Genomic DNA, 55,066 nt, shown 5'->3' on the forward strand with positions numbered 1-55,066 from the left:
CGCGCGCGGGCCGAGGCGCAGCGCACCCGGGCCATCGGCGTCACCTCGGCGCTCGCCGGGGAGGGCAAGACCACCGTCGCCGGCAACCTCGCCTGCCTCCTCGCCGCCTCGGGCGTGCGGGTGCTGGTGATCGACGCCGATCTCCAGCGCTGCGCCATGACGGCGGCGGCCGACGTTTCCGAGCAGCAGCCGGGGCTGCTGCAGATCCTGCTGGAGGACCGGCGGGTCAGCGAATGCGCGACGCCGGTGCCGCGCACCCATATCGAGCTGGTGCCGACGCGCCAGTTCACCTCGGCCATCTCCGAGGCGCTGCTCGGCTCCGGCGCCATGATGCGCTGCCTCGACGAGGCGCTGCTGAGCCACGATCTCGTGGTGGTGGACCTGCCGGCCCTGGAGCAGAGCTCGGGAGCGATCGCCATGGGCCCGCTGCTCGACGGCGTGCTCGTCGTGGTGGAGTGGGGCCGCACGCCGGCCCAGCTCATCACCGAGGCGGTGGACCGGCTCGAATCCACCGGGAGCGCGGTGCTGGGAACGGTGCTGAACAAGGCCGCCTGACGCCGCCGGCCGCCCTCCCGGACACAGCTGCGACGGGCGGCTGCGCTTTCCCTGGATGATGCCGGAAGGAGGGCGCGCGCACGGCGTGTGTCCGTCCGATCCGTTGCCTCGACGCGAACCGGCGCGCGCGACCTTCCGGCGGGGCGGCGCTCCCTCGTCCGGCCGGTCGGCCCGGCGCCGAAGGGGTAGGCCGAGGCGTTGGGCGTTACGGCTTACAGGTAAAGGTCGGCATAGTTTTACTTCAGTAATTACCACTTCTATGCGTTTGGGCCCGAGAGTATCTCCGAAACAAAATCGAGTAGAAAACTGGCGGGGGCGCGATACATGCTGGACGATCAACATTACGCCGGCCTGCCGGCGCGGCCTTTTCCGGGCCCGCACCTGCGCGAGCCGATCCTCGCGGAGCGTGCGCCGGGCCGCGCGGCCAAGCGCCTGCTCGACCTGCTGGTCGCCGTCACGGCCGGGGTGCTGCTCTCGCCGCTCCTCGTCCTGGTGGCGCTGCTGATCAAGGCGTCGACCGACGGGCCGATCATCTTCGGCCATCACCGGGTCGGCTTCGGCGGGCGCGAGTTCCACTGCTACAAGTTCCGCACCATGGTCTGCGACGCCGACCGCGTGCTGAGGGACCATCTGGCCGCCAACCCGGCGGCGGCCGAGGAATGGCAGCGCACCCGGAAGCTCGCCAACGACCCGCGCATCACCTTCGTCGGCCGGATGCTGCGCAGCTCCAGCCTCGACGAGCTGCCGCAGCTCGTGAACGTCCTGCGCGGCGAGATGAGCTGCGTCGGGCCGCGCCCGATCGTGCGCGAGGAGATCGTCCTCTATGGGCCGATGGCCGAGCACTATCTGAGCGTCCGCCCGGGCATGACCGGGGCGTGGCAGGTCAGCGGCCGGAGCAGTCTGACCTATGCCGAGCGGGTCGCCCTCGACGCCGACTATGTGCGCAACTGGTCGTTCTGGACCGACGTGCTGATCCTGCTGCGGACCATACCCGCGCTGCTGCGCACCCATCAGACCTCGTGACCATGGACGCGCCTCGCCCCGCCCGGCCGTCCCGATGCGGGACGGCCTATTTGGAACCTCGGCGCCACGCCGTGGCGACCAGCAGGCCGGCTAGGTATCCAAGCTGCAGCAGCACCACCGCCGCCAACACCCGGACCAGGGTCGGCACGAGGGGCTCGCCGGCCCAGAAGCCGGCCGCCGCCGCCGCAATCGCCACCACCACCGTCAGGGCGAGCACAGCCGAGACCCGAAACCACAGGCCGGTCGTCACGCCCAGAAGAGCGGCTATCACCCAACACGCGCTCACCCGGTCAGGTGACGGCGTCAAAGCGGCAGCGATGTGACATGATCCCGTCGCCGACAGGGCTTCTTGTCTGCCTCGTCCTGCTGCTTATCGGGCGGTCGATGGGCTCGCCCGTGCTGGTCGGGCTCATGATGTCGCTGGCGTTCGGCTCCACGGCCTTCGCGGTGCTGCCGAGCCTCGGCGGCTCCTCGCCGCTCATCTACACGCTGTTCGCGCTGATCCTCGTCGTCCGCGTGGTGTGTCGCCGGGACGGGCTGAACGATTTCGCGGCCGAGTTCGTCCGCCACCGCGCCTGCCTCCTCGTCCTGCTCCTCATCGTCTATGTCGCGGGCACCGCCGTGATCCTGCCGCGGCTGTTCCAGGGCGATGTCGGCATGTTCGACTTGCGCCAGTCGGGGGGGCTCGAGGTCCCGCTCGCGCCCAGCACCGGCAACATCACCCAGTCGGGCTATTTCGTGCTCGGCGGGCTGACCTGCCTGCTGCTGTGCATCGAGCTGCGCCGGCCCGGCGCCCTCGCCGCCATGGAGCTGGGCTTCGTCGCCTGGGTGGCGATGAATGTCGGACTCGGGCTGCTTGACCTGTTGGGCAAGCTGGCGGGCGCCGGCGACGTGCTGCTTCCCATCCGCACGGCGAGCTACGCGCTGCTGACGGACGACATCTCGGTCGGCTTCTACCGCATCGCCGGCGGTCATTCCGAGGCGTCCGCCTTCGCCACCGCCCTGTTCCCCGGGCTGGTCTTCATCATGACCTACTGGCGGATCACGCAGGGGCGGCTGGCCTTCGCGCTCATGCTGCTGTCGCTGGGCATGCTGATGCTGTCCACCTCCAGCACCGGCTATGCGTGCCTCGGCGCCTATGCGCTGTGGCTGGCGATCTCCGCCAGCCTGTTCCCGTTCCGGGGAGGCCCGCGCCGCTCGGATCTGGTTCTCGGCGGCGTCATACTCGTCGGGATCACGGTCTGCCTCGGCATCTACCTGCTGGACGACACCGCCTTCTCCAGCGTGCGCCGCCTGCTGGAGGAGGCGTTGCTGAACAAGTCGCAATCCTCCTCGGCGCAGGAGCGCGGCTATGCGAACGACCGCAGCTTCCAGGTGTTCCTCGACACCGGCGGCATCGGCATCGGCATGGGCAGCTCGCGCGCGTCGAACTGGCTGATCGCGGTGCTGAGCCAGACCGGGATCATCGGAACAACGCTGTTGCTTATCCTGGCAGGGCTGTTCCTGCGCCCGCCGCCGCGCCCGGCGGGCGGCGACACCTCCGCGCTCGCCCTGCACGAATCGGCCCGCGCCGCCGGCCTGTGGATGCTGGTGCCGGCCATTATCTCCAGCGGCAATGCCGACCCGGGCATATTGTTCTTCATCTGCCTCGCCACGGTGCTCTCCTGCCGCGACGCTCTCGCCGCGGCGCCGCCGGGGCTGGCCCGAAGGGCGGGGCGGCTCCCCCCCGTGCCGGTGGGCCGGATCGCCAACGCCCCGCACTGACGCAGGCGACCTGTGTCGCGCAACCTTTGCGTGTTATTCGAGTCGTGCCGGCGCGATTGCGAATATTACTTTCGCCGTCCCGGGGTTTAGCCGCGATGGAGGAAATAATTACACGCCGGGCGAAGCATATCGTGCGGAAGGGGTAGGTCTTCGCGAGCCGCTACACCGAATGCCGACTGGCACCGGGCCGAAGCGTCCCCGACACTGACGTGCGCCGTTGCTGATCGCGCGCGTCGGTGGAAAGGCGTCATTCGAGCATGATCAGGTGCTGGACCATCAACGGACGTTTCCTGACCCAACCCCTTACCGGCGTCCAGCGCTATGCCCACGGGATCGTCGCCGCCCTCGACCGCCTGATCGCCGACAGGCATCCCCTCGCGCAGGGACTGGAGCTCGAGCTGGTGACGCCCAAGAACGCCGAGGATTACGCGCTGGGCCACATCGCTGTTCGCCGGGTCGGGGAGCTGCGCGGCCATCTGTGGGAGCAGTTCACGCTCCCCGGCCAGATGCGCAGCGGGCTGCTCAGCCTGTGCAACACCGGCCCGCTGGCGGTCGCCCGGCAGATCCTGTGCATCCACGACACCAACATAAGCGCCTTCCCGCAGAGCTATTCGCTGCGCTACCGCCTCCTGCACCGCCTGTTCCTGCCGCTGCTCGCCCGGCGGGTAGCGCGGGTGGTCACGGTCTCCTCGTTCTCGGCCGCCGAGCTCGCCCGTTCCGGCATCCGCCCGGAAGCGGAGATCAGCGTCATTCCGTGCGGCCACGAACACGCACTGACATGGACGCCCAAGCACTCCGAGGCGACGCGGCGCGCGGCGGGCTCCAGCACCATCGTCGTGCTCGGCAGCCCGGCGCCGCACAAGAATATCGGCATGCTGCTCGACCTCGCGCCGCGGCTGGCGGCGGTCGGCTTCCGGCTCGCGCTGGTCGGCGCGCTGGACAGCCGGGTGTTCCAGTCCGCGCCCGGCGTGGCGGCGGACAATGCGAACGTGGTGGTCCTCGGCCGGCTCACCGACAACGAGCTGGCGGCGCTGCTGACGAACTCGCTCTGCCTCGCCTTTCCCTCCTATGTGGAAGGCTTCGGCCTGCCACCGCTGGAAGCGATGGCGCTGGGCTGCCCGGTCGTCGTTTCCGACCGGGCGAGCCTGCCGGAGATCTGCGGTGCGGCGGCGCTCTATGCCGCGCCCGACCAGCCGGAGGCGTGGCTCGACGCGTTCAAGCAGCTCCGTGCCGAGCCGGCCCTGCGCTTCAAGCTGGTGGCGACCGGGCGCGAGAACGCCAAGAAGTACCGCTGGTCGACCTCGGCCGAAGCCTATCTCGCCGAGATGGCCATCGCGGACGGGCTGGTGACGCGCCGGGAGGATCTGGCGCCATGAGCCCCCTTCACCGCCCCCTTCACCCCGAAGGCCGCGCGCCTGGCGAACGCCGCCCGCCCGACGGCGCCGCGCCCTCATCGCCGCTGGCCCGGCTGCGCCGGAGGTGGCCCGCATGAACGAGCACAGCACCCTGCCGCTTGCCGGCCGGCACCCTCCGACCGCCCCGGACCCTCCCGGCGCGGAGCCGAAGGTGTTCGTGCATCTCGCCTTCGCGCAGGACGAGCAGGAATGGGAACGGCGCTGGCGGGCCGGCACCCTCATCGGCCTCAACGACCCCTCGCCCTACGGCTATGCGAGGGCGCGCGCCATGGGCTGCGCCGTCGCCTTCTCGCGGGCGGCGAAGGAGGGCGTACTGCGGAAGGCGGTGCGCTATGCGGTGCGGGCGCTGCTCGGCTTCGACTATCTCCACGCCCTGCACAATCGCGAGGCGATCCTAGCCTCGGACGTGATCTGGACCCACTCCGAATCCCAGTATCTCGCCGTCGCGCTGCTGCTGGCGATCTACGGGCGCCGCCCGAGCGGCCGGCCGAAGCTGCTCGGCCAGAGCGTGTGGCTGTTCGACCGCTGGGACGGCCTGACGGCGATCCGCCGCGCCTTCTTCCGACGCCTGATCCGCGAGGTGGACCTGCTCACCACGCTCTCGCCGGAGAACCTGGCGGTGATCCGCCGGGCCTTCCCCGGCAAGCACTGCGAGCTGGTGCTGTTCGGCATTCCGAGCGAGAAATGGACCCCGCCGCGCGTGCGCGTGAGCCGGCCCGCCCGGATCATCAGCCTCGGCAACGACCGCCACAGGGACTGGCGCACGCTGGTCGCCGCACTGCGCGGGCAGCCGGACATCGAGCTCACCATCGTCTCGGGGACTGCCCCGGTCTCGCTCATGCGCGACGCGGCCAATGTCCGCATCGTCCAGCTCGCCGACAACAGCGAGCTGCAAAGCCTGATGCATGAGGCGGCGCTCATGGTCGTCCCGCTCAAGCCGAACCGGCACGCAAGCGGCATCACGGTGATGGAGGAGGCGGCGCTGGAAGGGCTGCCCATGGTGGTGAGCGGCACCGGCGGGCTGGAGGCCTATTTCGACGCGCGGTCCGCCTGCTACGTCCCGCCCGGCGATCCGCTGGCGTTGCGGGCGGCGGTCCAGTCCCTGCTCGCGGCGCCCGAGCGCGGCATCCTGCTGGCGCAGCGCGCGCAGGCGCGGATGCGGCTCGGCGGGCTCGGCTGCCAGGAGTACATCGCCCGTCACGTCGAGCTGACGCGCGCGCTGCTGGGGGATGCGCGATGAAAGCGTCCCGCCTCGCCCTGTCCCTCGCCATCCTCTCCGGCGCCGCGACGCTGGCGCCGCCGGTGGTGCCGGCCGAGGCGGAGGGCAGGGATCCGCCGGTCGGGAACGCCATCGATTTCTGCCGGCTGGAGCTCGTCTTCGACGACGAGTTCGACGAGCTGAGCGTCGCGGCGCGCGAAATCGGCGATGGGCGCTGGATCGCCCATACCCCCTGGGACGGCGATTTCGGCGATGCCGCCTTCGGCGATCCCGGCCCCGACTCGCCCTTCTCGGTCCAGGACGGCGTGCTCAACATCACCGCCTCGAAGGATGCCGACGGCAACTGGACCTCGGGCCTGCTCGCCTCGGCCGACGACACGGGCAAGGGCTTCGGCCTGCGCTACGGGTATTTCGAGGCGCGGATGAGGCTGCCGACGGGGCCCGGCACGTGGCCCGCCTTCTGGCTGAACGCCATTCCCGAGCCGGGCAAGACGGACGGCACGCTCGAGGTCGACATCATCGAATATTACGGCCACGCCCGCGATTCCTATCAGGCGGCCTATCACCTGTGGTCCGACGACCCGGCGATCCAGACCGGCGATCTGAACACGTTCGAGGTGCCGGAGGGCTCGCTCGAGGACGCGTTCCACACCTATAGCGCGGCCGTCACGCCCGCCCACATCACCTTCTACCTGGATCGGAAGCCGCTATGGCAGGTGAAGACGCCGGACAGTCACAAGAACAGATTGATGATCCTGGTGGATCTGGCGCTCGGCTCCGGCTTTCCCATCAGCAACACGCCGAACCCGGTGGTGCTGCAGGTCGACTACATCCGGGCCTATGCGTTCAGGCCGGCGTCTTCGGCGTGCGCGGGCCCGCCATGATCGCCGGCGGCGAGAGGGAAGGCGGAAGCGCGCCAGTTCTTCGCACGGCGTTTCCGGGGCAGGGCTTATGCGGGGGCAATGACGCGATGCGATATGGCGAACAGCAACTTGACGCCGCTCAGAGGGCGGGTGCGGTGCGCGGCAGGCCGGGCAAAGGCGCCTTCAAGGCGCGCAGCGCCTTTCCCGGCGAGGGGGTCGGCACGTTCTGGGCACGCGGCACGCTCAGCGCGCTCGACCAGGCGTGCCTGCTCTCGTTCCTGCGCCGGGGTATCGACCTCACCCTGTTCTCCTACGCGCCGCTGGAAAACGTGCCGGAGGGGGTCACGGTCGAGGACGCGGCGGCGATCGTTCCCGAGGCGATCGGCCGGCGCATCATCTACAACGGCCGGCCCGACGTGTGCCATTTCTCGGATTTCTTCCGCTACGAGATGATGCGCCGGCGCAACCTCACCTGGGTCGACATCGACGTGCTGATGATCGGCGAGGGCAATTTCGCCGACCGCTCCAATCTGCTGATCTCGGAGGAGCCGCGCGGGCTGAACAACGCGATCATCTACATCTCCGACGCCGAGGTCCTGACCACGCTGCGCGAGGAGGTCCACAAGCTGTTCGACCGCGATCTGCGCTGGGGGGAGACCGGGCCGGCGCTGATCGAGCGGGTCAACCGCTTGCTCGGCGGGCCGATCGAGCCAACCCCGCACGTCGCCTTCTATCCGATCGACTATCAGGACATATGGAAGATCCTGCTGCCGGAACATTTCGACTTCTGCGCCTCGAAATGCGACGACGCGGTCACCGTCCATCTGTTCAACAACATCCTGACCACGATCGGCTACTGGAAGAGCATCGCCCCGCCGGCAGGGTCCTATCTCCACTATTTGCTCGAGAAGAACGAGCTGCTGTTCCTCTTCCGCGAGACCTATCCCGAAAACGTCATGCGGGCGGTCGTGACGAACTACCTCTATCGCCAGAACGGCAAGGCGCTCGGGATCAAGGCGATCCTGCGCGAATTCGTCCCGAGCATGGTCCGTACCTACCGCACTTACTACAAATAGCAGCGCGGCCGCCCGACACCTCCCGCCCGGCTCCTCCGCCAGCCCCTCCCGCGCGGCGCCCTCCATCCGGCGCAGATGGCGGTAGCGCCGTGCCGCGCTCTGCCATATCATTGATATGCACGGTGGCGGAATCGCCTGTGGCGATGCCGTTTCGGCGCGTTTTCCGCGCCGCCCGGTCGAAAGGCCGCGCAAATGGGCGTCTAATGGCGTACGAACGAGTACATGGAGCGCCCACGGGCATTTCCGCCCGGCAAGAAGAATGATGGCTTTTCACGAACACCGATTTTCCGTCGCGCCGATGATGGACTGGTCCGACCGCCACTGTCGGGCGTTCCATCGCCTGCTCTCGCGCCGGGCGCGGCTTTATACGGAGATGGTGACCGCCAATGCGGTGATCTTCGGCGACCGCGACCGCCTCATCGGCTTCGGCGAGGACGAGCACCCGGTGGCGGTCCAGCTCGGCGGCTCGGACCCGGACGCGCTGGCGCAGGCGGCAGCGATCTGCGCCGATCGCGGCTATGACGAGATCAACCTCAATGTCGGCTGCCCCTCGGACCGGGTGCAGGGCGGCAATTTCGGCGCCTGCCTGATGCGCGACCCCGAGCTCGTGGCCGCCTGCGTGAGGGCGATGAAGGCGCGCGTCGACATCCCCGTCACGGTGAAGTGCCGCATCGGCGTCGACGACCAGGACCCGGAGATGGCGCTGGACCGGCTGGCCGACGCCGTGCTCGCGGCCGGCGCGGACGCGCTCCTCGTCCATGCACGCAAGGCGTGGCTGGAAGGCCTGTCGCCGAAGGAGAACCGCGACATTCCCCCGCTCGACTACGACCGCGTGCACCGGCTCAAGCGCCGCCTGCCCGACGTGCCGGTCAGCATAAACGGGGGGATCGGTTCGCTCGACGAGGTGGAGGCGCAGCTTCGCCACGTCGACGGTGCGATGCTCGGCCGCGCGGCCTATCAGCAGCCCGAGCTGCTGCTCGAGGTCGATGCCCGCCTGTTCGGCGAGGCGCCGCCCCACGCCGACGCCTTCGCCGCGGTGGAGGCGTTCGAGCCCTATATCGGCGCGCATCTCGCCGCCGGCGGGCGTCTGCACGACGTCACGCGTCACATGCTGGGCCTGTTCACCGGCCGCCCCGGTGCGCGGGCCTATCGTCGCCGCCTCGCCATGGAAGGGGTGAGGCCGGAGGCCGGTCTCGCCGTCCTGCGCGCCGCCGTCGACGAGGTTCGTCGGGCGGAAGAAAGGCGTTCCCTGGTGGCGTAATGCTGCAGTCCATACCTCTTGAGCACTTGATCTGGCTCGCCGGCGCCCTGCTGGCGGCGGGCTTCGCCACCGGCATGCTGGCGGGCCTGTTCGGCGTCGGCGGCGGGGCGATCGTCGTCCCCGTCCTCTACGAGATGTTCGGCACGCTCGGCGTTCCCGAGGCCGAGCGCATGCATCTGGCTGTCGGCTCGTCGCTGGCGATCATCGTGCCGACGGCACTGCGCTCCTTCCTCGCGCACCGCGCACGCACCCGCGTGGACAGCCAGGTGCTGCGTCGATGGGCGCCGTCGGTCCTCGCCGGCGTGATCAGCGGCACGCTGCTCGCGGCCGTGTCGCCGGACATCGTGCTGCAGGGCGCGTTCGTCGTCTTTGCCGCGCTCATGTCCTCGAAGATGCTGTTCGCCGGGTCGAGATGGGTGCTGGGCGAGACGCTGCCGGGCCGCGCCGCCATGGCGGCCTACGGCTTCGGCATCGGCGCCGCCTCGCCGCTGATCGGCATCAGCGGCGGCGGCATCGCGACCGTGGTGCTCACGCTCTACCGGGTGCCGATCCACGACGCCATCGCCACCTCGGTGGGCCTCGGCGCGCTGATCGCCGTGCCCGGCACCATCGGCTATATGCTGAGCGGCATTCCCCATCTCGCCAGCCTGCCGCCGCTCTCCATCGGCTATGTCTCGCTGCCGGCGCTGATACTGGTCGGCGGCATCGCGACGCTGGTGGCGCCGCTCGGCGCGCGGCTCGCCCACGCCTTCACCCGGCGCCAGCTCGAGATCGGCTTCGGCCTGTTCCTGCTGATAACCGGGCTGCGCTTCCTGGTCGCGCTGATGATGCGCTGAGCGTGCGTTACTGCGCGATCTTGGCCCGCATTATCAGCTTCTCGCCGCTGATCTCGAAGCTGCCGAGGCGGGAGAGGAAGCTCATGCCCAGGAGGCTGTGCTTGAGCGTGCCCGGGCTGGCGATCAGCGCGGGCACGTTGCGCTCCTCGATGCTGCCGGCGATGGCCACCCGGTCGAGCACCACGGCGGCCGCCTTGCCGCGCCCGTTGGCGGTATCGATCGGGATGTCGTAGCGCAGGAACTCGATCGGCAGGCCGACCGCGACCGCGTCCTCGGGCGTCAGCACCACGCTCGAGGCGCCGGTGTCGACCAGCATCGGGATGCGGCTGTCATTGATCTCGACCCGCACGTTGAAGTCGCCATCGCTCGCCCGCGCCACCTCGACCGCCGGCGCGCCGCGATCGGCGAGGGGCACCGCGTAGCCGGGCGCGAGTTCGGCCAGCACGCGGTAGGCGACGGCGTGGATCTCCACCCGGTAGGTGTAGCCGGCCGCCAGCACGGCGAAGATGACCAGCCACAGCGCCAGCGCGCGGAGCGCCTCGCCGAGCCGGCCGGTGAAGGTCGCCACCACCGCCGCGCCCACCACCAGCCCGATCGCCCCGTAGGTGACGAGATGGGCGAGCTGGCGCGCGCCGAGGCCGGCGATGCCGCCGGTGGCCTCGCTCCAGGCGATCAGGCCGATGCCGGCGGCGAGGCCGATCACCACGATCCACATCAGGCGGTCATTGTTCACCGCGCGCCCTCCCGCATCCGGGCGGGGCGTGCCGGCACGCGGGCGGTCGCTGCGGCGTCCGCCGCGCGGCTCGCTGCGAGGCGCGCCATGACGGCGCGGCGCTCGCTTTCGCTCATCCTGCTCCAGGCGCCGATCTCCTCGATGGTACGGCCGCAACCGATACAGATGCGCCCGCCCGCGTCGAGCGTGCAGGTGGCAACGCAAGGAGTGGAGACGGTTGTCGGCATCGGATTCGGTCGGCTCAAAGCTGCCGCGCGAAGATAAGCAGGCCCGTGAGGAAGGCAATCTCCACCGCCACGATGGCGGCCCCGGCAATGTCTCCCGTCTGCCCGCCGAATTGGGCGCGGGCAAGGCGGACGATGCCGAAAAAGGCTGCGATTCCAAAGATGAGGGCGACCACGAACGCCGCCAGGCCGAACACCGGCACCGTCGCCGCGAAGGCGATCACGACACCGATGGCGGCCGCCATCCGGCAGGCCGCGGCCGAGGGACGGCCCACCCCGGCGGCGAGACCGCTCGCCCGCGCCGGCGGCAGCACGGCCAGCATCCACGGGCCGGCGGTGCGCGAGAGCGCTCCCGCGGCGACCAGCGCCGCGCCGGCGTCGAGCCCGCTGGCGAACGACAATCCCTCCAGCGCGCCGACCTTCAGCAGCATCGCCAGCACCAGCGCCAGCACGCCGAAGCTGCCGATGCGGCTGTCCTTCATGATTTCGAGGCGCCGTTCGATGCCGTTGCCGCCGAGGCCGTCGGCGGTGTCGGCGAGGCCGTCCTCGTGCAGCGCCCCGGTGATCGCCGTCATCACCGCGACGGCGAGTACGCTGGAGACCCAGCTCCCGAGATGGACGGCGAGGCCGATAGCGAGGACGAGCGCGCCGAGCAGGCCGATGATGGCGCCGGCGACGGGGAAGGCCGGGGCCAGCCGGTCCATGTAGGGGCGCGCCGGCCCGTCGCTCCCCGCTGGCGCCGTGCCGCTCTCCGGCACCGGGAGCCGGGTCAGGAAGCGCAGCGCCTCGGGCACATCGGACAGGACGGGCAGGGGCATGGTGTCCTTCGATCCGGTTCAGCGCATCAGCAGGAAATCGGCGAGGGGCCGGCGGTGTTCCCAGCCCTTGCGCTCGAGCTCGGGCACGCGCGAGGGCTCGGCCGGGTAGCCGATGCACAGATAGCCCACGAGCTGCCAGCGCTCGGGCAGGTCGAGCGCGGCGCGCACCGCCTGCGGGTCGAGGATCGACACCCAGCCGAGGCCCACCCCGCGCGCCGCGGCGGCGAGCCACAGCGTGTGGATCGCCATCACCGCCGAATAGGCGACCGTCTCGGGCATGGTGGCGCGCCCGAGGCCATGGCCCGCCTCGGGCTCGGGCTCGACGAACACGGCGACGTGCTCGGGCGCGTCGTCGAGGCCGGCGAGCTTGAGCCGCGCATAGAGCCCGGCCCGCTCGCTCGCCTGACCGGCCAGCGCCTGCGCGTTGCAGCTCTCGAAGATCGCGCGGATATCGGCGCGGCGCTCGGGCGCGCGCACCAGGACGAAGCGCCAGGGCTGGCTCAGCCCGACGCTCGGTGCCTCGGTCGCCTGCGCGAGCAAGTCGTCGAGCACCCCCGGCGCCAGCGCTCCCCGCTCGAAATGGCGCACGTCGCGCCGCCAGGCGAACAGCGCGTCGAGCCGCGTGCGGAAGGCGGCATCGAAGCGGGGCGGTGTCGTAGCCTGCGACGTCATGGGCGGCCCGAGGCGCGGGTCTGGCGGATTGGGGGTTGCGCGCTCCTGTGGGAGGGTCTACCCCGCCGCCGCGCCGGAGGCGAGCCCTGTTACCGGCGCGCTGTGTGCAACCTGCCGAGTCCTTTCGCCGAATCCCACCGCCGCGTGCATCCGCCGCGTCAGAAGGCCCAAGAAGGAAGTCCCATGCCGCGCGCCGTCTCCGGCCTGCCCTTCGACGACATTCGCAACCTCGTGGCCACCATGCCGGGACCGGACGAGGCGGCTCGCGCCGCCGCCGCCGCGCGCCAGGGCGAGCTGGTCAAGCCGCCGGGCGCGCTCGGGCGGCTGGAGGCGATCGCCATCGACATCGCCGGCTGGCAGGGACGGGCGATTCCGGTGGTGAACCGGCCCACCGTCGCCGTCTTCGCGGCCACCCACGGCGTTGCCAGTCGCGGCGTCTCGCCCTATCCGCCGGAGGTGACCAAGCAGATGGTCGCCACCTTCACCGCCGGAAAGGCGGCGGTGAACCAGATCTGCGGCGTGTTCGGCGCCGGGCTCAGGGTGTTCGACCTCGCGCTCGACCTGCCGAGCCCCGACATCGTCGTCGAGGACGCGCTGACCGAGGCCGAATGCGCCGCCACCATGGCTTTCGGCATGGAGGCGCTGGCCGGTGAGCCGGACCTGCTGTGCCTCGGCGAGATGGGCATCGGCAACACCACCGTCGCCGCCGCCATCTTCCACGGCCTCTATGGCGGGCAGGCGGAGGAATGGGTCGGCCCCGGCACCGGCTCCACCGGCGAGACGCTGGCCCGCAAGGTCGAGGCGGTGCGCGCGGCGGTCGCCCGCGCCAGCGGCCATCTCGACGACCCGCTGGAGGTGCTGCGCAAGCTCGGCGGGCGCGAAGTGGCGGCGATGGCCGGCGCCATTCTTGCCGCCCGCATGCAGCGCGTGCCGGTGGTGCTCGACGGCTATGTCGTCACCGCCGCCGCCGCCGTGCTGCGGGCCATGGACGAGCACGCGCTCGACCATTGCTTCGCCGGCCATGTCTCGGCCGAGCCGGCGCATCGCCGGGTGCTGGAGCGCCTCGGCCTCGAGCCGCTGCTCGACCTCGGCATGCGGCTCGGCGAGGGCTCGGGCGCAGCGCTGTCGATCGGCGTCATCAAGTCCGCGCTCGCCTGCCATTCCGGCATGGCCACCTTCGCCGAGGCGGGCGTGGCGGACGCGTGAGGCGGCGCGCGCCACGGCGTTCCGGCACGCGCTGGCGGCCCTCCACGCGCGGCTCGATCCTCGTCGCAGTGGTGCTGGTGGTGATCGCGCTGGTGGTGGAGCATTTCGTGCCGCCGCTCACCGGCGCGGTGCGGGTGTCCGACGGCGACAGCCTCGAGCTCGACGGCGCGCGTGTGCGGCTGGAAGGCATCGACGCGCCCGAGCTTCACCAGAGCTGCGGCGAGGCCGCCACGCGCTGGTCGTGCGGGGAGAAGGCGAAGGCGGCGCTGCAGGCGCTCGTCGCCGGTGCGAAGGTGAGCTGCCGACCGGTCGACGAGGATCGCTACGGCCGCGCCGTGGCGATCTGCGAGGCGGATGGCCGCGACATCGGCGCGGCGCTGGTCGTGCAGGGCTGGGCGGTGGCGACCGGCCTCGCCTATACGGGCGAGCAGAGCACCGCCCGCGAGGCGCGCCGCGGCATCTGGGCCGGGCCGTTCGAGATGCCGGCGAACTGGCGCGCGCGCCATCCGCGGGGCGCCGATTAAGCCGGCCGGCCCTTCCCACCGGAGGGCGCGAGGGAACGCCTGACGGCGCAGCCGCTTTCGCCGGCCGCGGCGCGTGCCTATCTAGGAGGCATGCCCGCTTCCCCCTCCGCCCGCATCGTCGATGTCCCGGCGCGCCGCGAAACGCTCGACGAGCTGCTGGCGCGGATCCGCGCCTGCCGGGTCTGCGTCGAGGCGCCGCTCGGCCGGCCGCTGCCGCACGCCCCGAATCCGGTGCTGCATGTAGGCCCGAAGGCGCGGCTGCTGATCGCCGGGCAGGCGCCGGGCACCAAGGTCCATGCCAGCGGCATGTCGTTCAACGACGCCTCGGGCGACCGGCTCCGCCAGTGGCTCGGCATCGACCGCGCGACCTTCTACGACGAGGACAGGGTGGCCATCGCCGCCATGGGCTTCTGCTTTCCCGGACAGGACGTCAAGGGCGGCGACCTGCCGCCGCGGCGCGAATGCGCGCGGCTCTGGCACGACCGGCTCTTCGCCGCGCGCCCGCCCTTCGGCCTCGTGGTCGCGGTCGGCAGCGCCTCGCAGAGCTATCATCTGAAGCGGCTCGGCCTCGGTGCCTATGCCGGCCTCTCGCTGACCGAGCGGGTGACGCGCTGGCGCGAGATCTTCGAGGCGCGGGAGGGCGAGCGCATCATGCCGCTGCCGCACCCCTCCTGGCGCAACACCGGCTGGCTGAAGCGCCACCCCTGGTTCGAGGCGGAGCTGGTGCCGGTGCTGCGGGCCGAGGTGGCGCGGCTGGTGTAAGCCGTCAGCGCGAGAGCGTCAGGTGCCGGTTCAGCCGGCGCTCCAGCACGTCCCAGATCCGGCGCACCAGCTCGACCATGATGAGGTACAGCAGCGCCGCCCACAGATAGACTTCCATGTCGTAGGAGCGCGAGAAGGCGAGGCGGGTCACGCCCATCAGGTCGTAGACCGTGATCACCGAGGCGATGGCGCTCGACTTGATCATCAGCACCAGTTCGTTGCCGAGCGGGCGCAGGCCGATCGCGATCGCCTGCGGCAGGATCACCTTGCGATAGGCCTGGTAGCGCGTCAGCCCGATCGCGCGCGCCGCCTCCATCTGCCCGATCGGCAGGCTCTCGATGCCGCCGCGCAGGATCTCCGCCTGGTAGGCGGCGGTGTTGAGGGTGAAGGTGAACACCGCGCAGTTGAAGGCGTCGCGGAAGAACCACCACAGGCCGATATCGGTGAGCTGGGGGCGGAACTGGCCGGCGCCGTAATAGACCAGGAAGGTCTGCGCCAGCAGCGGCGTGCCGCGGAAGAAGTAGGAATAGGTGAAGGAGGCGCGCGAGAGGAACTTGCCGCCCTCCACCCGCGCCACCGCCAGCGGCAGCGACAGCAGCGCGCCGAGGAACACCGAGAGCAGCACCAGCTCCAGCGTCACCTGTACCCCGTCGAGGAAGCGCAGGCCGTAGCGCTCCATCAGATCGACATTGAGGCCGAGGAGGCCCATCAGCCACAGGAAGCCGGTGCCGAGCGCGTCGAGCAGTGTCTGCATCAGTGGCCTCCCACCCGCTTGAAGCCGCGGGAGGCGCGCGCCTCCAGATGCACGAACACGGCGCTCGAGGCCGCCGAGAAGACGAGGTAGATGAGGCAGGCGACGAGGTAGAAGAAGAAGGGCTGCTTGGTCACGCCGACCGCGATCGCGGTCTCGCGCATCAGGTCGCTGATGGCGATCACCGAGACCAGCGAGGTGTCCTTCAGCAGCACCATCCAGTTGTTGGACAGACCCGGCAGGGCGACGCGCCAGAGCTGGGGGAAGGTGACGAGCCGGAACACCCGCCATCGCGGCAGGCCGAGCGCCGAAGCGGCTTCCTTCTGCCCGCGCGGCACCGAGCGGATCGCCGCCAGCAGCACCTCGCTGGAGAAGGCCCCCAGCACCAGGCCGAGCGCCACCACGCCGGCGACGAACTGGTTCACCTCGATATGCGCATCCTCGAAGAAGTAGCCGGCGACGCGGGTGAACAGCATCTGCCCGCCGTAGTAGACGATGAACAGCGTCAGCAGCTCGGGCAGGCCGCGGAAGATGGTGGTGTAGAAATTACCGAGGCCGCGCAGCAGCGGCGAATGGGAATCCTTGGCGAGCGCCACCGCCAGGCCGATGGCGATGCCCACGGGCAGCGTGGTGAGCGCCAGCTCGATGGTCAGCAGCGCGCCTTGCGCGATCTCGTCACCCCAGCCGTCCGGGCCGAAGGAGAGCAGGCCGAGCAGCTCCAGCATGAGGACGCATCCGCTCCACGATGGTCATGAGAGGGTGTGCCGTCCCGGGAGCCTCTCCGGAACGGCACCGTGCGGAGCGCGCGTCAGTAGACGCTGAAGGGGAAGTACTTGTCGTTGATCTTCTTGTAGGTGCCGTCGGCGAGGATCTCGTCGATCGCCTTGTTGAACATCGCGACCAGATCGGTGTCATCCTTGCGGATGCCGACGCCCACGCCCTCACCGAAATATTTCGGGTCCTTGTACTCGGCGCCGGTGAACTTGCAGCAGGCGCCTTCCTTCGAGTTCAGCCATTCGAGCAGCACCACCTTGTCGGCGAGCACCGCGTCGAGGCGGCCATTGGCGAGGTCGAGATTGGCCTCGTCCTGCTTGCCGTAGAGCTTTATCTCGGCGCCGGCCGGCCCGTAGATGTCCTCGAGGTAGTTGGAGTGGATGGTCGAGCCCTGGGCGCCCAGCACCTTGCCCTTCAGCGCCTCGGGCGAGGTGTCGGTGATCTTCGAATCCTTCGGCACCACGAAGCTTGCGGGGGTGTTGTAATACTTCTTCGAGAAGGCGATCTGCTTCTTGCGCTCCTCGGTGATCGACATGGAGGCGACGATCGCGTCGTACTTGCCGGCCAGCAGCGCGGGGATGATGCCGTCCCAGTCCTGCGCCACGAAGGTGCATTCCACCTTCATCTTCTCGCACAGCGCCTTGGCGATATCGATGTCGAAGCCCTTGATTTCGTTGTTTTCGATATAATTGAAGGGCGGGTAGGCACCTTCCGTGCCGATGCGGACGACCTTCCACTCCTTGGCGGAAGCGCCGCTGATGGTGGCGGCGACCAAGACGGCCGCGGCCGCGATACGGGTGACGAGGCTCATGCTTTTCCCCTCTGGAATTTGCTCAGGTGCCGGCGTGTTGTTCTTCTCCGGCAACTCATGCTGGCATTATTTCCGAATGTTGCGCAACGGGGTTGATGCATTCCTAGTCATATCGTCGAAGTGGTCGCCGATTGTGCAATGCGGTGGTCATAAACGGCCCCGATGAGGCGACGGGAGCGGCCGGGTTGACGCTTGCGGCCCGCTGGTGTCTCACCCACACGAGAGTTCAAGCAGGAGCGCAATAATGGCGACCGCAGACGAGGTTAAGGCACGGCTGGCGCAGGTTTCCGCGCCGGACGGCCGTCCGGTGACGCAGACCGGGACGCTGTCCGAGATCCTGGTCTCCGACGGCAAGGTCTACATGTCGATCACGGTCGACGCGGCCGAGGCGCAGGCCTGGGAGCCGGTGCGCGCGGCGGTGGAGCGCACCGTGCGCGGCACGCCCGGCGTGACCTCGGCGCTGGTCGCGCTAACCGCCGAGCGCAAGGCCGGCTCGGCGCCTGCCGGCGGCCCGGCCCAGCCGGCGCGCGTCTCCGGCACCGGCGGCCATGCCGGGCACGCGCATGCGGGCCACGCCCATGCCGCGCCGCGCCCGCCGGCCGATCCGCAGAAGGAATCCCCCGGCCTGCCGGGCGTCGGCGCCATCATCGCCGTGGCCTCGGGCAAGGGCGGTGTCGGCAAGTCGACGTTGGCGGCCAACCTGGCGCTCGGCCTCGCCTCGCTCGGCCTGAAGGTGGGCCTGCTCGACGCCGACATCTACGGCCCGTCGGTGCCGCGCCTGATGGGGCTGAAGGGCAAGCCGGACGTGCAGGGCAAGATGCTGCAGCCGCTGCGCTCCTGGGACCTCAAGGTGATGTCGATCGGCTTCCTCGTCGAGGAGGAGACGGCGATGATCTGGCGCGGGCCGATGGTGATGTCGGCGATCAGCCAGCTCCTGAAGGAGGTGGCGTGGGCACCGCTCGACGTGCTGGTGGTCGACATGCCGCCGGGCACCGGCGATGCGCAGCTCACCATGGCGCAGCAGGTGCCGCTCGCCGGCGCGGTCATCGTCTCGACGCCGCAGGACCTCGCCCTGATCGACGCCCGGCGCGGCATCGCCATGTTCCAGAAGGTGAACGTGCCGGTGCTCGGCGTGGTCGAGAACATGAGCTACTTCGTGTGCCCGCATTGCGGCACGCGCTCGGACATCTTCGGCCATGGCGGCGCGCGCCACGAGGCACAGCGGCTCGGCGTGCCGTTCCTCGGCGAGGTGCCGCTGCAGATGTCGATCCGCGAGACCTCCGACGCCGGCCTGCCGGTGGTGGCGACGAAGCCGGACAGCGCCGAGGCGGAGACCTACCGCACGATCGCCCGCGCGGTGCGCGACGCGCTCGCCGGCAAGCAGGCCGCCGCCCGCCCGGGGCCGCGGATCGTGGTCGAGGGCTGACGCGCCGCGCTCTGGCCCCCCAGGGGGCGGAAGCCGGGCGGTCTCTGGACCGAAGAGAAATGCCCGGCCGGAGCCGGGCATTTTCAAATCCTCCCCGCCGGAACGGGGCCGATGCGGCGCAGGTCGCTCAGTAAACCTTGCCCTGAAGATAGGCGGTGCCACCGCGCGGCCCGGTCGTGCTGTCGCTGTAGAACCACTGGCCGGGAGCGGTGCGGGTGGCGCTGCCCTGCCGCGTCGCGCGTTGATGCGCCGACCCTCGACAAAAGGCGCAGATGCGGGCGGTTGCGTCGGTTGCGGGGCTAGCGTAGGTCTTTCGCCAACAAGCGTTTGCGCCCGGATGCGATGAAGCAGAACCGGGCCCGTGAGGAACCCCGTTAAGGAGAGATGTTCTGATGAAGCGCCGTCAGTTTCTCGCTGCCGCCGGCACCGGCGTCGCGGCGACGACCCTTGCCGCCCCGGCGATCGCCCAGTCGGCCCCGGAAATCCGCTGGCGTCTCGCCTCCAGCTTCCCCAAGTCGCTGGACACCATCTATGGCGGCGCCGAAGTCATGTCGAAGATGGTCTCCGACCTGACGGACGGCAAGTTCCAGATCCAGGTCTTCGCGGCGGGCGAGATCGTCCCCGGCCTGCAGGTGCTCGACGCGGTGCAGAACAACACGGTCGAGATGTGCCACACCGTGTCCTATTACTTCGTCGGCAAGGACCCCACCTTCGCCGTCGCCGCCTCGGTGCCGTTCGGCCTCAATGCGCGCCAGCAGAATTCCTGGCTGTACGAGCACGGCGGCAATGAGCTCTTCAACGAGTTCTACGCCAACTACAACGTCTACGGCCTGCCCTGCGGCAACACCGGCACCCAGATGGGCGGCTGGTTCTCCAAGGAGATCAAGACCGTCTCCGACCTGCAGGGCCTGAAGATGCGCATCGGCGGCATCGCCGGGCAGGTGCTCTCCAAGCTCGGCGCGGTGCCGCAGCAGATCGCCGGCGGCGACATCTACCCGGCGCTGGAGAAGGGCACCATCGACGGCGCCGAATGGGTCGGCCCCTATGACGACGAGAAGCTCGGCTTCTACAAGGTCGCCAAGTTCTACTACTACCCCGGCTGGTGGGAGGGCGGCCCGACCATCCACGCCTTCGCCAATCTGCAGAAGTTCAACGACCTGCCGAAGCCCTACCAGGCGGCGCTGATCGCCGGCTCGACCTACGCCAACACCATCATGCAGGCGCGCTACGACGCCCAGAACCCGCCGGCGATCAAGCGCCTGGTGGCCAACGGCACGCAGCTTCGCCCCTATCCGATGGAGGTCATGGAGGCCTGCCTCAAGGCGACCAACCAGCTCTGGGGCGAGATTTCGGCCAACAACGCGAACTTCAAGAAGGTCATCGACAACATGCAGGCTTTCCGCAACGAGGAAAACCTGTGGTGGCAGGTGGCCGAATACACCTTCGACACCTTCCAGATCCGCACCCGTCCGCGCGGCTGAGCCTGCGCCCGCGACAGCAGATCCACCATGCCCGGCCTCGTGCCGGGCATGTCCGTTTCCGGTGCCGCGCGGCACCCCTCGAGCGCGGTTGCGCCGGCCGGCGCGAAGTGACAGGAAAAGCGCCATGAGCAAAGAAGCCGATGCCACGGGCCAGCCGCGCCCGGATCTCCCGCGCCACAACGACGCTTCGCACCAAGACGCCTCGCCTTCCACCGGGGGGCGTCTTCCCCGCCGCGCCTTCCTGCGCACGGCGGCGGCCGCTGCGCCGGCCACCCTGCTGGCCGCGCCCGCCATCGCCCAGAGCGCGCCGCAGGTGCGCTGGCGCCTGACCTCCAGCGTGCCCAAGGTGCTCGACGCGATCTTCGGCGCCAACGAGCTGGTCTCGAAATATGTGAGCGAGGGGACGGACGGGAAGTTCCAGATCCAGAACTTCGCCGCCGGCGAGATCGTGCCGGGCCTGCAGGCGCTCGACGCGGTGCAGAACGGCACCGTCGAGCTCGCCCAGACCCCGCTCTATTACTATGTCGGCAAGGACCCGAGCTTCGCCTGCTTCACCACCATGCCCTTCGGCCTGAACGCGCGCCAGCAGAACGCGTGGTTCTACCATGGCGGCGGGCGGGAGCTGCAGGACGAGGTGCTCGCCAAGTACAACCTCGTCGGCTTCCTCGGCGGCAATACCGGCACCCAGATGGGCGGCTGGTTCCGCAAGGAGGTGAAGAGCCTCGACGACTTCAAGGGTCTGAAGTTCCGCATCGGCGGCATCGCCGGGCAGGTGGTGGCCAAGCTCGGCGTGGTGCCGCAGCAGATCGCGCCGGCCGACATCTATCCCTCGCTGGAGAAGGGCACCATCGACGCCTGCGAATGGGTCGGCCCCTATGACGACGAGAAGCTCGGCTTCGTGAAGGTGGCACCCTATTACTACTATCCCGGCTGGTGGGACGGCGGACCGACCATGAACGTGGTGGTGAACCGCGCCAAGTGGAACGGCCTGCCCAAGTCCTATCAGGCGATCTTCGAGGCGGCGGTGGCCTATGCCAATGCCGACATGCTGGCCAAGTACGACGCCTTCAATCCGGCGGCGCTGCGCCGGCTGGTGGCCCAGGGCGCGCAGCTTCGCCCGTTCCCGCAGAGCTTCGTCGACGCCTCCTACACGGCGGCGAACGAGCTCTATGCCGAGATCGGCGCGAAGAACGCCGGCTTCAAGAAAATCATGGATTCGCTGATCGGCTTCCGCAACGAGGAATACCTCTGGTGGCAGGTCGGCGAATATCCCTATGACGGCTACATGATCCGCGCCCGCCAGCGCGGGTGAGGCGCGCGCCGGGAACGCCCGCTCTCCCGCGGGCGATCAGGGCGAGCCGTGCTGCTGCGCCGGCTCGCCCGATGCCTCCGGCCGCGGGACGGCCTTGCGGACCGGCGTGGCGCGGTGCTGGTGCATGGTGTAGAGCCCGCCGGCCATGATGAGCGCCATGCCCCCGATCGAGACCAGGTCCGGCATGTTGTTGAACATCAGCGCGCTCAGCCCCACCGAGCACACCACCGCGGCGTAGCGGTAGGGCGAGATGAGCGAGGGGTCGGCGCCGCGGAAGGCGGCGATGGTCAGCATGTGGCCGCACAGCAGCGACAGCGAACCGCCGAACAGATAGGCGATGGTCCACAGGTTCAGCGGCTGCCAGCTCTCGACCGCGCTGCCGCCGAAGCCGATCGCCATGCCGACCAGGGCGGTGGCGAGTGTGACCACCAGCGTCGGCACATGGGCGCCGATGCGCCCGGTCACGAAGTCGCGGGCCGAGATGAGCAGCGCCGAGGCGAGTGGCAGCAGCGCCACCGCGTTGAAGGCCGAGCTGCCGGGCTTGACGATCAGCATCACACCGAGGAAGCCGACGGCGACCGCCGCCCACTGTCCGGCGCCGATCCGCGCGCCGAAGGCCAGCACCGCCACCGCCATGGTGGCGAGCGGGGCGACCTGGAGGATCGCGGTCGCGTCGCCGATCGACATGGTGACGATCGCGGTGATGAACAGCACCGCGACGCAGGCTTCCGCCGAGGCTCGCGCCAGCACCCGCCGGTCCAGCACGTGGCGCACCGCCGGAAGCTGGCCGCGCCAGGCGATCAGCAGCAGCATCAGCACCGCCGCCATCGCCCCGCGCACGGCGAGGATCTCGGTCGGCGGGATGTAGGCGAGCGCCAGCTTGGACATGGCGTCGTTGGTCGAGAAGACCGAGGAGCCGGCGATCATCAGGAGGATGCCGCGGCGGTTGGCGGTGGGATCGTACATGGAGGGAGATGCCGGAGGGGTAATGCGGAAGTCAGGCCACGGAAAAGCGACGGAATGCGGGCGGGCGGCGGCGCGTGCTCAGTACTCCTCGCACGCGGCGTCGGTGACGGCGGCAAGGCGCCCCTCGCGACGCTCGATGGCCTGCGAGACCATGCACAGGCCGAGAGCGACCAGCGACAGCGTCGCGCCCATCCACGGCAGGTCCGCATAGCTCGCCCCGAGCGCGATCGCCGCGCCGCCGATCCACGCGCCGGCGGCGTTGCCGAGGTTGAAGGCGCCCTGGTTGAGGGTCGAGGCGAGGTTGGGCGCGCCGACCGCGGAATCGACCGCGCGGGTCTGGATCGGCGCCACCACGGCGAACACTAGGATGCTCCACACGAACACGGTCGGCACCGTCAATGCCGGGAACGGGCTCGCGAACACCATCACCACCAGTATGGCGGCGAGCCCGACGAAGATGCCCATCAGCGAGGGCATCAGCCGCCAGTCCGCGAGGCGCCCGCCCAGTATGTTGCCGATGGTGATGCCCACGCCGAACAGCAGCAGCACATAGGTCACGGTGTGCGGGGCGAGCCCGGTCACCTCGCGCAGCAGCGGCGCGATATAGGTGAAGACCACGAACAGGTTCGCCGAGGCCACCACGCTGATGAGCATGGTGATGAGCACCTGCGGGCGCTTCAGCACGCCGAATTCGCGCAGGATGTTGCCGGCCGCATGGGGAATGTCGCGCGGCACCCAGAGCGCGATCGCGCTGACCGCGAGGATGCCGATCAGCACCACCGCCCAGAAAGTGGAACGCCAGCCCAGCGCCTGGCCGAGCGCGGTGCCGAGCGGCACGCCCAGCACATTGGCGAGCGTCAGCCCGGCGAACATGAGCGCGATGGCGCTGGCGCGCTGCTTCGGCGGCACCAGGCTCGCGGCGACCACCGCGCCGATGCCGAAGAAGGCGCCGTGGCAGAAAGCGGTGACGACGCGCGCGCCCATCAGCAGCCAGTAGTCCGGCGCGATGGCGCAGAGGAAGTTGCCGACCACGAACACGCTCGCGAGCACCATCAGCGTCGCCTTGCGCGGCAGCGGGTTGGTAGCGATGGCGAGGATCGGCGCGCCGATCACCACGCCGAGCGCGTAGCCGGTGACGAGCATGCCCGCGGCCGGGATCGTCACGCCGAGATCGGCGGCCACTTCCGGCAGCAGTCCCATGATGACGAATTCGGTGGTGCCAATGCCGAAAGACGCCATGGCAAGGGCCAACAGCGGGAGCTGCATGGAAGGGACTCGCATTTTGCGGGGCGGGCAGTGCCTTGCTAGCACTGCGTCATGCACGCAGCTATGCACATCGCATTGCAATGCAGCAACAAAGCTTACGTAGGAGCTGCCATGCACCGATGGCGCAGCTTCGGCCGCGCTGTGCGATGCAGCGGAAAGGCGGCAGGTAATAGGCGGCAGCCGGCTGCCGGCGGGGCCCCGCGAGGGCGCTCAGCCGCCGGTGACGCTCATGTGCCGGCGCAGCGCCGGGGGGCGGCCGGGGCGGTCGATGACGAAGTCGTGCCCCTTCGGCTTCCGGAAGATCGCTTCGTCCAGCGCCGCGTGCAGGCGGTCGTCGCTCTCCGAGGCGCGCAGGGGCGCGCGAAGGTCCGCCGCGTCGTCCTGGCCGAGGCACATGTAGAGCGTGCCGGTGCAGGTGACGCGGACCCGGTTGCAGCCCTCGCAGAAATTGTGCGTCAGCGGCGTGATGAAGCCGAGCCGTCCGCCGGTCTCGGCGATCGAGACGTAGCGCGCCGGGCCGCCGGTGCGGAAGGCGATGTCGCTCAGCGTCCATTGCTGTTCGAGGCGCTCGCGCACGGTGGAGAGCGGCAGGTACTGGTCGAGCCGCTCCGCCCCGGTCTCGCCGAGCGGCATCACCTCGATCAGCGACATGTCCATGCCGCGGCCATGGGCCCAGCGGATGAGGTCGGGGATCTCGTCCTCGTTCTCGCCGCGCAGGGCGACCGCGTTCAGCTTCACATGGATGCCGGCGTCCTGCGCGGCGTCGATGCCGGCGAGCACCTTGCCGAGGTCGCCCCAGCGGGTGAGCGCCCGGAAGCGCTGCGGGTCCAGCGTGTCGAGCGAGACGTTGATGCGCTTCACCCCGCAATCGGCGAGCTCGCGGGCGAAGCGGGCGAGCTGCGAGCCGTTGGTGGTGAGCGTCAGCTCTTCCAGCGCGCCGGAATCGAGATGGCGTGAGAGCGAGCGGAACAGGGTCATCACGTCGCGCCGCACCAGCGGCTCGCCGCCGGTGAGGCGCAGCTTCCTCACCCCGCGCGCGACGAAGGCCGAGCACAGCCGGTCGAGCTCTTCCAGAGTCAGCAGCTCGGGCTTCGGCAGGAAGGTCATGTGCTCGGCCATGCAGTACACGCAGCGGAAGTCGCACCTGTCGGTGACCGAGACGCGCAGATAGCTCACCGCCCGGCCGAACGTGTCGACGAGCGGCGGGCGCGGGGCCTCGCGCTGGATCCGGTCGATGAGGGCTTCCTGGTTCGTCACTGCCTTCGCTCCCGTGGCGCTGCTAAGCGGCGCCCGTGTCTGACGTTTTTACCCGCTTGCCCCAGGGGTGCCAAGGCGGTGGCGCCTATGGGGCGATTACCGGAGCCACTTGACCATCACGTCGCGGTGAGAACCTTCCGGGGCGCACGTTTGCGCGTGCATGCCGGCGCGAGGCTTGGCGGGCGAACCCGTCGCCTCTATGTGGGGACGATGTGCAAAGGGGAAAGACCGCCGTGACCGATGCCTGGCCGACCGAGATCAAGGTTCACAAGGACCACAGCGCGCTGACCATCGCCTTCGAGGACGGCTCGAGCTTCACCCTGCCGGCCGAATATCTGCGCGTGGAGAGCCCCTCGGCCGAGGTGCAGGGCCATTCCGCGGCCGACCGGCAGCTCGTGGCCGGCAAGCGCGAGGTGCGCATCGCCGAGGTGATCCCGGTCGGCAATTACGCGGTGCGGCTCGTCTTCGACGACGGCCATTCGACCGGCATCTACACCTGGGACACGTTCCACGAGCTCGGCCGCGAGCAGGAGGCGCGCTGGACGCGCTACCAGCAGGAACTCGCCTCCCGCAACCTCTCGCGCGACACGCCTGGGACGGTGCGCCGGCACTGAGCCCGCGCGAGTCGAGGGCAGGACGGCCCCGCCGCCGGGAACCCGCACCGGGCGCCGGCGTCAAAGGCACCACTGTCAGAGGCGTCGGAGCCGAGGGCATCGGCCGGCAAGGAGGGCCGACGGCGAGGGGCGTGCCAGTGCCGGCACGCCGCCCAGTCTCCTACCTCAGCACGACCACCTTGGTGCCGACCCGCACGCGGTCGTAGAGGTCGATGACGTCGTCATTGGTCATGCGGATGCAGCCGGACGAGACGGCCTGGCCGATCGACTCCGGCTCGTTGGAGCCGTGGATGCGGTAGAGCGTGTTGCCGAGATAGAGCGCGCGCGCCCCGAGCGGATTATCGATGCCGCCGGGCATGTAGCGCGGCAGGTCCGGCCGGCGCCTCAGCATCTGCGGCGGCGGGGTCCAGCCCGGCCACTCGGCCTTGCGGCTGATGGTGTTCACGCCCGCCCAGCGAAAGCCGTCGCGCCCGACGCCGATGCCGTATTTCAGGGCCATGCCGTTGTCCTGCACGAGATAGAGCCGGCGCTCGCCGGTGTTCACGATCACCGTGCCGGGCCCGTATTTGCCGTCATAGCGCACGAGCTGGCGGCGGATGGAGGAGGCACCGCCGGGCCCGTTGCCGAAATCATACGGCTTGGCAAACAGTCCGAAGAAGAACCCCTCCTCGGCGCTGGCCGGCGAAGTGCCCGCCCAGGTTGCGCCGGCAAGCAGAGCGGCGACGGCGAGGGCGGCAAGTCGATTCAGTCGCATCGTAAGCCCCTACGAAATCCAGTTCCCTGTTGCGCGGCCGGAACGACCGGCCGGCCCCGTGCAACGCCGAGGACTTTAGTCTTTCCGGCGCGTAAAGGGCAAACAACGGCCCGGTGATGACGTTACGGCGCCGTTTCGGCGATGCCTATGGCGACGCGGCCACAGGGGGAGGGGAACTGGCCCCGCAGGCGGGCGCCAAGTTTTCGGGCCGTTACGGTTTCAAGCGTCGGCTCGGGAGAGCACTCCCTTCACACGGGAGGGGTCGCAGGTTCGACCCCGAAATGCGGCCCCGCTCTTCCCACGCCACGTAACGTCCTGATTGATTCCGTCAAAAATTCCGCCCGGCGCAGTCGTTCGTATACGTTTCAACGGCCTGATGTAAGAAATCGATGCTTTCGCGGTTCCATGTGCAGAGCAGGCGGTTGGTGAATGACCCGAAATCATATTTGAGGACTAGAGAAGAATTGGTCTGGACCGGACACCCCATGTGTGATGAAAGCAAAATGGGGGCTAGGGGGTTGTCGACGATGCGCTTGGATGGGCTCACATCAAAAAGATTTTTAGTTGGGGAAAAGACCGATAAGCTCGCGCCGCTTACGGGCTTGCGTTTTTTTGCAAGCGCGGCGATTGTTTATTTTCATATTCAGGGAAGCTACGGCACTGAGCGGATTTCATTTCCGCTGGCAAATGGCGTGATGCTGTTCTTTGTGCTGTCTGGATTTATTATAACCTATGTATATCCAGAACTTCCGGATCAAAAAGTAGTCATCCGATATCTCACGGCGCGATTCGCGCGTATATGGCCGTTGCACCTGACCTGCTTTTTTCTAACAATTATCCTTTATATCGGGTGGCAAGGCTCGCCAGAACAGACAAAAAATGCCGTCATCAACGTTCTATTGCTTCACGCATGGGTTCCGTTTCTCAGTGTGATATTTTCATTCAATAGCGTGAGCTGGACGATATCGGTTGAAGCCTTCTTCTACGTGATGTTTCCATTGCTGATCGCCAATTTCGGCCGCACGTGGATCTGGAAGCTGTCATTCGCCTTCGGGCTCGGGCTGATGATGTGCGCGATTACGGCCTATGCTGGCGTTCCTATCTCGGGTGGGCCGAACCAAGTGATCGGCACGACGCTTCTGAGCGTCAATCCGCTGGCGAGGTTGTTCGAATTCATCTCCGGCATGTGCTGCTGCCTTGCCTGGCGCCGCTACGGCCACCTGATGCCGCGATCCTTCGCGGCGGCCTCGGTGATCGAGGTGGCTTTGATCGCTTTCATGCTGTGGTACGGGCTGAATGTCAGCGCGGTGTCCTGGGCGATCGGACAGGCCACCTTTCCGCCATTCGGGTGGTGGCTGAATTTCGGCCCGGCGCTTCTGCCCTGTGCGGTGGCGCTGATCTTCGTTTTGGCATCCGGGCATGGCGTCGTGGGCTGGGTGCTTGGGACGCGTCCGCTGGTGTTTCTGGGAGAGATTTCATTCGCGACCTACATGGTCCACCAGATCGTCCAGAACAGCTTCACGTATCACTTCAGCGCGCTGCAGGGGATGCCGTCCTGGCTGGCGCTTCCGACCTACTTGCTGACGACTTTCATCGCATCGACGGTGCTGTTCCTGGTGGTCGAACGACCGGCGCGCAACTGGATCACCGGCCGCAGCCGGCTTCGGCGTCCGATCGGACAAGAGGCGATGGCCGCCCCTTAAGAGGATGGCAGAGGAATTGCTCGTCCTCGCGGCATTGCTGATCCGCTCGCCTCGATTGAGTTCAGTTTCGCCCCGGTCTCCTCCGGGAAGATGGGTTTCTTTTTGTTTTTGATCCACTTTGGGTTGGATGATATCTCAATTTAAATAAACGCATAAAGGAAATGCCCTATGGACAACGCCTCGGCTCCGGTTCGTGTTCTCGAAAAATGTAGCGATACAAATTTTTTCGAGCATGGCTATATCCAGATGAATCCTGACATTAAGAGTTATGTCGAAAATGGCGGTGATGCCGAGGGCCATTTTCGCCAGTATGGTGTGAATGAAGTAAGATTTCAATTTACCCGAGAATTTTCTGAGTACATGGAAAGTGACGCACTTTCGCATAAATATGATAGATACAAGAAATTATTGGGTCTTGGAGATGCAGGTCACGTATATTTGCGAAATGAATTATCATTCCCGGTGTCCGTGTCTGAAGATCACTACAAACTGAGTGATTATCTTGCGGAAAGCGCAAATGACAGCTTTCCGCCGTTTCTAAAAGATATTGAAGATAATCCTGATGGGATTTTCATGGACCTCGGGTGCGGTCTCCGCAAGGAGGTCTATCCTAACTGCATATATGTCGAGGTTTATCCGTCTACGACTGCAGATATTGTCGTTGGTACCGAATGTCGGTACCCGTTTCCTGACAATACGTTCGATGCCATCGGCTGCTTCTCCGTACTGGAGCACACCAAAAACCCCTGGTCGGTCGCGCGCGAAATCCATAGGATGCTGAAGCCCGGTGGCCGATGCTACATCGACTGGCCATTCCTCGCTCCGGTGCATGGGTACCCGTCGCACTACTTCAATGCGACGCGAGAAGGCTTGAAGCTCGCGTTCGGCGACGGCTTCGAGATCGACGATTGCCGGAGCTGGCATAGCCAAGGTCCTGACTATTCGATCAACTGGATTCTGAACAGCCTCGTAAAACAACTTCCGCCTGAAGAGCGGGACTTCGTTTCCGGCCTCTCGATTGGCGAACTGATGTCGGCGCAGCCCCAGGGGAATCTGTGGAAACGGATTCTGGGCTCCCTCCCTGAGAGCGTGATCGAAGAGCTAGCCGCAGGGAACTCGCTGATAGCGACGAAGACCCTTTAGGCTGAGCCACGGATCGCTCGCTACGCTTAACCTCGGCTCCAATTTGAGGGACAGGCCTCCACTCCTCCGTATTGACCGCTGCTGGGGCCGCAATCGACCGCTCGAGGAGATACTCACGTGCTCGCCGTCGCAAGCGCGTGAGCATCTCCGCTTGGGGCATAGATCGTGGCGGAGAGCGTTGTGGTCAGGCTCCACCTTGTCCGCAAGCATCTCCTGATCAAGCTGAGCCGTCCGTCGATAACCTTCGCCTTGACGCCCCGCCCACAGATCGAAACTCTCTTTCGGCGGGCCACCTACCACCGGCGGATGATTACGCACGATGCGGTCACTCGAGGTCCTGGGTCACATCACCGAACCGACCAAGCTCGACGGCGCCGACGCGGCGGACGTCGGATTGTCGCTTGCGGAAGTATGGCGTGACGCGCAGTCGCCCTGGCCGCGCGAGGTGACGCGATCGTGGGGGCGGAATGGTGGGCGATGCAGGGATTGAACCTGCGACCCCTCCCGTGTGAAGGGAGTGCTCTCCCGCTGAGCTAATCGCCCGCCCGGGCCCGAACGCGTCGGGCCGTCCGTCTTGCGGCGGCAGGATTTAGTGTGCCGGCCTTGCCGGTGTCAAGCGCGCTGCGCGCGATCAGCCGCCGGCGAGCAGCCGATCCACCGTTTCCGCCAGCATGTCGTAGTGTCGGATCAGCGCGTCGCCGCCCAGTTCCTCGGCCGGCGTCTCGGTGTAGCCGAAGGGAACCACGATCACCGGCACGCGGGCGTTCTTGGCGGTCAGCACGTCGGTCATGCTGTCGCCGACCATGACGGCGCGGCGCACGTCGCCCCCCGCGCGCTCCACCGTGCCGATGAGATGGCCGGCGTCGGGCTTGTAGACCGGGAAGGTGTCGGCGCCGGCGATCACCTTGAAGCGGCTCGACAGGTCGAGCCGGTCGAGCAGCAGGCGCGAGAGGTGCTCCAGCTTGTTGGTGCACACCGCGAGCACGTGGCCGCGCGCCTCCAGCTCGTCGAGCGCGGCGATGAGGCCGGGGAAGGGGCGCGAGGAATCGGCGATGTGATCAGCGTAGTGCTCGAGGAAGCGCGCATAGAGCCCTTCGAACGCATCCGGCTCGACCGAGATGCCGGCGGCGTCGAGCCCGCGGCGTACCAGCGCCTTGGCGCCGGCGCCGATCATCCGGCGCGTCTCCTCGCGCGGCAGCGGCGGGGCGCCGGCAACCTCGAGGATGATATCGAGCGTGTCGAGCAGGTCCGGCGCGGTGTCGACCAGCGTGCCGTCGAGGTCGAAGGCGATGACGGCGGGACGGGAGGAGAGGGTGGAGGCGGAAGTTGAGGTCATGGCGGTATCCGGGATCGAGGAACGAAAAAAGGTGGACGCCCGGGCCGCGAAACGGGCTTATGTCCTATGGCCTACAATCCTGCCGCTTTTGCTGTCCAGCGTGCCGCGTCCATCGGGCGCATGCGTGGGGCGGAAGCCGATGGTAATCGAGGCGATGCTTTCGGGAGTGCATCTTAATGACGTCGACGACCCGACCCCATTTTCATGGCGCCGGATACGGCCTTTGCGCGGCATTGGCGATCGGCCTCGCCGTGGCGGCGATGACAGCCGCTGCGCCGTCCGCCTACGCGCAGGCTCCCGCAGGCGGCAACGAATCGCCCTCCACCGCCACTTCGCCGGCCGAGCCCGCCCCGTCGACCGGGCAGGGCGCGCCCGATCCCGCCCCGTCCGCCGCGGCGGAAGCGGGGCCGGGGATGGAGCCGGGGCCCTATGTGTTTGGCTCGCCGCCCTCGGCGCAGGCCAACCGCCTCTATTCGGTGAACGTGCGCACCGGCGAGGTCAGCGCCTGCCAGTTCGAGCGGCCCGAGGGCAGCGTCATCGGCGTCACCAAGTGCTTCCCGCGTGACAGCAGCGCCGGACCGTCCGAAACCGGCACCTACGACCTGATCTCCACCCGCTATTCGGGCGAGACCGGCATCTTCCGGGTCAATGCCGAAACCGGGCAGATGAGCGTGTGCTACGTGCGCGACATGCCGAAGGAAGGCGGGGGCACCGAGCCCTCGGTAGTGTGCACCAAGGCCTCGCACTGACGCCTCCGGCCCGCGCCCGCGTCGCCGCCGGCTTGCCGCGGCGGCGTTTCGGCGCTAGCACCGGCTAGAACCGTTCGACCGAGAGCTTCCAGATCGCCATGTCCGACGCCGAGACGCTGAAACGCCAGGCCGCCGCCCGCGCGCTGGAGCATGTGCGCTCCGGCATGAAGCTCGGGCTTGGCACCGGCTCCACCGCCAAGCACTTCGTCGAGCTGCTCGCCGAGCGCGTGGCGCAGGGGCTGGAAGTGGTGGGCGTGCCGACCTCGGAGGCGACGCGCGCGCAGGCCGAGAGCCTCGACGTGCCGCTCGGCACGCTGGACGAATATCCCGCGCTCGACCTCGTCGTGGACGGCGCGGACGAGGTCGGGCCGGACCTCACCCTGATCAAGGGCGGCGGCGGGGCGCTGCTGCGCGAGAAGATCGTCGCCTCGGCGGCCGCTCAGATGATCGTGATCGCCGACGCCTCGAAGAAGGTGCCGACGCTCGGTACCTTTCCGCTGCCGATCGAGGTGGTGGATTTCGGCGTCGCCGCCATCCGCCGCGGGATCGAGAAGGCGGCGCGCCGCGCCGGCTGCCAGGGCCTTCTGACCTTGCGGCGGCGGCCGGACGGCCATGTTTTCGTCACGGATCAGGGACACCTCATCCTCGACGCCGCGTTCGGCGTCATCCCCGATCCGGCCGCGCTGGCCGCGTGTCTGGCCGATGTGCCGGGCGTCGTGGAGCACGGCCTCTTCATCAATCTGGCGAGCCGCGTCATCCTCGCGGGCGCCGACGGCGTGACGGTCCTCGACCGCGCGTGACAGATTCGTCAGGGAGATATTTCATGCCGGTTGCCTTTGCAGGACGTTGCGGCGCGCGGTGGCTGGCCGGTCCCGGCCTCGCCGCCTTGGTCATCTTGGCGACGCCGGCGGCGGCGCAGCAGCCCGCGCCGTTCAAGATGGGGCAGGCCGAGGCCCCGGCGGCGGCTCCCGCGCCCGAGCCGAGCGCCGAACAGCTCAAGCTCGCCAACGAGCTGCTGGTCGCCAATGGCGAGGCCTCGAGCTTCGATTCGCTCATTCCCGGCGTCATCGAGCAGGCCGCCGGCAGCTTCGTGCAGGCCAATCCGGACCTGATCCGGGACCTGCGCGAGGTCGCCCAGCAGCTCGTGCCGCAATATGAGAACCGCCGCGCCGAGATCATTCAGATCCTCGCCCGCACCTATGCGGCGCAGTTCTCGGTCGACGAGCTGAACCAGCTCCTGACCTTCTACCGCTCGCCGGTCGGCCACAAGCTGGTGGCCAAGCGCCAGCAGATCCTCGACGACGGCCTGCGCAACATCCAGGCCTGGAGCGTCAAGCTCTCGCAGGAAGTCGAGGGCCGGGTGCGCGCGGAGATGAAGAAGCGCGGCTTCACCATCTGACGATGATCCCCGGCGCGGGTTCCCGCTCTGAAAATGCAAACGCCCGGCGCGAGCCGGGCGTTTTGTTTTGGCGGGGGCAGCCTTGGCGGGATCAGTCCTCGTCGGCGCCGACCGGGGCGCGATGGCCGGTGATGAGATAGAAGATCAGCGGCCCGAACAAAGCGAGCGCGGACAGCGCGTAGAGCGTCAGCGCGATCGGGCTCTGGAACAGCACGATCGGGTCGCCGACGCTGATGGCCAGCGCCCGGCGGAGCTGCTGCTCGGACAGCGGGCCGAGGATGAGCCCGACCACGACCGGCGCGATCGGGTAGTCGTAGCGCCTGAGCACATAGCCGAGCAGGCCGAAGATCAGCAGCATGCCGAGCTCGACCAGCGAGGGATTCGCCCCCAGCGTGCCGAGCGTGGCGAACACCAGGATGCCGCCATAGAGCCAGGGGCGCGGAATGGCGAGCAGGCGCACCCACAGCCCCACCAGCGGCAGGTTGAGGACGAGCAGCATGCCGTTGGCGATGAACAGCGAGGCGATCAGGCCCCAGACAAGGTCCGGGTTGGAGGTGAACAGCAGCGGGCCGGGATTGAGGCCGTATTGCTGGAAGCCGGCGAGCATGATCGCGGCCGTCGCCGAGGTCGGCAGGCCCAGCGTGAGGAGCGGCACCAGCACGCCGGCCGCCGCAGCGTTGTTGGCCGCCTCCGGCCCGGCGACGCCCTCGATGGCGCCGTTGCCGAACTCGTCCGGCTTGCGGCACAGGCGCTTCTCCAGCGCGTAGGAGAGGAAGGTCGGGATCTCCGCCCCTCCCGCCGGCATGGCGCCGATCGGGAAGCCGAGCGCGGTGCCGCGCAGCCACGGCCACCAGGAGCGCCGCCAGTCCTCCCGGTTCATGAACACCGAGCCCTTCACCGGCTCGATCACCTCCTCGGCGCGAAGGCCGGCGGCGGCGACCGACAGCGTCTCGCCGATGGCGAACAGCGCCACTGCGAGCGTCGTCACCTCGACGCCGTCGAGCAGGTCCGGGATGCCGAAGGACAGCCGCGCCTGCCCGCTCTGCAGGTCGATGCCGACCAGGCCGAGGGCGAGGCCGATGAACAGGCTGGTGAGCCCGCGCGTCACCGAGGAGCCGAAGGCGGCCGAGACGGTGGTGAAGGCGAGGATCATCAGCGCGAAATAGTCCTCCGGCCCGAAGGAGATGGCGACGTCGACCACGGTGGGCGCCACCAGCGCGAGGCCGATGGTGGCGATGGTGCCGGCGACGAAGGAGCCGATGGCCGAGGTCGCCAGCGCCGGCCCGCCGCGCCCGGCGCGGGCCATCTTGTTGCCCTCCAGCGCGGTGACGATCGAAGCGCTCTCGCCGGGCGTGTTGAGCAGGATCGAGGCGGTCGAGCCGCCATACATGCCGCCATAGTAGATGCCGGCGAACATGATGAGCGAGCCGGCCGGGTCGAGCTTGAAGGTGATCGGCAGCAGCAGCGCGACGGTGAGCGCCGGGCCGATGCCCGGTAACACGCCGACCGCGGTGCCGAGCATGACGCCGGCGAAGGCGAAGAGCAGGTTCATCGGCTGCAGGGCGACGACGACGCCGTGGCCGAGGGCGGCAAAGGTTTCCATGGCAGCCGGCCCTCAGAACAGCCGTTCGATCGGCCCGGCGGGCAGCGAGAGCTGCAGGCCCTTGGCGAAGATCAGGTAGATGACGAGGCACATGGCCGTGCCGGCGAGGAAATGCGCCCAGACCGGGCCGCGGCCGAAGCCCTTCGCGGTGGCCGCGAACAGCCAGCCGGTGGCGATGGAGAAGCCGAGGAAGGGCAGCAGGATGATCTGCCCGATCAGGCCGCCCAGCACCCAGGCCATGGGCACCGGCTCGTCGCGCAGGCGCTCCAGCGCACCCTCGCGGATGGCCTCGACCGCCGTCGCCACCGCCAGCAGGGCGAGGCCGCCGGCGATGATGGTCGGGAAGGCGGCGGGGCCGATGGCCGAATAGACGTTGATCTGGGAGAGGCGCCAGGCGTCCCAGCCGACCACGAGCGCCAGCAGGGCGAGGCCGAAGGCGATGGCGAAGCCGGCCTTGTCGGCGCCCCTGCGCGCGGACCTGTCAGGGGAAGGGGTGTTGGGATCGCTCATCGCGCATCTCCGGGCAGCAGCCGAGGCGATCTCCCCCGCGGCCGGTCCGGCGCGGGGGAGGAGGCGTGCGTTCAGGCGGGAAGTCGGCTCACTGGGCGAGGCCAATATCCTTCAGGATCGTCTTGGTCGCCGTGATGTCCTTGGCGAGCTGCTCCTCGAAGTCGGCGCCGGCGAGATAGGTGTTGGCCCAGCCCTTCTGCGCCAGCATGTCCTTCCAGCCCTGCGAGTTGACCATCTTGGCGATGGTGTCGTTGAGCGCCTTCTTCTGCTCGGGCGAGATGCCCGGCGCGGCGGCGACCATGCGCCAGTTCTGGATCTCGACGTCGACGCCGCTCTCCTTGAAGGTCGGCACGTCCTTGGCCTCGGGCAGGCGCTCGGCGCTGGAGACGCCGAGCAGGCGCAGCTTGCCGGCCTTGGCCTGGGCGTCGAACTCGGACAGGCTGGAAATGCCCACCGTGACCTTGCCGCCGAGGATCGAGGCCAGCGATTCGCCGCCGCCCGAGAAGGCGATGTAGTTCACCTTGGTCGGGTCGACGCCGATCGCCTTGGCGATCAGGCCGGCGGTGATGTGGTCGGTGCCGCCCGCCGAGCCGCCGGCCCAGGAGACCTTCTGCGGGTTGGCCTTGAGCGCCGCGACGAGGTCTTCCATCGACTTCAGCGGCGAATCCGCCGGCACCGCGATGGCCTCGTACTCGCCGGTGAGGCGGGCGATCGGCGTCACCTGGTCGAGCGTGACCGGCGACTTGTTGGTGATGATGGCGCCCACCATGACGTAGCCGCCGACGATCAGCGCGCTCGGGTCGCCCTTGTCGGCGTTGACGAACTGGGCGAGGCCGATGGTGCCGCCGGCGCCGGGCACGTTCATGACCTGGACGTTGGACACGATCTTCTCGCCCTGCAGCACCTGCTGCATGGCGCGCGCGGTCTGGTCCCAGCCGCCGCCGGGAGCGGCCGGCGCCATGATCTTGAGCTCGTCGACCTGGGCCGAGGCGGCGCCGAACGGAAGGGCGAGCGCCGCCGCAAGCAGCGCTCCGCGGACGATATGCTTCATCGTTTCCTCCAAGGGATGTTCGCGGTGCGATGAACGCTACGACACCGCGCTTTATTACTTCACGCAGTTCGGGAAGCTAGAGCGCGGCACAGGCGGTGTCGAGTTCCACGGAAGGCTAAGAGAAACGCTCGGCAGCCATGCATCGGCTTGACGCGGGCGCCGCGCGGGGCGACATGCCCCCTACCCAGCCGCAACGCCGGCGGGGAGCCGAGGATGGAGAACCGGGCCATGCAGAAGTTCGACGTCGATCTGTTCGTCATCGGGGCCGGCTCGGGCGGCGTGCGCGCGGCCCGCATCGCCGCCGGCCACGGGGCGAAGGTGAAGGTCGCCGAGGAATTCCGCGTCGGCGGAACCTGCGTGATCCGCGGCTGCGTGCCCAAGAAGCTGTTCGTCTATGCCGCGCGCTTCGCCCACGAATTCGCCGACGCAGCCGGCTTCGGCTGGACGGTGGAGGGTACGCGCTTCGACTGGCCGACGCTGATCGCCAACAAGGACAAGGAGATCGCCCGGCTCGAGGGTGCCTACGGCACCAATCTCGACCGCTCCGGCGTCGAGGTGGTGCGCCAGCGCGCGGTGGTCGAGGAGCCCAACGTCGTGCGGCTCGCCGACGGCACGCGGGTGAGCGCGCGCATCATCCTGATCGCCACCGGCGGCCATCCCAATCTCGGCCTCGACATGCCCGGGCGCGAGCTCGCCATCACCTCCAACGAGATCTTCAACCTCGCGCGCCTGCCGGAGGCGATCGTGATCCAGGGCGCCGGCTACATCGCGCTCGAATTCGCCTCGCTGCTCGCCGGGCTCGGCGCCAAGGTGACGGTGGTGCATCGCGGCGACAAGCTGCTGCGCGGCTTCGACGAGGAGATACGCACCCGGCTCGCCGAGGAACTGGCGCAGCGGGGCATCGACTTCGCCTTCGGCGCCTCGATCGACGGCATCTACGCCGAGGGCGGGCGCAAGCGCGTGCGCATCAATGACGGGCGCGACCTGTTCGCCGACGAGGTGATGCTCGCCATCGGCCGCACGCCCAACACGACCGGGCTCGGCCTCGACAAGGTCGGCGTCCACCTCACCGAGAACGGTGCCATCACGGTGGACGATACCGGGCGCACAAACGTGCCCTCGATCTACGCCGTGGGCGACGTGACCGACCGCGTGAACCTGACGCCGGTGGCGATCCGCGAGGGCCACGCCTTCGCCGATTCCGTGTTCGGCGGCAGCCCGTGGTCGGTGAACTACGACGTCATTCCGACCGCCGTGTTCACCGAGCCGGAGATCGGCACGGTCGGGCTCACCGAGGAGCAGGCGCGCGCGCAGGGGCGCCGGCTCGACATCTACAAGACCGATTTCCGCCCGCTCAAGGCGACGCTGTCGGGCAGCCAGTCGCGCACCTTCATGAAGCTGATCGTCGACCAGAAGGACGACCGGGTAATCGGCATGCACCTCATCGGCGAGGCGGCGGGCGAGATGACCCAGCTCGCCGCGGTCGCGATGAATGTCGGCGCCACCAAGGCCGATTTCGACCGCACCATGGCGCTGCATCCTTCCTCGGCCGAGGAACTGGTGACGCTGCGCGGCCGGCACAGCTCCAGCGACCCGATCCCCGAGGCCTCGGCCGAGGCGACGCCGGCGATCTGAGCACCCCAGGCGCCGGGCGGACGGCGCGCCGCGCGAGATGCGAAAGCGCGCGTGCGCCGGTGCAATGCAGCCGCGCGCCGCATGGCTGGCTTTCGCGCGAGGCTTGGGTGTATAAGGCCGGCCTTTCCCGCGCGGGAGGAGCCGCGCGGCCGTGCCGTGATCAGGAGGCGAAAATGTCTGAACGCTGGACGCCGGATAGCTGGAGGGCGTTGCCCATTCAGCAGGTCCCGGACTATCCGGACACCGAGGCTTTGGCTTCGGTGGAGCGTCAGCTCGCCTCGTTTCCGCCGCTGGTTTTTGCAGGTGAGGCCCGCCGCCTGAAGCGCGAGCTCGCGAAGGTCGCCAACGGGCAGGCCTTCCTCCTCCAGGGCGGCGACTGCGCCGAGAGCTTCCACGAGCATTCGGCCGACAACATCCGCGATTTCTTCCGTGTCTTCCTGCAGATGGCGGTGGTGCTGACTTATGCCGGCGCCTCGCCGGTGGTGAAGGTCGGGCGCATCGCCGGACAGTTCGCCAAGCCGCGCTCGGCGCCGACCGAGACCGTGAACGGGGTCGAGCTGCCGTCCTACCGGGGCGACATCGTCAACGACATCGCCTTCACGCCGGAAGGGCGCATTCCCGATCCGCGCCGCCAGCTCGAGGCCTATCGCCAGTCGGCGGCGACGCTCAACCTGCTGCGCGCCTTCGCCACCGGCGGCTATGCCAACCTTGCCAACGCGCATCAGTGGATGCTCGGCTTCGTCAAGGACAGCCCGCAGTCGAGCAAGTACCAGGCGCTCGCCGATCGCATCACCGAGGCGCTGGACTTCATGCGCGCCATCGGCGTCGATCCGGAGAGCCACCCGGAGATGCGCGCCACCGATTTCTTCACCAGCCACGAGGCGCTGCTTCTCGGCTATGAGGAGGCGATGACGCGCGTGGATTCGACCACGGGCGACTGGTACTCGACCTCGGGCCACATGATCTGGATCGGCGACCGCACGCGCCAGATCGACCACGCCCATGTCGAGTACTGCCGCGGCGTGAAGAACCCGCTCGGCCTGAAGTGCGGCCCGTCGCTGAAGCCGGACGACCTGATCCGCCTCATCGACACGCTGAACCCGGACGACGAGGCCGGCCGGCTGACGCTGATCGCCCGCTTCGGGGCCGACAAGGTGGGCGACCACCTGCCGGCGCTGGTGCGCGCGGTGAAGCGCGAGGGCCGCACCGTGGTGTGGTCGTGCGATCCCATGCACGGCAACACCATCAAGTCCCCCTCCGGCTTCAAGACCCGCCCCTTCGACCACATTCTGGGCGAGGTGAAGGACTTCTTCGCCGTCCACGCGGCGGAGGGCACCTATGCTGGCGGCGTGCATCTGGAGATGACCGGCCGCAACGTCACCGAATGCACCGGCGGCGCGCGGGCGATCTCGGATGCGGACCTGAAGGACCGCTACCACACCTATTGCGATCCGCGCCTCAATGCCGAGCAGGCGATCGAGATGGCGTTCCTGGTCGCCGAGCTCCTGAAGCAGGAGCACGCCGGCCGCGAGCGGCCGGTGATCGCGGCGGCGGAGTGAGACTTTCCCGTCGGGCCGGTGACGGCCTGACGGGAACCGGATGCGGGCACAGGCAGGGGCGGCTGGCGGGTGCGTATCGTCTTCGACGTTTCCGATGTGATCATCCAGATCCACAGCGGCAACAATGTCGGTGGCATTCTGCGGGTGGTGACGCGGCTTATGCGTCACGCCCGCGACCATGACGTCGACGGGCGGCTGGAGTTCATCTTCTACCACCCGCGGCGCCGCGCCTTCGTCGGCATCGACCCCGAATTCTTCTTCGACGCGCTCGGCGAGCGGGTAGATGTGGTCGACAACGCGCTCGACCTGCGCGGCGTGCTGTTCTCGGTGAACCACGCCAAGTACCGCAAGCGCCCGCTGCGCGCCTTCACCCACAAGGTCGAGCGCCGGCTCAAGCACATGGCGAAGCTGTGGCGCGAGCCGGAGCCGAAGATGGACCGGCCCAAGGGCTGGGCGCTGCGCCCGTGGGACCTCGGCGCCGAGAAGGTGCGCGTCGCCCTGCTCGGCATGGCCTGGAACGTGCGCGACCAGAGCCGCCGCCTCGCCGAGCTGCAGAAGCGCGGCGACGTCGAGGTGGTGCTGCTGGTGCACGACCTCATCCCCATCGTCGCGCCCGCGATCCACGAGATGAACCAGCAGTTTGCCGACTGGTTCGCCGAAGTGGTCGGCGTCACCACGCGCTTCCTCGTCATCTCCGACTATACCGGCCAGGACGTCGCCGCCACCGTGCCCAAGCTCGGCGGGCGGGTGGAGTGGATCCGCCGCGTGCCGCTGGCGCACGAGTTCGACGTGAGCGAGGAGGGCCCGCTGCCGGCCGAGTTCCCGAACGGCTTCGTGCTCTCGATCGCGCCGCTCGCTTTGCCGCGCAAGAACCTCTGGATGCTCATCAAGGCGTGGGAGAAGCTGCTGGAGCGGGTCGGCCCCGAGCTGCTGCCGACGCTCGTGCTGGCCGGCGCGCACGGCAAGAAGGCGCGCGAGTTCGAGGAATACATGGCCGCGCGGCCCGCGCTTGCGCCCCATGTGCTGCTGCTCGAGCGCCCGAAGGACCGGACCATCACCGCGCTCTACCGGCACTGCCTGTTCACGGTCTATCCGAGCGTGTTCGAGGGCTGGGGCCTGCCGGTTGGCGAGGCGGCGTGGTTCGGCAAGCTGTGTGTCGCCTCCAACGCGACCTCGATCCCCGAGGTGGTCGGGCCGGCGGCGGATTATTTCGACCCGGCCGACCTCGACGAGATGGTGGCCAGGCTGGAGCGGCCGATCCGCGACCGGGCCTATCTCGCGGCGCGCGAGAAGGACGTCGCAGGCGTCGAGCTGCGCCGCTGGGAGGACGTCGCGCGCGATCTCGTCGTCGCGCTCGAGGCGCCCTGAGATCGCGGCGCCGCGCCGCGCGCGATCGATTGCCCAGAAGAGGCCTTGGCGCTAAACCTCCGCCCATGTCCGAAGCTCCCGCCGACCAGCTCCTCATCGCCTTCGCGCAGCTCAATCCCACGGTCGGCGACATCGCCGGCAATGTGGAGAAAGCCCGCGCCGCCCGCGCGCTCGCGGCCGAGCAGGGGGCGGATCTCGTCCTGTTCACCGAGTTGTTCATCTCCGGCTACCCGCCCGAGGACCTGGTGCTGAAGCCGTCCTTCCAGGCCGCCTGCCGGCAGGCGGTGGAGCGGCTCGCCGCCGAGACCGCCGATGGCGGCCCGGCCATGCTGGTGGGTACGCCCTGGGTCGACGGCGGCAAGCTCTACAACGCCGTGGCGCTGCTGGAGGGCGGGGCGGTCTCGACGCTGCGCTACAAGGTGGACCTGCCCAATTACGGCGTGTTCGACGAGAAGCGCGTCTTCGCCACGGGGCCGATGCCGGGGCCGATCCCGTTCCGGGGCGTGCGCATCGGGGTGCCGATCTGCGAGGACATCTGGTCGGAGGACGTGATCGAGTGCCTTGCCGAGACCGGCTCGGAGATGCTGCTGATCCCCAACGGTTCGCCCTATCGCCGCACGGTCTATGACGAGCGCATGAACGTCGCGGTGGCGCGGGTGGTGGAGAGCGGGCTGCCGCTCGCCTATGTCAACCAGGTGGGCGGGCAGGACGAGCTGGTGTTTGACGGCGCCTCCTTCGTGCTCAACGCCGACCGCTCGCTCGCCATCCAGTTCCCGAACTTCCAGGAGCGGGTGCGTCTCACCCGCTGGGAGCGCTGGGCGGACGGCTGGCGCTGCGAGGAGGGCGCGCGGGCTCCGCTGGTGCTCGACGATGAGGCGGACTACGCCGCCTGCGTCATCGGCCTGCGCGACTATGTGGAAAAGAACCGCTTCCCCGGCGTGGTGCTGGGGCTTTCCGGCGGCATCGATTCCGCGCTCTGCGCGGCGATGGCAGCCGACGCGCTGGGGCCGGAGCGCGTGCACTGCGTGATGCTGCCCTACCGCTTCACCTCGAACGAGTCGCTGTCCGACGCGGCGGGCGTCGCGCAAGCGCTGGGCTGCCGCTACGACATCGTGCCGATCGCGGGAGCGGTGGAAGGGCTGGAAGCCTCGCTCGCCCCGCTCTTTGCCGACACCGAGCGCGGCGTGACCGAGGAGAACCTGCAGTCCCGCGCACGCGGCACCATCCTGATGTCGATCTCCAACAAGTTCGGCGCCATGGTGGTGACGACCGGCAACAAGTCGGAGATGTCGACCGGCTACGCCACGCTCTATGGCGACATGAACGGCGGCTACAATCCGCTGAAGGACCTCTACAAGACCCAGGTGTTCCGCCTGTGCCGGCTGCGCAACCGCTGGAAGCCGGCGGACGCGCTGGGCGCCTCGGGCATCGTCATTCCCGAGAACATCATCGTGAAGCCGCCCACCGCCGAGCTGCGCGAGAACCAGAAGGACCAGGACAGCCTGCCGCCCTACGAGGTGCTGGACGCCATTCTGGAGCGGCTGGTCGAGCGCGAGATGCCCGCCGCCGACATCGCGGCCGAGGGCTTCGACCCGACGCTGGTGGCGCGGGTGGAGCGGATGCTGAACATCGCCGAGTACAAGCGCCGGCAGGCGGCGCCGGGCGTGAAGGTGACGGCGCGCAATTTCGGCCGCGACCGGCGCTATCCGATCACCAACCGGTTCCGCGAGACCGCGTGAGGGATCGGGGCCGCCATTGCCCCGCTCCGCCGCCTCGGCCATAAGCGCGCGCCATGAGCACTCCGATCCTCCGCTTCGCCCCCTCGCCGACGGGCCTGCTGCATGTCGGCAATGCGCGCACGGCGCTCTACAACGCGCTCTATGCGCGGCGCGAGGGCGGGACCTTCATCCTGCGCTACGACGACACCGACACCGCCCGCTCGACCGCCGCCTTCGCGCAGGCGATCGGCGAGGACATGGCCTGGCTCGGCATCGCCCCCGACCGCGTCGAGCACCAGTCGGCCCGCCTGCCGCGTTACGACGCGGCGGTGGAAAAGCTGAAGGCGGCGGGGCGGCTCTACGCGGCCTATGAGAGCGAGGAGGAGCTGGAGGCAAAGCGCCTGTCGCGGCGCCGGCGCGGCCTGCCGCCGATCTACGACCGCGCGGCCCTGAAGCTCACCGACGCCGACCGGGCGCGGCTGGAGGGCGAGGGGAGGCACCCGCACTGGCGCTTCCGGCTGGACGGGCGGCGCGTCGCCTGGGTCGACCTCGTGCGCGGCGAGCACGCGGTCGACACCGCGACGCTCTCCGACCCGGTGCTGATCCGCGAGGACGGCAGCTATCTCTACACGCTGACCTCGGTGGTCGACGACATCGAGATGGGCGTCACCCATGTGGTGCGCGGCGAGGACCACGTCACCAATACCGGCGTGCAGATCGAGATCGCCGAGGCGCTGGGCGCGGCGGCGCCGGTGTTCGGCCATCACAATTTGCTCACCCTGCCGAGCGGGGAGGGGCTGTCGAAACGGCTCGGCCATCTCTCGCTGCGGGCGCTGCGCGAAGAGGGCGAGGAGCCGCTGGCGGTAGCGGCGCTGGCGGTGCTCACCGGCACCTCGCTGGCGGTGGAGCCGGTGGCCGATCTCGACGCGCTGGCGGCGAAGATCGATTTCGGCCGCATCTCGCGTGCGCCGGCGCGATTCGACCCTGCCGAGCTGACGGCCTTGAGCGCGGCGACGCTGCATCATCTGCCCTTCGCGGCGGTGGCCGGACGGCTGGCGGCGCTGGGCGTCGGCGGTGGGGAGGCGTTCTGGCTGGCGGTGCGGGGAAATCTCGCGCGCTTTTCCGATGCGCGCGCGTGGTGGCGGGTGGTCGAGGGGCCGCTCGATCCGGTGACGGCGCCCGAGGATGCCGATTTCCTCGCCGCCGCCGCCGCGTCGCTGCCGCCAGAGCCGTGGGACGAGGGCGTCTATCCGCGCTGGATCGCGGCGCTGAAGCCGGCGAGCGGACGGGCCGGGCGGGCGCTGTTTCACCCGCTGCGCCTCGCCCTGACGGGAGCGGAGAGCGGGCCGGAGCTGAAGGCGCTGCTGCCGCTGATCGGGCGCGAGAAGGCGCTGGCGCGGCTGTCCAGGAAACGGGGCTAGCGCGCGTCCTCAGCGCCGGCCGGCGCCCTTGGCCGGGGTCGCGGCCTCGACCGTCTCGGGCGTCCAGTTGGGATCGAGCGCGGCGCGCAGCTCCGCCGCCTCCTTCGCCGTGGCGGCGGCGCTCTTGGCCTCGATGGCGCGGTAGAGCGTGATCAGCCGCTCGCCGAAGGCGGTGAGGTCGGTGCCGTGGCCGCGCCGGCCGGGATGGGTCTCGACCACGGGCTCACGGAAATTTCGCCCCACCTCGTCGATCAGCAGCCAGGCGCGGCGATAGCTCATGCCCATCTTCTTGGCGGCGGAGAGAATCGAGCGCTCGGCGCGCACGGTCTCCAGCAGGTCGATCATGCCCGGGCCGAGATGGCGCCCGTCGCCGAAATAGACCCGGATGAACAGGCCGTCGCGGTGCTGCGCGGCGTCGTCGGTCTCGTCACTTTCCTGCGGGTCCATGGCACCTCTTCCCCCGTCGCGATTTTAGGCGAAGAGGTGCCGCGCTGGAACCCGGCTCAGGCGGCGCGCAGCCGCCGCGAACGGCGCGCGAGGCCGAGGTCGAGCACCAGCATCACCACGAGCGAGGCGCCGACCAGCGGGAAGATGAGCCCGAACACCGCCATGAGCGCCACGAGGCCGCGCATCGCGGCGGGGGTGGAGGGCATCGGCGGCACACCGAGCGAGCCGCTCGGCCGGCGCTTCCACCACATCACGCCGGCCGAGACCGCCATGACGAGGATGGCGAGGCACAGCGCCAGCATGAAGAGCTGGTTCGCGAGGCCGAATTCCTGGCCCATATGGACGTTGATGCCCCACTCCATCGCCTTCGCCGCCGGGCCGTAATCGGCATAGCCCATGTTGATCAGCGGAGTGCCGCTGTACTGGTCGAGATGGACGATGCGCTGCTTCGACAGGTCGGCGGGATAGACGGTGGCCGAATAGACCCCGGTAGGCGAGGAGGGCAGGCTCAGCGCGTAGCCGGGAGACACGCCGAGCCGCTCGAAGATCGCGGCGGCGGTGTCGATGCCGATCGGCTGCGCGCCGGCCGGGGCCGATTCCGGCATCCGCGCCTGTTCGAGCGACCAGGTGGTGGGGCCGGTCGCGTGGGCGAGGTGCTCGTCCGACATCGGCACGTCGGTGTAGACGCCGGCCGGGTAGCCGTAGTTCGAGCTGTTGGCGAGCTCGTTCACCTTGGCGCCCCAGAGCACGGTCCACGGCATGCCGGAGAGCGCCATGAAGCCGATGGCGAGGCCCGCGAAGGCGCCGGTGACGGCGTGCAGGTCGCGCCAGAACACCCGGCGCGCCGGCGTGCCGCGCACCGAGACCACGCCGCCGCGCCGGCGGCGCGGCCACCACAGATAGAAGCCGGTGCCGACCAGCAGGACCGACCAGCCGCCGACGATCTCGATGATGCCGTTGGCGACCGGCCCGAACTCGGCGAGGCTGTGCAGCCGGCGCACGATCCACATGATGGTGCCGCGATCGGGCAACTCGCCGAGCACGCGCGCGTCATAGGGATCGACATAGACCGAGCGGCGCTCGCCGCCGGCGGTCTTCACCACCACCTCGGCCGAAGTCTCCGGCGAGACCGGGGTGACGACCTTGACGGCGGTGCCCGGTCGCTCGGCCAGCGCCGCGGCGACCCAGGCGCTCGGCGCTTCCATCGGCGCCGCCCGGTCCGCCACCTCCTTCAGGTCGCTGTGCCAGGCGGCGTCGATCTCGTTGTGGAACAGGTAGAGCCCGCCCGTCACCGCGAGCAGCACCATGAAGGGCAGCACCATGAGGCCGGCATAGAAGTGCCAGCGCCAGACAGCGCGGTAGAGATTGGCCGCGCGTTCGGGCGCGCCGTCCGGGGAGGCGGCAGAAAGGGGGGAGGCGGCAGGCAAAGGGGTGGCGTTCATCGGATCGGGTCCGGAAAAAGGGGTGAAGGAGGGCGCAGCCGGCCGCGCCCGGCGACGCGGCCGGGCGGGCTTTCGCTGCGGATCGGCGGCTGTAAGCTGCGCCGGGCCCGGGGAGCCGGGCCGGCCGGCCTCAGGCGCCGGCGCTCAGTCGTGTGCGGTTCGGATGCGCGTCGCGCGGCCGCGCGTCGCTCAGTTGCTGGGCGCGGGCATCTTCATCGGCTCCGTCATCGGCATGGACATGTCGCCATGCGCGTCGTGGCCGGCATCTTCGGAACCTTTCGGCCCGCCCATGCCCTCGATCTTGAACACGACGTCCACCGTGCCGGCCTTGGCGAAGGTCAGCGTGCCCTTGAAGCTGTCGCCCTGCTTCAGCGGGTGCTTCAGTCCCATCAGCATCAGATGGTAGCCGCCGGACGCGAACTTGACCTCACCGCCGGCCGGGATCTCGACCCCGTCCTTCAGCATCCGCATCTTCATGACGCCGTCGGTGACGGTCATTTCGTGGATCTCGACATGGTCGGCCACTTCGGCGGTGGCGGCGACCAGCGTGTCGGGGGTCTTGCCTTCGTTGGTGACCGAGAAATAGCCGCCGCCGACCTTGGCGCCGGCGGGCGTCATCCGCGCCCAGGGATGGCCGATCTCCAGCTCGCCGATCTTGAAGCCATGGGCGAAGGCCGGCTGCGCGGCGAACAGGGCGAGGGCGGCGAGGAGGACGGCGAGGCCGATGCGGTCCTCTGCGTGGCGGAGGACACGGGACAGGGTGAAACGGATCATGATGGGCACTCCCATTGCGCCGGCGCGCCACGACGGGTTCGCGGCCGGCATCGATGTCGACTGACGTTGAAAAGGCCGCGCGCTGGGCGCGGAGCGTCAGGCGAGGGGAGGCGCGCGGGTGTTGCGGGGGGAGCGTTCGGCCCCGATGACGGGCGCGAGCGTTGCCGGCGGCAGCACGGCCGCGACGACGACCGCCGGGCGCTCGGCCGGCACGAAGCCGGCGGCGGGCGGCAGCGGCGTGCCGACCGACATGAGGCACCCGGTCGAGCAGCAATCGGGAAGGTGGTGGGACGGATCGGCGGGCGCCGCGGGTGCGGAGGAGGTACCGTGCAGGCCGCGGCAGATGACCTGCGCGAAGCTGTCATAGCCGGCGCCGGCCGCGGCATAGGCGCCGGAGGCCATGCCGCCGAGGAACGCCTGGAGCACGACGAGATAGGCTATGGCCAGGGCCATCGCCATCCGGCGCAACATGTGGCGTTCGTCGGTCATTACCCTGCGTACTCCCGTTCCGACGCTCTAGCACGCCGGGAGGGAGCGCGGAACAGCGGCGCAGTGCCGCTGCCCCGCCGTTCGCTCGACGTCGCTCAGTCCGTCGTGGCGCCGGGGCCGGGAATGGCGCCGGGCGGGCTCTTGCCGAGGATGATCATGCCCAGCACCTCGTCCTTGGTGACATCGGAGGTACGGGCCGAGCCCACGAGCTGGCCGTTCTTCATCACACTCACCCGGTCCGCGAGGTCGAACACGTCGTGGATGTCGTGGCTGATGAGGAAGATGCCGATGCCTTCCGCCTTGAGCTGCTTGATGAGCTCGGCCACCTGCGCCGTCTCCTGCGGGCCGAGCGCGGCGGTCGGCTCGTCCATGATCAGGATCTTGGCGTTGAAGTGGATGGCGCGGGCGATGGCGACCGACTGTCGCTGGCCGCCGGACAGGCCCCGCACCGGCTCCTTGAACTTGCGGAAGTTCGGGTTGAGCCGGCCCATCACCTCGCGCGTCGCCGCCTCCATGGCGACGTCGTCGAGCGTGCCCCACGGGGTCATCAGCTCGCGGCCGAGGAACAGGTTGGCGGCGGCGTCGACATTGTCGGCCAGCGCCAGCGTCTGGTAGATCGTCTCGATGCCATAGCGCTTGGCGTCGCGCGGATTGCCGATCTCGGCCTTCTCGCCATTGATCCGGATCTCGCCGGAATCGGGCCGGTAGGCGCCGGCGAGGATCTTGATCAGGGTCGACTTGCCGGCGCCGTTGTGGCCGAGCAGGCCGACCACCTCGCCGGGATAGAGGTCGATCGAGACGCCGTCGACGGCGTGGATGCCGCCGAAGGCGATGCGGATGTCGCGCATCTCGACCAGCGGCTCGCCGCTGCGGGCCGGCGCGGCCGGCTGGGTCATGGTGACGGTGTTCATGGTCGCGCCCTCACTTGAACCGCTTGCGGTAGGCGGTGTCGATCCACACCGCGAACACCAGCACGGCGCCGACGACGATGTTCTGGTAGGGCGTGTCGACGCGCATCAGAACCATGCCGGACTGCAGGCTCTGCATCACCAGCGCGCCGAGCATGGCGCCCGCGATGGTGCCCGAGCCGCCGGCGAGCGAGGTGCCGCCGATCACCGCCGCGGCGATGACGTAGAGCTCGTCGAGCGTGCCCTGCGCGTTGGTCGCCGAGTTGAGGCGGGCGGTGGAGATGGCCGCGCCGATCGCCGCCAGCGCGCCCATCAGCGAGAACACCATCAGCGTCACCCGCTTGGTGTTGATGCCGGCGAGTTCGGCCGCCTCCGGGTTGCCGCCGATGGCGAAGACGTAGCGGCCGAAGCGGGTGCGGGTGGTGATGAAGGTCATGATGATGCCGACCGCCAGCGCCACCAGCACCGGCACCGCATAGCCGAAGCTGATGTGCAGCCCTTCCGGCGGCACGGTGATGCCGGCCGCCTGGGCGAAGCGCCGGGCGAGCGCGGCGGGCAGCTCGTAGGCGTTGACCACCAGCGTCGCCGCGACGACCGCGGCGCAGCCGGCGGCGACGGTGACGATCTCGGCCCAGAGCGGCTTCAGCGGGAAGTGGAAGCGCTGGCGCTGGCGCCGCGCCTGCAGCGTGGCGGCGGCGATGGCAAGGCAGGCGATAACGGCGACGATCCAGCTCCAGGTCGCGCCGATCGAGCCGCTCGCGCCGCCGCCCAGCAGCTTGAAATTGTCGTCGGTGAGCGGGATGGTCTTGCCTTCCGCAACCGCCCAGGCCGCGCCGCGCCAGACCAGCAGGCCGCCCAGCGTGACGATGAAGGCGGGCACGCCGAGATAGGCGATGATGAAGCCGTGCAGCGCGCCGATCAGTGCGCCGGCGGCGATGCCGGCGGCCAGCGTCAGCGCCATCACGGCCGGGTTGTTGAAGCCGAAGGCCGGCGTGAGGTAGCTCGCCTGGAACACCGCCATGATCATGCCGGTGACGCCGAGGATCGAGCCGACCGACAGGTCGATGTGGCGCATCACGATCACCAGCACCATGCCGGTGGACATGACCGCGATCGACGAGCTCTGGACCGACAGGTTCCAGATGTTGCGCGGCGTCAGGAAGGTGCCGTCGGCGAGGAAGTCGAACACGATCCAGATGGCGGCGAGGGCGCCGACCATGCCGAGGAAGCGGACGTCGATCTCCAGGGCGCCGATGAATGAACTCGCCGTCCGCTTGGGCTGCGAGGAGGGAACCGGCGTGGTGGCCGTCGTGGTATCGCTCATGAGCGTCCTCCATGGCCCCCGGGGTGCTCGCGCGGGGCGGCGCGCCCGGCGGTTGGCGGCGAGGTTGTCTCCCCGCCGCCGGAATTACCGGGATGTCAGTCGCAGGCCTTCACGGTGCCGGGCTTCACGCCCTGGCAGACCGTCGCCTTCGGCACCCAGCCGGCTTCGATGATCACGTCGAGATTGTCCTTGGTGATCGGCACGGGCTTCAGGAAGGTGGAGTTCATCGGAACGCCCTTCGGCCCGCCGGTGAAGGTGGTCGTGCCTTCGATCGCCTTGGGATCGGCGCCCTTGGCGAGCTCGATCGCGATCTCCGCGGCGCGCTTGCCGAGCTCGCGGCTGTCCTTCCACACCGAGACCGTCTGGGTGCCGAGCGCGATGCGGTTCAGCGCCGCGAAGTCGGCGTCCTGGCCGGAGACCGGCACCGTGCCAGCGAGACCCTGGGCCGCGAGCGCGGCGATGGCGCCGCCGGCGGTGCCGTCGTTCGAGGCGACCACGGCGTCGATCTTGTTGTTGTTGGCGGTGAGGAGTTGCTCGGTGTTGCGCTGGGCATTGGCGGGCAGCCAGCCGTCGGTATAGGCCTCGCCCACGTTCTTGATGTCGCCCTTGTCGATGGAAGGCTTCAGCACTTCCATCTGGCCCGAGAACAGGAAGTCGGCATTGGGGTCGGCGGCCGAGCCCTTGATGAAGATGTAGTTGCCCTTCGGCTTGATCTTCAGCACCTCGGACGCCTGCAGCCGGCCGACCTCCTTGTTGTCGAAGGTGATGTAGTAGGCGTAGGGGTTCTCGATCAGCCGGTCGTAGCCGACCACCGGGATGCCCTCGTTCTCCGCCTTGGTGATGGCGGGGGTGATGGCGTCCGAATCCTGCGCCAGGATGATGAGGGCGTTCGCGCCCTGCGCGATCAGCGCCTCGACGTCAGAGAGCTGCTTGGAGGCGGAGGACTGGGCGTCGGCCGAGATGTACTTGGCGCCGGCGGCTTCCAGCGCCTTCTTGATCGCCGCCTCGTCCGTCTTCCAGCGCTCCTCCTGGAAGTTCGACCAGCTCACGCCGACCACGACGTCTTGGGCATGGGCGGCGCCCATGGCCACCAGCGTGGCGAAGGCCACTGCGGCGGCGGACTGTTTCAACTTCATGCTTTCCTCCCATCAAGGATGCTTTGCGCGATGCCGGCCGGCTGGGCGCGATCCTTCGAGGGCCGCGCATGCCAGGCTCCTTGCTTGACGTTCGAACCTCAATACAGGCCTCGTCCGTCGTGTTCTTGATCGACCTATAGAGGTCGACTGGCCTTCAGAACCCATCATCTAGGACGGATTTCTGGCGCAGGCTAGCAAGGCAACTCCACGTTGGCGCTCGATACTTGGTCTAATACGGCGTTCCGCAGCTTGAGTTGCGTACCTCAGATTTTGTGGGCAACATGACCTCATGTCCAGAGTTGTTTCGCGCATCACCCTTCAGGATGTCGCCCGTGAGGCCGGCGTCTCGCTGGCGACGGCCGACCGGGTGCTGAATGGGCGCACCGGCGTGCGCAACGTCACCGCCGAGCGGGTGAAGGACGCGGTGGCCCGCCTCGGCTACCGCCCGAACCTCGCCGCGGCGCGGCTGGCGCGCGGCGAGACCTACCGCTTCTGCTTCGTGCTGCCGGCGGGTTCGAACGTGTTCATGCGCATGCTCGGCGAGCAGGTGACGAACACGGCGAGCTGGCTCGCCGCCAACAACGCCTATATCGACACGCTGCGCGTCGACGTTTTCGCGCCGGAGACGCTGGCCTCCGCGCTCGAGGGGCTGATCGGCCATTATGACGGCGTGGCGGTGGTGGCGCTCGACCATCCGCGGGTGCGCTCGGCGATCGACGACCTCGTCGCCTCCGGCGTCGCGGTGGTGACGCTGGTGTCGGACGTACCGGCTTCGCACCGGCTGCGCTATGTCGGTATCGACAACATCGCCGCCGGGCGGACCGCCGGCACGCTGCTCGGCCGCTTCGCCGCGGGGCGCAGCGGCTCGGTCGGGCTGATCGTCGGCACCCCGGCGCTGCGCGACCATGCCGAGCGCCAGTTCGGCTTCACGCAGGTGCTGGCCGGCGAATATCCCGCCCTCAAGGTGCTGCCTGCCCGCGAGAGCTTCGACGAGGAGGAGCGCACCCAGGCGATCGTCGCGGGCATGTTGCGCGACGTGCCGGACCTCGTCGGCCTCTACAATGTCGGCGCCGGCAATCGCGGCGTCGCGGCGGCCATCAGCGCCGCCAACCGAGCCTCGGACCTCGTCTTCATCGGCCACGACCTGACCGACGACACCCGCCGCTTCCTGCTGCGCGGCGTGATGGACGCGGTGATCAACCAGGATCCCGGCCACCAGTCGCGCTCGGCGGCGCGGGTTCTGCTCGCGCACTGCGCGGGGGAACCGCTGCTTAACGAGCAGGAGCGTATCCGCATCGACATCTTCGTGCGGGACAACCTCCCGTGACCCGTTCCACTCTCTCAGTTCGGAAGGTTTGAGGCATGTATCTCGGCCTCGATATCGGCACCTCCGCGGTCAAGGCGGTGCTTGTCGACGACGCCCAGTCGGTCGTCGCCACCACCGAGACGGCGCTCGCCATCTCGCGCCCGCAGCCGGGCTTCAGCGAGCAGAATCCCGAGGATTGGTGGCAGGCGACGCTCGCCAGCATCGACGCGCTGAAGGTGCAGAAGCCGGCGGAGCTCGCCGCGGTGCGCGGCATCGGCCTGTCCGGCCAGATGCACGGCGCGGTGCTGCTGGACCGCGAAGGCGCGGTGCTGCGCCCCGCGATCCTGTGGAACGACGGGCGCTCCTTTCTCGAATGCCGCGAGCTCGAGGAGCGCTTTCCCGCTCTGCACCAGGTCGCCGGCAATCTCGCCTTTCCCGGCTTCACCGCGCCCAAGCTTCTGTGGGTGAGGAAGCACGAGCCGGAGATCTTCGAGCGCACCGCCAAGGTGCTGCTGCCCAAGGCCTATGTCGGCTACCGGCTCACCGGCGAGATGGTCGACGAGATGTCGGACGCCTCCGGCACGCTGTGGCTCGACGTCGGCGCGCGCGACTGGTCGGACGAGGCGCTGGCGGCGACCCATCTCACCCGCGCGCACATGCCCCGCCTCGTCGAGGGCAGCGCCGCCGCCGGCCGGATCACCGCCGACCTCGCCGCACGCTGGGGCATGCAGACGCCGCCGGTGCTGGCGGGCGGCGCCGGCGACAATGCGGCGGGCGCGATCGGGCTCGGCGCCATCAATGCCGGCGACGCCTTCGTCTCGCTCGGCACCTCGGGCGTGCTGTGGGCGACCACCGACCGCTACGCGCCGAACCCGGAATCGAGCGTCCACGCCTTCTGCCACGCCATTCCCGCCACCTGGCACCAGATGGGGGTGATCCTCTCCGCCGCCTCGGCGCTCGGCTGGTGGTCGGGCGTGGCGAAGACCTCGCCCGCCGACCTGCTGGCCCCGCTCGGCGATGCGCCGGCCGCGCCCTCGCGCGCGACCTTCCTGCCGTATCTCTCCGGCGAGCGCACGCCGCACAACGACACCGCGATCCGCGCCTCCTTCGTCGGGCTCGACCACGACACCGCGCGCGAGAACCTGACGCAGGCGGTGCTGGAAGGCGTCGCCTTCGCGTTCAAGGACTGCCTCGACGCGCTCGCCGCCGCCGGCACGCACCTGTCGCAGGCCGACGTGATCGGCGGCGGCTCGCGCTCGCGCTTCTGGACCGCGGTGCTGGCGAGCGTGCTCGGCCTGCCGATCAACCGCATCGAGGACGGCGAGCGGGGCGGGGCGTTCGGCGCCGCCCGTCTCGCGCGCATGGCGGCGACCGGCGAGGCGCCGGCCGACATCTGCCTGCCGCCTCGACGGATCGAGACCATCGCGCCCGATCCCGCCCTCCAGCACGCCTATGCGGAACGCCACGCGTTCTACCGCGCGCTCTATCCCGCAATGAAGGGAGTGACGTCATGAATGCCCCCGCCCGCTTCTTTCCGGCGGATGAGCCGCTGCGCTATGTCGGCCCGCTCAGCCGCGACCCCTATGGTTTCCGCTGGTACGACAAGGACCAGGTGGTGCTCGGCAAGCGCATGGAGGACCATCTGCGCTTCGCCGTCGCCTACTGGCACAGCTTCACCTGGCCCGGCGGCGACCCGTTCGGCGGCGAGACCTTCCTGCGCCCGTGGATGCACGGCGCCGACGAGATGGCGCTCGCCCGCGCCAAGGCCGACGTCGCATTCGAGCTGTTCCGCATCCTCGACGTGCCGTTCTTCTGCTTCCACGACCGCGACATCGCGCCGGAAGGGGCGAACCTGAAGGAATCGAACGCCAATGTGCGGGCGATCGCCGAGATCTTCGCCCGCAAGATGGAGAGCTCGAAGGTCCGCCTGCTGTGGGGCACGGCCAACCTGTTCTCCCACCGCCGCTTCATGTCGGGCGCGGCGACCAACCCGGACCCGGACGTGTTCGCCTGGTCCGCGGCGCAGGTGAAGAACGTGCTCGAGGTGACCCACGAGCTCGGTGGCGAGAACTACGTGCTGTGGGGCGGGCGCGAGGGCTACGAGACGCTGCTCAACACCGACCTGCCGCGCGAGCTCGACCAGATGGCGCGCTTCCTCAACCTCGTGGTCGAGCACAAGCACAAGATCGGCTTCAAGGGCACGATCCTGATCGAGCCCAAGCCGCAGGAGCCGACCAAGCACCAGTACGACTTCGACGTCGGCACGGTGTACGGCCTGCTGTGCCGCGCCGGGCTCGAGAAGGAGGTTAAGGTGAACGTGGAGGCCAACCACGCCACGCTCGCCGGCCACTCCTTCGAGCACGAGATCGCGATGGCGGCCGCGCTCGGCATCTTCGGCTCGATCGACATGAACAAGGGCGACGCCCAGTCCGGCTGGGACACCGACCAGTTCCCGACCAATGTCGAGGACACCGCGCTCGCCATGTACGAGATCCTGCGGGCGGGCGGCTACACCACCGGCGGCACCAATTTCGACGCCAAGATCCGCCGCCAGTCGATCGATCCGGAGGACCTCGTCCTTGCCCATGTCGGAGCGATGGACGTGTGCGCCCGGGCGCTGCTGATCGCCGCGGACATGCTGGAGGACGGGGCGCTGCAGAAGGCGGTAGACGAGCGCTATGCGGGCTGGAACGAGCCGCAGAACAGGGCGATGCTGCGCGAGGGCGCCTCGCTCGAGGCCATCGCCGCCCGCGCGGAGGCCGACAATCTCGACCCGCAGCCGCGCTCGGGCCGCCAGGAGCGGCTGGAAACGCTGGTCAGCAGCTACTTCCGCTGACGCACGGAGACGGGGGCCTCCCGCGCGGCCAGCCCCGCGCGCGCCGCGGGAGGTCGCATCCAACCTTTCCGAGATTGACTTCAGGTCATTTCCCCCGTTCGATCGGCGCCGGGAGCGATCATTGAATCGCCGCCCGGCGGGGACCCGTCCGCGAACCGCCGCGGGTCCGCCACCGGGAGGCCGCGTCGCCTCCGGCGATGCCGCGAGAGGGGAAGTCGAGAATGAGAGCGAAATTCGTCGGGGCGGCGCTGGTGGCCCTTGCCGCGCTGTCCGTTTCGGCCGCCGAGGCGCAGATGCGCCCGGCCGCGTCGGTCGGCAACCAGATCGTCGATGTGCCCGAGCAGCCCGGCTACGTGCCGAGCGCCGCCGAGGAGCAGCTCGATCCCGCCTATCGCCGGCAGCCGGTCTATTTCCGGACCAACGAGCCGCCGGGGACCATCGTCATCCACACCAGCGAGCGCTTCCTGTACCTCGTGCAGGGCGACAACCGCGCGATCCGCTACGGCATCGGCGTCGGGCGCGACGGCTTCCAGTGGTCGGGCCTGCAGAAGATCACCCGCAAGGCGGAATGGCCGGACTGGCGTCCGCCGGCGGAGATGATCGAGCGCCAGCCCTACCTGCCGCGCTTCATGGCCGGCGGCCCTGGCAACCCGCTCGGCGCAGCCGCGCTCTATCTCGGCGGCACGGTCTACCGCATCCACGGCACCAACATGCCGCAGACCATCGGCATGGCGATCTCGTCGGGCTGCTTCCGCCTGGTGAATGGCGACGTGCAGGATCTCTACAACCGCGTGCCGGTCGGCACCAAGGTGGTCATCCGTCAGGCGCCGACGCTCTGAGCGTCGG

53 protein-coding genes and 1 tRNA gene (1 of these 54 only partly in view) are annotated in these 55,066 nt (G+C 69.0%); 30 read left to right on the forward strand and 24 right to left on the reverse strand.

What is annotated here, in order from left to right:
* Together NVS83_RS02595 and NVS83_RS02600 are read left to right on the forward strand one after the other, a co-directional pair.
* Window positions 1–555: the final stretch of an AAA family ATPase gene (locus NVS83_RS02595; RefSeq protein WP_258737930.1), read on the forward strand. 1,290 nt of this gene lie to the left of the window's left edge; 555 of the gene's 1,845 nt are visible here — the last part of the coding sequence; its start codon lies beyond the left edge, outside the window; the stop codon is at window positions 553–555.
* Between the two features lie 324 nt (window positions 556–879).
* The gene (locus NVS83_RS02600) at window positions 880–1,578 is read left to right on the forward strand and encodes a sugar transferase (protein ID WP_258737931.1); all 699 of its coding nucleotides are present in this window, start codon (window positions 880–882) and stop codon (window positions 1,576–1,578) included.
* Window positions 1,579–1,624: 46 nt separating this feature from the next.
* On the opposite strand, the gene NVS83_RS02605 is transcribed toward NVS83_RS02600, so the two are convergent.
* Entirely contained in the window at window positions 1,625–1,849 is a 225-nt protein-coding gene (locus tag NVS83_RS02605) for a hypothetical protein (protein WP_258737932.1), read from the reverse strand.
* A 53-nt stretch (window positions 1,850–1,902) separates the two neighbouring features.
* Between NVS83_RS02605 and NVS83_RS02610 the strand changes: the two genes are divergently transcribed.
* The 7 genes from NVS83_RS02610 (at window position 1,903) to NVS83_RS02640 (ending at window position 10,012) form a co-directional block, all read left to right on the forward strand.
* Window positions 1,903–3,342 carry a hypothetical protein gene (locus NVS83_RS02610; protein WP_258737933.1) on the forward strand — a complete coding sequence of 480 codons (1,440 nt, stop codon included), beginning with the start codon at window positions 1,903–1,905 and terminating at the stop codon, window positions 3,340–3,342.
* 257 nt (window positions 3,343–3,599) lie between these two features.
* Window positions 3,600–4,718, forward strand: coding sequence for a glycosyltransferase family 4 protein (locus tag NVS83_RS02615; RefSeq protein ID WP_258737934.1), 1,119 nt, complete (start codon window positions 3,600–3,602; stop codon window positions 4,716–4,718).
* A 112-nt stretch (window positions 4,719–4,830) separates the two neighbouring features.
* Window positions 4,831–5,997, forward strand: a complete 1,167-nt coding sequence (locus NVS83_RS02620) for a glycosyltransferase (protein WP_258737935.1) — start codon at window positions 4,831–4,833, stop codon at window positions 5,995–5,997.
* A complete protein-coding gene (locus tag NVS83_RS02625; RefSeq protein WP_258737936.1) occupies window positions 5,994–6,860 on the forward strand; it encodes a glycoside hydrolase family 16 protein in 867 nt (288 codons plus the stop codon). Before NVS83_RS02620 ends, NVS83_RS02625 begins: the two co-directional genes overlap by 4 nt.
* A gap of 134 nt (window positions 6,861–6,994) precedes the next feature.
* The gene (locus NVS83_RS02630; RefSeq protein WP_258737937.1) at window positions 6,995–7,915 is read left to right on the forward strand and encodes a hypothetical protein; all 921 of its coding nucleotides are present in this window, start codon (window positions 6,995–6,997) and stop codon (window positions 7,913–7,915) included.
* Window positions 7,916–8,177: 262 nt separating this feature from the next.
* Window positions 8,178–9,176, forward strand: coding sequence for a tRNA dihydrouridine(20/20a) synthase DusA (dusA, locus tag NVS83_RS02635; protein ID WP_258737938.1), 999 nt, complete (start codon window positions 8,178–8,180; stop codon window positions 9,174–9,176).
* Window positions 9,176–10,012: a sulfite exporter TauE/SafE family protein gene (locus NVS83_RS02640; RefSeq protein WP_258730892.1), complete on the forward strand. Its 837-nt coding sequence runs from the start codon at window positions 9,176–9,178 to the stop codon at window positions 10,010–10,012. The genes dusA and NVS83_RS02640 overlap by 1 nt, the downstream gene beginning before the upstream one ends.
* Before the next feature lie 7 nt (window positions 10,013–10,019).
* Here NVS83_RS02640 and NVS83_RS02645 read toward each other — a convergent pair whose 3' ends face one another.
* From NVS83_RS02645 to bluB, 4 genes are read right to left on the reverse strand one after another with little or no spacing between them, the layout of a single operon-like run.
* Window positions 10,020–10,745 carry a TIGR02281 family clan AA aspartic protease gene (locus tag NVS83_RS02645; protein ID WP_258737939.1) on the reverse strand — a complete coding sequence of 242 codons (726 nt, stop codon included), beginning with the start codon at window positions 10,743–10,745 and terminating at the stop codon, window positions 10,020–10,022.
* Window positions 10,742–10,972, reverse strand: coding sequence for a DUF1289 domain-containing protein (locus tag NVS83_RS02650; RefSeq protein WP_258737940.1), 231 nt, complete (start codon window positions 10,970–10,972; stop codon window positions 10,742–10,744). The genes NVS83_RS02645 and NVS83_RS02650 overlap by 4 nt, the downstream gene beginning before the upstream one ends.
* A 14-nt stretch (window positions 10,973–10,986) precedes the next feature.
* Complete coding sequence (gene cobS / locus NVS83_RS02655; RefSeq protein ID WP_258737941.1) at window positions 10,987–11,787, reverse strand: adenosylcobinamide-GDP ribazoletransferase; 801 nt, start codon at window positions 11,785–11,787, stop codon at window positions 10,987–10,989.
* A gap of 18 nt (window positions 11,788–11,805) precedes the next feature.
* Window positions 11,806–12,459, reverse strand: coding sequence for a 5,6-dimethylbenzimidazole synthase (gene bluB, locus NVS83_RS02660; protein WP_258737942.1), 654 nt, complete (start codon window positions 12,457–12,459; stop codon window positions 11,806–11,808).
* A 183-nt stretch (window positions 12,460–12,642) separates the two neighbouring features.
* Here bluB and cobT point away from each other — a divergent pair, with 183 nt between their 5' ends.
* The 3 genes from cobT to NVS83_RS02675 all read left to right on the forward strand — a co-directional run bounded on the left by cobT (window position 12,643) and on the right by NVS83_RS02675 (window position 14,951).
* Window positions 12,643–13,665 (forward strand): nicotinate-nucleotide--dimethylbenzimidazole phosphoribosyltransferase, encoded by a 1,023-nt coding sequence (cobT, locus tag NVS83_RS02665; RefSeq protein ID WP_258737943.1) that lies wholly within the window; start codon window positions 12,643–12,645, stop codon window positions 13,663–13,665.
* Window positions 13,662–14,189, forward strand: a complete 528-nt coding sequence (locus tag NVS83_RS02670) for a thermonuclease family protein (RefSeq protein WP_258737944.1) — start codon at window positions 13,662–13,664, stop codon at window positions 14,187–14,189. Before cobT ends, NVS83_RS02670 begins: the two co-directional genes overlap by 4 nt.
* Window positions 14,190–14,279: 90 nt before the next feature.
* Window positions 14,280–14,951 (forward strand): uracil-DNA glycosylase family protein, encoded by a 672-nt coding sequence (locus NVS83_RS02675; protein WP_258737945.1) that lies wholly within the window; start codon window positions 14,280–14,282, stop codon window positions 14,949–14,951.
* 4 nt (window positions 14,952–14,955) lie between these two features.
* Here the strand turns inward: NVS83_RS02675 and NVS83_RS02680 are convergent, their stop codons facing one another.
* From NVS83_RS02680 to NVS83_RS02690, 3 genes are all read right to left on the reverse strand, one after another.
* On the reverse strand, window positions 14,956–15,705 hold the full coding sequence (locus tag NVS83_RS02680) for an ABC transporter permease (RefSeq protein ID WP_374114510.1): 750 nt from the start codon (window positions 15,703–15,705) through the stop codon (window positions 14,956–14,958).
* Complete coding sequence (locus NVS83_RS02685; protein WP_258730883.1) at window positions 15,705–16,427, reverse strand: ABC transporter permease; 723 nt, start codon at window positions 16,425–16,427, stop codon at window positions 15,705–15,707. Before NVS83_RS02685 ends, NVS83_RS02680 begins: the two co-directional genes overlap by 1 nt.
* Before the next feature lie 83 nt (window positions 16,428–16,510).
* Window positions 16,511–17,287 carry an ABC transporter substrate-binding protein gene (locus NVS83_RS02690; protein WP_258730882.1) on the reverse strand — a complete coding sequence of 259 codons (777 nt, stop codon included), beginning with the start codon at window positions 17,285–17,287 and terminating at the stop codon, window positions 16,511–16,513.
* Window positions 17,288–17,531: 244 nt separating this feature from the next.
* Here NVS83_RS02690 and NVS83_RS02695 point away from each other — a divergent pair, with 244 nt between their 5' ends.
* The 3 genes from NVS83_RS02695 (at window position 17,532) to NVS83_RS02705 (ending at window position 21,506) form a co-directional block, all read left to right on the forward strand.
* Entirely contained in the window at window positions 17,532–18,713 is a 1,182-nt protein-coding gene (locus NVS83_RS02695; RefSeq protein WP_258737946.1) for an Mrp/NBP35 family ATP-binding protein, read from the forward strand.
* A 392-nt stretch (window positions 18,714–19,105) separates the two neighbouring features.
* On the forward strand, window positions 19,106–20,194 hold the full coding sequence (locus tag NVS83_RS02700; protein WP_258737947.1) for a TRAP transporter substrate-binding protein: 1,089 nt from the start codon (window positions 19,106–19,108) through the stop codon (window positions 20,192–20,194).
* Between the two features lie 124 nt (window positions 20,195–20,318).
* Window positions 20,319–21,506 (forward strand): TRAP transporter substrate-binding protein, encoded by a 1,188-nt coding sequence (locus NVS83_RS02705; RefSeq protein ID WP_258737948.1) that lies wholly within the window; start codon window positions 20,319–20,321, stop codon window positions 21,504–21,506.
* A 36-nt stretch (window positions 21,507–21,542) separates the two neighbouring features.
* Here the strand turns inward: NVS83_RS02705 and NVS83_RS02710 are convergent, their stop codons facing one another.
* From NVS83_RS02710 to moaA, 3 genes are all read right to left on the reverse strand, one after another.
* Window positions 21,543–22,472, reverse strand: a complete 930-nt coding sequence (locus NVS83_RS02710) for a DMT family transporter (protein WP_258737949.1) — start codon at window positions 22,470–22,472, stop codon at window positions 21,543–21,545.
* A gap of 78 nt (window positions 22,473–22,550) precedes the next feature.
* Window positions 22,551–23,738, reverse strand: a complete 1,188-nt coding sequence (locus NVS83_RS02715) for an MFS transporter (protein ID WP_258737950.1) — start codon at window positions 23,736–23,738, stop codon at window positions 22,551–22,553.
* Between the two features lie 210 nt (window positions 23,739–23,948).
* Window positions 23,949–24,995: a GTP 3',8-cyclase MoaA gene (moaA, locus tag NVS83_RS02720; RefSeq protein WP_258730873.1), complete on the reverse strand. Its 1,047-nt coding sequence runs from the start codon at window positions 24,993–24,995 to the stop codon at window positions 23,949–23,951.
* A 233-nt stretch (window positions 24,996–25,228) separates the two neighbouring features.
* Between moaA and NVS83_RS02725 the strand changes: the two genes are divergently transcribed.
* Window positions 25,229–25,609 (forward strand): gamma-butyrobetaine hydroxylase family protein, encoded by a 381-nt coding sequence (locus NVS83_RS02725; protein ID WP_258737952.1) that lies wholly within the window; start codon window positions 25,229–25,231, stop codon window positions 25,607–25,609.
* A 160-nt stretch (window positions 25,610–25,769) separates the two neighbouring features.
* Here the strand turns inward: NVS83_RS02725 and NVS83_RS02730 are convergent, their stop codons facing one another.
* On the reverse strand, window positions 25,770–26,363 hold the full coding sequence (locus NVS83_RS02730; RefSeq protein WP_258737953.1) for a L,D-transpeptidase: 594 nt from the start codon (window positions 26,361–26,363) through the stop codon (window positions 25,770–25,772).
* 485 nt (window positions 26,364–26,848) lie between these two features.
* On the opposite strand from NVS83_RS02730, the gene NVS83_RS02735 reads away from it, so the two are divergent.
* Window positions 26,849–28,066: an acyltransferase family protein gene (locus NVS83_RS02735; RefSeq protein WP_258737954.1), complete on the forward strand. Its 1,218-nt coding sequence runs from the start codon at window positions 26,849–26,851 to the stop codon at window positions 28,064–28,066.
* Between the two features lie 168 nt (window positions 28,067–28,234).
* Entirely contained in the window at window positions 28,235–29,209 is a 975-nt protein-coding gene (locus NVS83_RS02740) for a class I SAM-dependent methyltransferase (protein WP_258737955.1), read from the forward strand.
* A 468-nt stretch (window positions 29,210–29,677) separates the two neighbouring features.
* Here the strand turns inward: NVS83_RS02740 and NVS83_RS02745 are convergent.
* Window positions 29,678–29,752, reverse strand: a tRNA-Val gene (locus NVS83_RS02745).
* An 88-nt stretch (window positions 29,753–29,840) separates the two neighbouring features.
* A complete protein-coding gene (locus NVS83_RS02750; protein WP_258737956.1) occupies window positions 29,841–30,545 on the reverse strand; it encodes an HAD-IA family hydrolase in 705 nt (234 codons plus the stop codon).
* A 260-nt stretch (window positions 30,546–30,805) separates the two neighbouring features.
* On the opposite strand from NVS83_RS02750, the gene NVS83_RS02755 reads away from it, so the two are divergent.
* The 3 genes from NVS83_RS02755 to NVS83_RS02765 all read left to right on the forward strand — a co-directional run bounded on the left by NVS83_RS02755 (window position 30,806) and on the right by NVS83_RS02765 (window position 32,693).
* Window positions 30,806–31,294, forward strand: a complete 489-nt coding sequence (locus NVS83_RS02755; RefSeq protein ID WP_258737957.1) for a hypothetical protein — start codon at window positions 30,806–30,808, stop codon at window positions 31,292–31,294.
* 98 nt (window positions 31,295–31,392) lie between these two features.
* The gene (gene rpiA / locus NVS83_RS02760) at window positions 31,393–32,094 is read left to right on the forward strand and encodes a ribose-5-phosphate isomerase RpiA (RefSeq protein WP_258737958.1); all 702 of its coding nucleotides are present in this window, start codon (window positions 31,393–31,395) and stop codon (window positions 32,092–32,094) included.
* A gap of 23 nt (window positions 32,095–32,117) precedes the next feature.
* Window positions 32,118–32,693: a DUF2059 domain-containing protein gene (locus tag NVS83_RS02765; protein ID WP_258730865.1), complete on the forward strand. Its 576-nt coding sequence runs from the start codon at window positions 32,118–32,120 to the stop codon at window positions 32,691–32,693.
* 91 nt (window positions 32,694–32,784) lie between these two features.
* Here NVS83_RS02765 and NVS83_RS02770 read toward each other — a convergent pair whose 3' ends face one another.
* The 3 genes from NVS83_RS02770 to NVS83_RS02780 form a co-directional block, all read right to left on the reverse strand.
* Complete coding sequence (locus NVS83_RS02770) at window positions 32,785–34,296, reverse strand: tripartite tricarboxylate transporter permease (RefSeq protein ID WP_258730864.1); 1,512 nt, start codon at window positions 34,294–34,296, stop codon at window positions 32,785–32,787.
* Window positions 34,297–34,308: 12 nt separating this feature from the next.
* Window positions 34,309–34,806, reverse strand: a complete 498-nt coding sequence (locus NVS83_RS02775) for a tripartite tricarboxylate transporter TctB family protein (RefSeq protein ID WP_258737959.1) — start codon at window positions 34,804–34,806, stop codon at window positions 34,309–34,311.
* 88 nt (window positions 34,807–34,894) lie between these two features.
* Window positions 34,895–35,857 (reverse strand): Bug family tripartite tricarboxylate transporter substrate binding protein, encoded by a 963-nt coding sequence (locus NVS83_RS02780; protein WP_258737960.1) that lies wholly within the window; start codon window positions 35,855–35,857, stop codon window positions 34,895–34,897.
* Between the two features lie 228 nt (window positions 35,858–36,085).
* On the opposite strand from NVS83_RS02780, the gene gor reads away from it, so the two are divergent.
* From gor to NVS83_RS02805, 5 genes are all read left to right on the forward strand, one after another.
* Window positions 36,086–37,492, forward strand: coding sequence for a glutathione-disulfide reductase (gor, locus tag NVS83_RS02785; RefSeq protein ID WP_258737961.1), 1,407 nt, complete (start codon window positions 36,086–36,088; stop codon window positions 37,490–37,492).
* 173 nt (window positions 37,493–37,665) lie between these two features.
* Window positions 37,666–39,051 (forward strand): class II 3-deoxy-7-phosphoheptulonate synthase, encoded by a 1,386-nt coding sequence (locus NVS83_RS02790; RefSeq protein ID WP_258737962.1) that lies wholly within the window; start codon window positions 37,666–37,668, stop codon window positions 39,049–39,051.
* 69 nt (window positions 39,052–39,120) lie between these two features.
* Window positions 39,121–40,419, forward strand: coding sequence for a glycosyltransferase (locus tag NVS83_RS02795; RefSeq protein WP_258737963.1), 1,299 nt, complete (start codon window positions 39,121–39,123; stop codon window positions 40,417–40,419).
* A gap of 65 nt (window positions 40,420–40,484) precedes the next feature.
* The gene (locus NVS83_RS02800; RefSeq protein WP_258737964.1) at window positions 40,485–42,158 is read left to right on the forward strand and encodes an NAD+ synthase; all 1,674 of its coding nucleotides are present in this window, start codon (window positions 40,485–40,487) and stop codon (window positions 42,156–42,158) included.
* A 53-nt stretch (window positions 42,159–42,211) separates the two neighbouring features.
* Window positions 42,212–43,558: a glutamate--tRNA ligase gene (locus NVS83_RS02805; RefSeq protein ID WP_258737965.1), complete on the forward strand. Its 1,347-nt coding sequence runs from the start codon at window positions 42,212–42,214 to the stop codon at window positions 43,556–43,558.
* Between the two features lie 9 nt (window positions 43,559–43,567).
* On the opposite strand, the gene NVS83_RS02810 is transcribed toward NVS83_RS02805, so the two are convergent.
* The 7 genes from NVS83_RS02810 to xylF all read right to left on the reverse strand — a co-directional run bounded on the left by NVS83_RS02810 (window position 43,568) and on the right by xylF (window position 50,078).
* On the reverse strand, window positions 43,568–44,005 hold the full coding sequence (locus tag NVS83_RS02810) for a winged helix-turn-helix domain-containing protein (RefSeq protein WP_258737966.1): 438 nt from the start codon (window positions 44,003–44,005) through the stop codon (window positions 43,568–43,570).
* 56 nt (window positions 44,006–44,061) lie between these two features.
* A complete protein-coding gene (locus NVS83_RS02815) occupies window positions 44,062–45,447 on the reverse strand; it encodes a PepSY-associated TM helix domain-containing protein (RefSeq protein WP_258737967.1) in 1,386 nt (461 codons plus the stop codon).
* Window positions 45,448–45,636: 189 nt separating this feature from the next.
* Window positions 45,637–46,221 (reverse strand): copper chaperone PCu(A)C, encoded by a 585-nt coding sequence (locus NVS83_RS02820; protein WP_258737968.1) that lies wholly within the window; start codon window positions 46,219–46,221, stop codon window positions 45,637–45,639.
* Between the two features lie 96 nt (window positions 46,222–46,317).
* Window positions 46,318–46,710, reverse strand: coding sequence for a hypothetical protein (locus NVS83_RS02825; RefSeq protein ID WP_258737969.1), 393 nt, complete (start codon window positions 46,708–46,710; stop codon window positions 46,318–46,320).
* 95 nt (window positions 46,711–46,805) lie between these two features.
* On the reverse strand, window positions 46,806–47,621 hold the full coding sequence (locus NVS83_RS02830; RefSeq protein ID WP_258737970.1) for an ATP-binding cassette domain-containing protein: 816 nt from the start codon (window positions 47,619–47,621) through the stop codon (window positions 46,806–46,808).
* A 10-nt stretch (window positions 47,622–47,631) separates the two neighbouring features.
* A complete protein-coding gene (locus NVS83_RS02835) occupies window positions 47,632–48,942 on the reverse strand; it encodes a sugar ABC transporter permease (RefSeq protein WP_258737971.1) in 1,311 nt (436 codons plus the stop codon).
* Window positions 48,943–49,037: 95 nt separating this feature from the next.
* Complete coding sequence (gene xylF, locus NVS83_RS02840; protein WP_374114509.1) at window positions 49,038–50,078, reverse strand: D-xylose ABC transporter substrate-binding protein; 1,041 nt, start codon at window positions 50,076–50,078, stop codon at window positions 49,038–49,040.
* A gap of 289 nt (window positions 50,079–50,367) precedes the next feature.
* On the opposite strand from xylF, the gene NVS83_RS02845 reads away from it, so the two are divergent.
* The 4 genes from NVS83_RS02845 (at window position 50,368) to NVS83_RS02860 (ending at window position 55,059) form a co-directional block, all read left to right on the forward strand.
* A complete protein-coding gene (locus NVS83_RS02845) occupies window positions 50,368–51,405 on the forward strand; it encodes a LacI family DNA-binding transcriptional regulator (protein WP_258737972.1) in 1,038 nt (345 codons plus the stop codon).
* A 35-nt stretch (window positions 51,406–51,440) separates the two neighbouring features.
* Window positions 51,441–52,898, forward strand: coding sequence for a xylulokinase (xylB, locus tag NVS83_RS02850; protein WP_258737973.1), 1,458 nt, complete (start codon window positions 51,441–51,443; stop codon window positions 52,896–52,898).
* Window positions 52,895–54,220 (forward strand): xylose isomerase, encoded by a 1,326-nt coding sequence (gene xylA, locus NVS83_RS02855; protein ID WP_258737974.1) that lies wholly within the window; start codon window positions 52,895–52,897, stop codon window positions 54,218–54,220. Before xylB ends, xylA begins: the two co-directional genes overlap by 4 nt.
* 221 nt (window positions 54,221–54,441) lie before the next feature.
* On the forward strand, window positions 54,442–55,059 hold the full coding sequence (locus tag NVS83_RS02860; protein ID WP_258737975.1) for a L,D-transpeptidase: 618 nt from the start codon (window positions 54,442–54,444) through the stop codon (window positions 55,057–55,059).
* Window positions 55,060–55,066: the final 7 nt, after the last annotated feature.

Origin of the sequence: Ancylobacter mangrovi (genome assembly GCF_024752335.1) — a bacterium.
Classification (GTDB): Bacteria; Pseudomonadota; Alphaproteobacteria; order Rhizobiales; family Xanthobacteraceae; genus Ancylobacter; species Ancylobacter mangrovi.

Coding starts and splice junctions, on each gene's coding strand:
- NVS83_RS02600 (WP_258737931.1), top strand. CDS start 880: ATGCTGGACGATCAACATTACGCCGGCCTGCCGGCGCGGCCTTTTCCG.
- NVS83_RS02610 (WP_258737933.1), top strand. CDS start 1,903: ATGATCCCGTCGCCGACAGGGCTTCTTGTCTGCCTCGTCCTGCTGCTT.
- NVS83_RS02615 (WP_258737934.1), top strand. CDS start 3,600: ATGATCAGGTGCTGGACCATCAACGGACGTTTCCTGACCCAACCCCTT.
- NVS83_RS02620 (WP_258737935.1), top strand. CDS start 4,831: ATGAACGAGCACAGCACCCTGCCGCTTGCCGGCCGGCACCCTCCGACC.
- NVS83_RS02625 (WP_258737936.1), top strand. CDS start 5,994: ATGAAAGCGTCCCGCCTCGCCCTGTCCCTCGCCATCCTCTCCGGCGCC.
- dusA (WP_258737938.1), top strand. CDS start 8,178: ATGGCTTTTCACGAACACCGATTTTCCGTCGCGCCGATGATGGACTGG.
- NVS83_RS02640 (WP_258730892.1), top strand. CDS start 9,176: ATGCTGCAGTCCATACCTCTTGAGCACTTGATCTGGCTCGCCGGCGCC.
- NVS83_RS02650 (WP_258737940.1), bottom strand. CDS start 10,972: ATGCCGACAACCGTCTCCACTCCTTGCGTTGCCACCTGCACGCTCGAC.
- cobS (WP_258737941.1), bottom strand. CDS start 11,787: ATGCCCCTGCCCGTCCTGTCCGATGTGCCCGAGGCGCTGCGCTTCCTG.
- bluB (WP_258737942.1), bottom strand. CDS start 12,459: ATGACGTCGCAGGCTACGACACCGCCCCGCTTCGATGCCGCCTTCCGC.
- cobT (WP_258737943.1), top strand. CDS start 12,643: ATGCCGCGCGCCGTCTCCGGCCTGCCCTTCGACGACATTCGCAACCTC.
- NVS83_RS02675 (WP_258737945.1), top strand. CDS start 14,280: ATGCCCGCTTCCCCCTCCGCCCGCATCGTCGATGTCCCGGCGCGCCGC.
- NVS83_RS02680 (WP_374114510.1), bottom strand. CDS start 15,705: ATGCAGACACTGCTCGACGCGCTCGGCACCGGCTTCCTGTGGCTGATG.
- NVS83_RS02685 (WP_258730883.1), bottom strand. CDS start 16,427: ATGCTGGAGCTGCTCGGCCTGCTCTCCTTCGGCCCGGACGGCTGGGGT.
- NVS83_RS02690 (WP_258730882.1), bottom strand. CDS start 17,287: ATGAGCCTCGTCACCCGTATCGCGGCCGCGGCCGTCTTGGTCGCCGCC.
- NVS83_RS02695 (WP_258737946.1), top strand. CDS start 17,532: ATGGCGACCGCAGACGAGGTTAAGGCACGGCTGGCGCAGGTTTCCGCG.
- NVS83_RS02700 (WP_258737947.1), top strand. CDS start 19,106: ATGAAGCGCCGTCAGTTTCTCGCTGCCGCCGGCACCGGCGTCGCGGCG.
- NVS83_RS02705 (WP_258737948.1), top strand. CDS start 20,319: ATGAGCAAAGAAGCCGATGCCACGGGCCAGCCGCGCCCGGATCTCCCG.
- NVS83_RS02710 (WP_258737949.1), bottom strand. CDS start 22,472: ATGTACGATCCCACCGCCAACCGCCGCGGCATCCTCCTGATGATCGCC.
- NVS83_RS02715 (WP_258737950.1), bottom strand. CDS start 23,738: ATGCAGCTCCCGCTGTTGGCCCTTGCCATGGCGTCTTTCGGCATTGGC.
- NVS83_RS02730 (WP_258737953.1), bottom strand. CDS start 26,363: ATGCGACTGAATCGACTTGCCGCCCTCGCCGTCGCCGCTCTGCTTGCC.
- NVS83_RS02735 (WP_258737954.1), top strand. CDS start 26,849: ATGTGTGATGAAAGCAAAATGGGGGCTAGGGGGTTGTCGACGATGCGC.
- NVS83_RS02740 (WP_258737955.1), top strand. CDS start 28,235: ATGGACAACGCCTCGGCTCCGGTTCGTGTTCTCGAAAAATGTAGCGAT.
- NVS83_RS02750 (WP_258737956.1), bottom strand. CDS start 30,545: ATGACCTCAACTTCCGCCTCCACCCTCTCCTCCCGTCCCGCCGTCATC.
- NVS83_RS02755 (WP_258737957.1), top strand. CDS start 30,806: ATGACAGCCGCTGCGCCGTCCGCCTACGCGCAGGCTCCCGCAGGCGGC.
- rpiA (WP_258737958.1), top strand. CDS start 31,393: ATGTCCGACGCCGAGACGCTGAAACGCCAGGCCGCCGCCCGCGCGCTG.
- NVS83_RS02765 (WP_258730865.1), top strand. CDS start 32,118: ATGCCGGTTGCCTTTGCAGGACGTTGCGGCGCGCGGTGGCTGGCCGGT.
- NVS83_RS02770 (WP_258730864.1), bottom strand. CDS start 34,296: ATGGAAACCTTTGCCGCCCTCGGCCACGGCGTCGTCGTCGCCCTGCAG.
- NVS83_RS02775 (WP_258737959.1), bottom strand. CDS start 34,806: ATGAGCGATCCCAACACCCCTTCCCCTGACAGGTCCGCGCGCAGGGGC.
- NVS83_RS02780 (WP_258737960.1), bottom strand. CDS start 35,857: ATGAAGCATATCGTCCGCGGAGCGCTGCTTGCGGCGGCGCTCGCCCTT.
- gor (WP_258737961.1), top strand. CDS start 36,086: ATGCAGAAGTTCGACGTCGATCTGTTCGTCATCGGGGCCGGCTCGGGC.
- NVS83_RS02790 (WP_258737962.1), top strand. CDS start 37,666: ATGTCTGAACGCTGGACGCCGGATAGCTGGAGGGCGTTGCCCATTCAG.
- NVS83_RS02800 (WP_258737964.1), top strand. CDS start 40,485: ATGTCCGAAGCTCCCGCCGACCAGCTCCTCATCGCCTTCGCGCAGCTC.
- NVS83_RS02805 (WP_258737965.1), top strand. CDS start 42,212: ATGAGCACTCCGATCCTCCGCTTCGCCCCCTCGCCGACGGGCCTGCTG.
- NVS83_RS02810 (WP_258737966.1), bottom strand. CDS start 44,005: ATGGACCCGCAGGAAAGTGACGAGACCGACGACGCCGCGCAGCACCGC.
- NVS83_RS02815 (WP_258737967.1), bottom strand. CDS start 45,447: ATGAACGCCACCCCTTTGCCTGCCGCCTCCCCCCTTTCTGCCGCCTCC.
- NVS83_RS02820 (WP_258737968.1), bottom strand. CDS start 46,221: ATGATCCGTTTCACCCTGTCCCGTGTCCTCCGCCACGCAGAGGACCGC.
- NVS83_RS02825 (WP_258737969.1), bottom strand. CDS start 46,710: ATGACCGACGAACGCCACATGTTGCGCCGGATGGCGATGGCCCTGGCC.
- NVS83_RS02830 (WP_258737970.1), bottom strand. CDS start 47,621: ATGAACACCGTCACCATGACCCAGCCGGCCGCGCCGGCCCGCAGCGGC.
- NVS83_RS02835 (WP_258737971.1), bottom strand. CDS start 48,942: ATGAGCGATACCACGACGGCCACCACGCCGGTTCCCTCCTCGCAGCCC.
- xylF (WP_374114509.1), bottom strand. CDS start 50,078: ATGAAGTTGAAACAGTCCGCCGCCGCAGTGGCCTTCGCCACGCTGGTG.
- NVS83_RS02845 (WP_258737972.1), top strand. CDS start 50,368: ATGTCCAGAGTTGTTTCGCGCATCACCCTTCAGGATGTCGCCCGTGAG.
- xylB (WP_258737973.1), top strand. CDS start 51,441: ATGTATCTCGGCCTCGATATCGGCACCTCCGCGGTCAAGGCGGTGCTT.
- xylA (WP_258737974.1), top strand. CDS start 52,895: ATGAATGCCCCCGCCCGCTTCTTTCCGGCGGATGAGCCGCTGCGCTAT.
- NVS83_RS02860 (WP_258737975.1), top strand. CDS start 54,442: ATGAGAGCGAAATTCGTCGGGGCGGCGCTGGTGGCCCTTGCCGCGCTG.